We start from the raw sequence: 48950 nt of genomic DNA, 5'->3' as shown, positions 1-48950 counted from the left end.
CATTACCTGATTAATTTGTTAAAGAGCGGCTTGAGCTACCCGATGTGTTGGGCTGTTGTCTCAAGCGAGGTGCGTATAGTATAGATCAAAATCTGGCTGGTCAACGAATTTTTGCGAGTTTTTGTAGTTATTTTACCGGACGACTAAAACTGAACAGCAGGCTTGCTCAACTACCTTTGACGTCACTGAGCCTATAAGAATATTTTCTAGTTTAGAGTGACTATGACTGGGCAGCATAATCAGTTGAGGCTGCAATTCCCTTGCATACTTCAAAATTTCTTTATGCACCACACCCTCTGTGGTCTGTACAGAAAAGTCTGTTAATTGTGGTAATGCCTGCTTAACCAATAAGATCAAATCATCTTTCAATACAGACAACGCACTTTCCACCTCTTCTTTTGAGACATACGAAGCGAGTAATGGAACAGGCTTCCCCGGCAGTATGGACATGAAGTGCATGCACACTTCCTGTCCTCCAAGGTACTTCATAACCTTCATCAAACCCGCTATTGCAGCATCTCTATCCTGGAGATCAACAGGTAGCAAAACTTTTAGACTCATTTAATTATCCGTGATCCAAACACGCACAAAATAGCTGCCGAAACTTGTACTCAGCGCACCACCATCACCGATATATTACTATGCTTGACCACATGAGCTGAATTGGGTCCCAGCACATAGTCTGCGAATTTACGCTTGTTATGTGCTGCCATGACAATCAAGTCTGCATCGATTTCTTTAGCAATGGTTACAATCGTTTCCCACGGAGATCCGTCCGCTACTATTCGCTGAACTTTAATTTCTTCTGGTATGTTTTCCTTCACGAACTTCTTCAACTCCTCCTTGAGTAAGGCATGTGCTTTAGACGAGAAATCCTTAGGAAAGAAGGACCCCACCATTGGCATGGAAAAGTCGGGTATCACAGTGAGCACATGCAAAGAAGCATCATAGGTCTTGCATAAATTTAGAGCTACAGGCAAGGCACGCTTCCATGAGTTAGGCTCACTTAACACCACCGGCATTAATATTTTGTTATACATAGTTAAAACTCCTATGCCGCTGTAACAGTTTGACCAGCTTGCTCCTTACGAGCATGCCGGCGTCTTTGCAACCAGTAAACAAGGCCAAATAGCATAAATCCAGGTACCCATACCCACTCTTTAGCCCAACGATCAACTGGAGCACTTACCTCTACTATCTCTTGATCAAAGTCGAACCCTATGTCTGCAGCCAAGCTGCCAAACTCAACCATATCAACAAAGGCGCGATCACCATCTACATATAATTCAAGTCCTAAATTTTGCATACGCTCATCAGCTGTTTGACCACCGGGTACCGGAATCAGCCGATAAGTTAGCAACGGATCACCAAAATCATCTTCACCGGCTACCTGGACACGCAGATTACTGCCTGAGTCAACCTTCATCAGAGCCTCGCTAAATTCAGCAGGTGGTACTGTCTGATAGGGATCATGAACCTTATCCATCCAATATCCCGGACGGAATAACGTAAATGCTACCAACAATAACAGCAGGGTTTCATACCAACGACTGCGAGTTAACATATAGCCCTGTGTAGCTGCAGCAAAAATCAACATCGCAATCGTCGACACGATAAATATTAATATCCCCTGCATTACAGTGACATCAATAAGCAACAGGTCAGTATTAAAAATGAACAAGAAGGGCAACGCCGCCGTTCGCATACTGTAATAGAAGGCCTGGAACCCGGTTCGAAGTGGATCTCCTCCCGAGACAGCCGCTGCCGCAAAGGAGGCCAACCCCACAGGTGGAGTTACATCCGCCATAATACCGAAATAAAATACGAATAAATGCACCGCTATCAAAGGCACCAACAGACCATTCTGCTGCCCTAGCATAACCACAACCGGAGCCATCAGTGCCGAAACAACAATATAATTTGCTGTTGTTGGCAAACCCATCCCCAAAATCAGGCTCAGCACAGCCGTGAGCAGCAGAATCAGCATCAGGTTACCCATAGCTAGAATTTCAACCACATCAGCCAGCACTAGACCTACCCCTGTCTGCGATACAGCCCCAACAACAATACCCGCCGTTGCTGTTGCTATGCCTATACCGATCATATTGCGAGCGCCTGTCACCAGGCCGCTCCACAAGTCACGCCCACCCTCTTTGAAGTCCTCCAGCGGCTTGCTACGGTCTCTAAACAAGGCAATCAGAGGGCGCTGTGTCAGCATAATAAAAATCATGAATACGGTTGCCCAGAAAGCAGAGAGCCCAGGCGACAGGCGCTCCACCATCAAACACCAGACCAACACAACAACCGGAAGTATATAATGTAACCCAACCATGACCGTTGGGCGTGTCTGTGGCAAGTTGACGACCTCTGAATTAGGGTCATCAAGTTCAAGCTCAGGATATCTCGCACTTAATTTCAGCAACCCCACATAGGCAATTGCCAAAGCCACAGAAACCACCCAAGGAGTAGCGTCCCCCAGCAGAGGCTTAAGCCAACCCAATCCATAGTAAACAGCAAAAGACAGTGCCATAACTAAAATAAGGCCAGTCATAAAGCTGATCACCTTATTGAGCAAGGGCCTTGCCGGGTTAGCCGATGGTAATCCCTGCATATTGGCTTTCAGGGCTTCAAGGTGAACGATATACATCAGCGCAATATATGAGATTACAGCTGGCAAAAAGGCATGCTTGATGACTTCCACATAAGATATACCGACATATTCAACCATCAAGAAGGCCGCAGCCCCCATAACCGGCGGCATAATCTGCCCATTGACCGATGCAGACACTTCAACTGCACCCGCTTTTTCCGAGCTGAAGCCTACGCGCTTCATCATCGGAATAGTGAAGGTACCTGTGGTTACTGTGTTTGCAATCGAGGAACCGGAAATCAAGCCTGTCATACCTGATGCAACAACGGCGGCTTTAGCTGGACCACCACGATAATGTCCAAGCAGAGAGAAGGCGACTTTTATAAAATAGTTGCCAGCACCAGCCTTATCCAGCAAGGCGCCAAACAGAACAAAGAGAAATACAAAGCTGGTTGAAACACCCAGCGCGATACCGAACACCCCCTGAGCAGTCAACCATTGATGGTTAATTAAACCATTTACACTGACACCACGATGAGCCAGGATGCCAGGCATATGCGGACCCAACAGGCTGTAGATAAGAAATACTGAAGCAACAACTACCAGTGGAGGCCCAAGCGCACGACGTGTCGCCTCCAACAACAACACCAATCCCATCACACCAATAATAACATCTTGAGTGAGCGGCGCTCCCGGGCGCCCGGATAGCTGCGTATAGAAAATATAGATATACAACGCACAAAATGCCGCGACCAGCCCTATAACCCAGTCAGGCAAAGGAATATGGTTACGAGGTGAACGCTTGAAGGCCGGGTAGGCCATAAAAGCCAGTGTCAGGGCAAAGGTCAGATGAATTGAGCGGGCTTCGGTTGAGTTAAAAACACCAAAGCCAACCATATAAGGCAAAGGTGATGCAATCCATAACTGAAACAGCGACCAAGCCGCAGCGATGCTAACCAACAACTTTCCCTGTATTCCATCAGGAGCCCGCGCACCCGTATCAGAAGCTGCTACCATTTCATCAAGATCAATTGCCGGCTTTGCTGGCTGATGCGTATCGTTAGTCATCTGTTTGCCCTGTAGTCATGTTCAGAGAGCCAAGGAAAGTTGAGGCTTGTGGCCTCTACTTCCTTATCGTTACAACTTAGCTAGAACTAAATAGTGCTAAATACTGGTATAGGGTACATCCTGTACAAAAAAATGCGCGCCGGATTAGGACGCGCATTTATTTAACTTATCGGCTAGTTACTCCTGCATCCAGCCACGCTCAACATAATAACGCATCGCGCCATCGTGAATAGGAGCAGTTAAACCATCGGCAATCATATCGGCTTCATTCAGGTTTGCGAAAGCAGGATGGAGACGCTTAAAGCGATCAAAGTTATCAAACACCGCTTTAACTGTCTGGTAAACGGTCTCTTCATCAACACCCGCATGACTAACAAAAGTAGCAGCTACACCGAAGGTCGATACATCTTCATCATTACCGCGGTAAAGACCACCAGGAATCACGGAACGAGTGTAATAAGGATAAGCATCAACAAGCTCATCTATTTCTGCACCTGACACAGATACCAGTTTTGCATCAACGGTCGTTGTAGCTTCCTGGATAGAACCATTCGGGTGACCAACTACATACACCATGGCATCAATGTTGTTATCTGCCAAAGCGGATGACTGTTCAGCCGCATCCAACTGTGATGCCAGAGCAAAATCATCTACCGTCCAACCCATGGCATTCATTACAACATCCATGGTATTGCGCTGACCTGAGCCAGGATTACCAATGTTAACCCGCTTACCTTTTAAGTCAGTGAAATCAGAAATTCCGGAATCAGAACGTGCAACAACGGTCAGAGGCTCACCGTGCATAGTGAACACTGAACGCATATCACCCCAAGCACCTTCTTCTTCAAAATTACCTTCACCATTATAGGCGCGGAAGTGAACATCTGACTGCACAACGCCCATATCCAACTCAGCGTTTTTCATACCATTAACGTTAGCTACTGAGCCACCAGTTGACGGCGCATTACAGCGAACACCATGCTCATCACTATTACGATTTACCATGCGGCAAACCGATTGGCCCACAACATAATAAACACCTGTTTGCCCACCAGTACCGATAGTAATAAATTTCTGTTCTGCGACAGCCTGGGTCGAGAAAGCAGTTGCACCAAGTACAATGCCGGTTACGGCGGCTGCTAGAGAAAGACGCTTCATATAACTTACCTCATCAGGTTTATATTTTATTTTGCTACCCAGACCCATCTGGCTGGGTTAATACACTAACCATTTACGCCTGCTGTCAGTCAGCAGAACTTTGCCTGCATCGCAGGATCATGTAACTAAAGTCTAAAAATAGCCCATTAAGCGCGAATTATCAAAGTATTATCTATCTTCTGGCAGGATAAGGCCCTTTTCTTCGTAAAAGCGCCTGGCACCCGGATGCAAAGGAGCCGTAAGTGCTTCCCGCACCATGGCTTCAGGCACCAGCTCTGCAAAAGCCGGATGCAAGCCCTTAAACGTATCAAAATCATCGAACACGGCTTTAACCAGCGCATAGATCACGTCATCTGGCACACGGGAGTGCGTAACCAGTGTTGCCACAACACCAAAAGAATAAATCTCACCGGCATTTCCCTTATAGATTCCGGCGGGAATCGATGAAATACGATAATAGCTGTGTTCTTCAACCAGTGAGCGAACCTGCTCATCATAAGCGCCAATAATATGTACATCACAAGTAGTTGTTGCTTCCTGAACTACACCGCTTGGATGTCCCACTGTGTACACAGTTGCATCTATGCGGTTATCACACAATGCACTGGCCTGCTCAACCGGCCCAAAGGTTCTTGCTTCCAGAAAATCATCCAACTCCCAACCCTTGGCCTCCATCAGCACCTGCATGGTAGCAAACTGTCCCGAGCCAGGATTGCCAATATTGACCCGCTTTCCCTTAAGATCATCGAGTGAGGTAATGCCAGAATCAGCTCGCGCCAATACAGTGAAGGACTCCGAATGCAGTGAAAAAACTGAGCGAAGTTCAGAGTCAGGACCATCAGAGGCAAAAGTGTCGGACGTTCCCATATAGGCATGGTGCTGCCAATCCGATTGTGCCAGACCCAGCTCTAGATCACCCGTCTGCAGGGCTTTCAGATTAATCACTGTTCCACCTGTAGCACGAACCGCACAACGTACTCCATGTTCAGATCGAGTGCGATTAACCAAACGACACACAGCGCCTCCAGCTGGGTAATACACACCCGTAACACCACCGGTTCCGATAGTTACCGCACTGCTCATTCCGGGGTCCGATTGTGCAAACACGGCGGTGCTCAACCCAGCTAGCAGAAAAATTCCTATGGTTGACTTATACTTACTCAACATCTTTATTTTCCATACTGCACTCGCATAAATGATGATCGAATAATTTCAGTATTGGCCACATTGGTAAACATCTCCAGCCGCGCACTGTTTTTTTTCAAGCCTGGTTAATCAACTGAATGTAGGCGCTACTGATGGTAAAACCGAACAGGCGAAAATTACTTTAAAACAGTATAGTCTATAGCTATGTCTTTATCTGGCTCAGGATCCGTGCCATGTACAATCTTCCAACCCTTGAAGCGACTCGCGAAATCACCTCTATCGCTGTATTAACCAGTGGCGGTGACTCCCCTGGCATGAATGCAGCCATACGCGGTGTCGTGCGAACAGCCTTGAGTTATGGAATCACTGTTCAGGGCATTCATCGTGGCTTCACCGGACTGCTGCAAAATGATATTGAGGTGCTATCTTCAGCATCCGTGTCCAATATCGTCCAACGTGGTGGCACTTTCCTGAAAAGTGCCCGTTGCCCTGAATTCCATGACCCAGCCTGTCGCAAACAAGCCGCTGAGATTCTGCACTCACACGGCGTAGAGGCTTTGATTGTCATCGGAGGCGATGGCTCTCTGACTGGCGCGCACCTGCTTGAAGAAGAGACTGGTGTTTTGGTTATAGGCCTGCCAGGTACGATAGACAATGATATATTCGGCACGGAAGACACTATCGGCTTCGATACCGCTATGAATACTGCTCTGGATGCTATCGACCGCATTCGGGATACCGCCGATTCCCATGAACGCCACTTCCTGGTTGAAGTGATGGGGCGTAATTCAGGCTTCCTGGCTACCCATGTGGGGATTGCTGCCGGTGCAGAAATGATTCTGGTACCTGAATATGCCGTCAATATTGCAGAGGTAGCACTGCAGCTAGCCACATCCCGCAAAGCAGGCACCGGCTCCAGTGGCATTATTGTCGTCGCCGAAGGCAATGAACCCGATTTAACCAGCAAAATTGCTAATGAATTACAGCAGCATGGTCTGTCACCACATATATCTATTCTTGGGCATATTCAGCGAGGAGGGCGTCCTAGCGGTCACGATCGAGTATTGGCATCCTGCCTGGGAGCTGTCGCCGTAGAATACCTTCTCGCAGGCTACAGCGATATTATGGTGGGGGTGAATAAAGGAGAAGTCGTCGACATACCGCTGGATGACTTAATCCGCTACCGTAAAGGCCTGGATCCGGAGTTACTCAAAATTGCGCTGCAACTGCATAAATAGGGCGACAGACTGCACAGAGTGAGCTCAATCACTCTCTCGCTCTACCGAAACCTCAAGAGCATTACCGATCACTACACGGATTGAAACCGGCGCGCAGCAAACAGAGCAGTCTTCCGTGTATTCCTGATCACCACCACTACAGTCTACCGTCAATGAAAAAGGTTCACTGCAATAAGGGCAAACCAAATCTACAGTTTCTAATGGATTCATCATTTCCTCCCTACTTCAGCAAGACGGCTAGGTTTGCCGCAATAATCACAGAGCTAGCGTCAATACAACTCGCAAGCTGCACTAAGCTTAGTCTAAATGTGACTGCACCACATGAACTCAACCATAAATGCGGGTACAGTTGCGTCCTGCAGACTTAGCGTCGTAGAGCGCCTGATCCGCATGCTTAAGCAAGCGCTCCGCTGAATCAGTTACCCCCATTCGGAAGCAGGCAATTCCGATACTCACAGAAAGACTTACTGACTTATCAGGTAACAGCGAAATTTTACGGCATTCGGCATGCAATGTTTCTGCAATTTGCAACGCATCTTCAACCGTAGTTTCCGGAAAGATCAGGGTAAACTCTTCACCACCAAAGCGTGCAGCCAACTCTCCAGGCCGATGAGTGAACCGCTGAAATATCCTCGCCATCTCCTTCAAACATTCGTCACCCAACTGATGTCCATAGGTATCATTCAGTCGCTTAAAGTGATCGATATCGATCATCAACACAGCCAACGGATGGTGGTAACGCAATGAACGCCCTACTTCTGTGTCCAGCGACTGATCCAGACAACGTCGGTTAGCCAGCCCGGTCAATCCATCCATCTGTGACAAACGCTCAAGTTCCAGGTTTGCTTTTTGCAGGCGATGAGCAAGACTGGAATAATCTTCTATCGATTGGCGAATAGTATCCAGCTCTTTAAAACACAGTGGCTGCAACCTGATAGGACGCTCCCCTTGTCCTTCAATTGCACGCAGTCCATTAACCAGTTCTTGAACAGGACGAAGAATAAGACGCTGGAACGAAAACAGTATGATGGCCGAAACAAAGATCAACAAGGCGATCAGTATCAAAAAATAATTACTGATTTTCAACGCATCATCACCGATATCACGGGTAATCAACCGTGCCTTCAATGCGGCATCAGAGCTAAGGTAAGCGGACAGGTGTTCAATCCGCTCATGGGTATCTTTTACCAGCCAGTCTAGTTGAACATTCAGATCAGATATAAAGTTGATATGGTAAAGCAGGCTGTCGAAATCATCCGGCGTCAGGCGAGTCTTGAGCCGTTCCAGTATATTTTGCAAACTTTCCATTTGAATGGACTGAACGGAGATAGCTGAAAAAAAACCAACGAAATAACTCAAGTCAGTATAGTCAGCTTCGCTGAGTTGTACTTGTACCTTTTGCTGCAGCTCACGCTGCATTTGCCTCACACCAAGCATCTCACGGATATCAAACATGATATTGTTGGCTTCGGACATCAGGTAGGCATCCTGATCAAGCATAAAACTATGAATAAGCACCTGAGACAGTAATCGATAATGCCGTTCTTCTGATGCGCTTTGTACTCGATAAGCAGCGTCCAGATAAGTGCCAATTTTCTCCACTTTCAATGCATCTTGCTGTGTGCGAAGCAGCTCTGGCAAATAATCTTCGGCCGTAGCACGAGTTTTAGCCGATATATCTCTAAGCAATCCGAGCGACAGCATCAGCGCCAGGGTAAACATCAGCAATAAACCCAGCACTACCACCAACAGGGTTACAGACATTTTGAACTGAGGAATAAACTTCGGATGTGCCATATCAATAGATACTGAACGGGATGTACTTGCGGTTTATGCGCTCATAGGTACCATTTAACCGAATGGTTATCAGCGCCTGATTGATATCGGAGCGCAATGAATCATTTCCCTTCTCAACAGCTATATGTGCATCTGTTTTCAACAGTTCATCTATTAGCGGCTCGGATATAAAATCGAACGCACTCCCTTCTGATGACTGTAGAAAACTCAGAAGATTAATACTGTCGGACAACACCAGATCTACTTCACCGGATACCAACTTTGCGAGTGCCTGCTCTTGATCCTCAGTAACAACTATATCGGCTGCCGGATAACGTGACCTTAAGAAAGTTTCCTGCACCGTGCCGATACCCGTTGCCAAACGAACCCCCTCAAGCGATTCAGGACTGCTACTGGAGTACTTGTATGGGTTACCAACGAAAACTGAATGGCTACGGTAGTAAAAATCACTGAAATCAACACGCTCCTCCCGTTCAGCCGTCTTAGCCATACTAGCCACTATCAACTGATAGTGGCCCTTTTCTATACCATCCAGAAGATCGTTCCAAGGCACCGCAATTAATTCACAGTCCCGCTGCATGGTCTCACAAAGGGCATAGGCAATATCCACATCAAAGCCAGACAATCCGCCCGCTTCATCAAAATAGCTAAATGGAGGATAAGCGCCTTCTGTTGCAATAATCAGTGGGCCTGCCTGGGCAAACCCCATCCACCCAACAAGAAGTATGCCTAACCAGATGTTTGTTTTTTTTCTTATCATTACAAACGTCCCTGATTATAAAAAGCTATGGATTATAATCTTACTTCGATTCCCCGCGACTGCATATACAGTTTCGCTTCAGGAATGGAGTACTCATTAAAATGGAAAATAGAGGCTGCCAATACCGCATCGGCTTTACCTTCCAGAATACCATCAACCAGATGATCAAGATTACCCACACCACCTGAAGCAATAACAGGCACATGAACGGCTTCACTGATAGCACGAGTGACGCCCAGATCAAAACCTGATTTCATGCCATCCTGATCCATTGATGTCAGCAGAATCTCACCCGCCCCCAGATCGACCATTTTCACGGCCCACTCGATAGCATCTAATCCGGTTGGCTTACGACCACCGTGGGTAAAGATTTCCCAACGGTCAGCCTCACCCGGTTGAGAGACTTTTTTAGCATCAATGGCGACAACGATGCATTGTGAACCAAACCGTGATGCAGCTTCCTGAACAAAATCAGGATTGAATACCGCCGCTGTATTAATAGATACTTTATCAGCACCGGCATTCAGCATACGACGAATATCTTCACAGGCCCGAATACCCCCCCCCACAGTCAGGGGAATAAACACTTCAGCTGCCATACGCTCAACCGTATGCACAGTGGTTTCTCGACCTTCATGACTGGCAGTGATGTCTAGAAAAGTGATTTCATCGGCACCTTGCTGCTCGTATCGACGGGCAATTTCTACTGGGTCACCCGCATCACGAATATCCAGAAATTTGACACCTTTGACAACTCGCCCATTTTCAACATCCAGACAGGGGATAATACGCTTAGCCAGTCCCATAACGGTTCCTTATGCTTTACACAGTTGGTCACTGAGTGCCTGAGCTTCTGCTACATCCAGCGTGCCTTCATAAATAGCACGACCAGTAATAGCACCCAGAATGCCCTTATCGGCAACTGCTGCAAGACGACGAATATCCTCAATATCGGTCACACCACCTGAGGCTATAACCGGTATGCCCGCATCCTGAGCCAGCGCGACAGTCGCTTCCACATTAACACCCTGCATCATGCCATCACGGCTGATATCGGTATAAACGATCGAAGAGACACCATCATTGCGGAATTGAATCGCCAGATCAGTAGCCTTAACACTAGAAACCTCAGCCCAGCCATCGGTGGCCACATAACCATCCTGCGCATCCAGACCAACGATAATATGGCCAGGAAAGCGCTTGCACATATCCGTTACAAAAGCTGGATCTTTCACCGCTTTGGTACCGATAATAACGTACTCAACACCAGCCTTCAGATAAGCCTCTATGGTTTCTGCGGTACGAATGCCACCACCTATCTGAATCGGCAGGTCAGGGTAGGCCTGTGCAATCGCTTTAACTATTTCACCATTGACCGGTTCTCCGGCAAAAGCGCCATTCAGGTCAACCAGGTGCAAACGACGACAGCCTGCTTCGACCCATTTTGCAGCCATATCTACCGGGTTATCCGAGAACACCGTAGAGTCATCCATGCGCCCTTGACGCAGACGCACACATTTACCATCTTTCAGATCTATTGCAGGGATAATCAGCATGTTTCTTTCCAGTTAATCAAAATCGGTTACACCCATGTTTCCACACGGAAGGTTCAGGCACGTCCATCCCAGCTAAGGAAATTCTGCAACAGTTTAAGACCTGCCTGCTGGCTTTTTTCGGGGTGAAACTGCACAGCAAAGACATTTTTATGTGCCAAGGCCACATCAAAGGGCACGCCGTATTCACAGCTACCCGCAACCTGCTCGGATTGCGCCAGCTTCACATAATAACTATGTACAAAGTAAAAGCGGCTATTGTCTTCAATCCCCTGCCACAGCGGGTGAGACTTGGCCTGTTTCACCTGATTCCAGCCCATATGCGGAACTTTCAAGGTATGGTTATCGGCATCACGCAAATCATTACCAAAGAAATTCACTCGCCCGGCAAACTCGCCCAGACAATCCACACCGCCATTCTCTTCAGAGAAATCCATCAATGCCTGAAACCCGACACAGATTCCTAAAAAAGGTTTACCGGAGCGAATGGCTTCAGCCACTTCAACATCAACGCCCAAGCGGCGTATTTCAGCCATACAATCACGAATTGCCCCGACGCCAGGCAGCAGTACTCTATCGGCATCACGTACCGCTTGTGGATCGGCCGTTACCAGCACCTCAACATCAGGGTTAACATGCTCCAGCGCCTTGGCAACCGAGTGCAGGTTTCCCATACCATAATCGATAACGGCAATACGGCTCATGTTTACAGGCACCCTTTGGTTGATGGCATCATACCCTTGGCACGTGGATCTTCCTCCAGCGCCATACGCAGGGCACGGCCAAATGCCTTGAAGATAGTTTCAGCCTGATGATGACTGTTCTTACCCTTGAGGTTATCAATATGTAGCGTGACACCAGCATGATTAACAAAGCCATGGAAAAATTCGCTGAACAGGTCTACATCAAAACTGCCAATACGGCCGCGGGTAAACTCAACGTTCATTTCTAGCCCAGGACGCCCGGAGAAATCGATAACCACCCGCGACAAGGCTTCATCCAGGGGAACATAGGCATGGCCATAACGACGTATGCCGGTTTTATCCCCTACGGCCTGTTTAAAAGCCTGACCCAGAGTGATGCCGACATCCTCCACTGTGTGGTGATCGTCAATGTGCAGATCACCTACGGCACTCACTTCCAGATCAATCAGGCCATGACGGGAAATCTGGTCCATCATATGGTCCAGAAAAGGGACACCGGTATCTGCCTCAAACTTGCCGCTTCCATCCAGATTAACGGCAACGGTGATCTGGGTTTCCAGAGTATTCCGGGTAACTCTGGCTGTGCGCTGCGCCATAACATTCTCCGCAAATAATTCACTAAATGCTGCTATTATACGGTATAGATGCTGCCAACGGCAGGGCTGAAGCCCAGTGAGGCTGCGTAAATTATTTAGCAGTGTATTTTTCTTTTGCAAACAGACTCTGAGACGTACTTATGAAGCGCTTTATCAAAATCCTTGCAGCCACCTTTGTCGTCCTGGTTTTAGCTATTGCTATCGGACTCTTTTACATTACCTCTGTAATGGATCCAAATGACTATAAACCAAGAATTGAACAGCTTGCGCTTGATAAGGCCGGGATGGAACTCAACATCGAAGGTGATATTGCCTGGTCACTTTATCCTTGGCTAGGCATGCAAACTGGTGCCATAACTATTGCGTACCCTGGCAAGCCCCAGCTTGGCAGCCTGGCATCAGCACAGGTTTCGCTACAATTGATGCCACTGTTTTCAGGTCGTGTGGAGATGAGCGATTTGATACTGGAGGGGCTATCTCTTAATTTAATTAAAGATGCTGATGGCAATGTAAACTGGATAGACGACTTGGCAGAAACAAGCGAAACCGCCGATTTACCAAGTGCGGAGGCTCCCAGTTCAGCTAACACAACAGCCGATGTTGACCTGAACATCGAATCTATCTCTGTGCAGCAGGCAGGCATCCAATACACTGATCTGGCTGAAAACACCCGTATTGAGCTTAGTAGCCTGACACTAACAACAGCCAACGTACGTCTAGACCAACCGATTCATACCGAACTAAGCTTCAATTTGCGCTTGTTTGAAGGTGCTGATGTCGTCACTGAAGCCAATACAAAACTAGACACCCATCTTCTGATAAATCGGGATCTGAAGCGTTTCAACCTGGCAGACACCCAGATAAACCTGCAACTGGGAGGCAGCGGCCTTCCGCCGAATCTTCCAACAATTAGTTTACGTTCGGATATCACTCTGAACTTGATGGATGAAAGCTTGATTATCGATCAACTTAGCGTAACGCTTGGCAGCCTGGCACTTCAGGGGCAGCTAAGCCTGCAAAATTTTAATGAGCCTGACATCAGCGGACGTATCGATGCAGCCCCCTTTAATTTGAAGGCTCTGTTGACCGAACTTGGGCAGCCGCCACTCACTACGCAAAATGCCAGCGCACTTCAGCAAGTAGGCTTTTCAACGCAACTCAACGGCGACCTCAAGGCTATCAGTCTGTCACCACTGAGCCTTACTCTGGATGACACACTATTAACTGGATCTGCGGGCATTAACCTGCAAACTGGGCAGCTATCCCTTGCACTCAAGGGGAATACGCTGAATGCCGATCATTATCTGCCACCACAAACAGCCTCCACAGCTACTTCTAACAGTAACGACACCAACCGCCAAACCAACCAAGGTGAAGCAGGCTGGTCACAGGAAGAGATTCTTCCTGTTGATAGTCTAAAAGCGCTTAATCTATCCCTGGAGCTGGATCTGGAAACGCTGATTTTCGAGCAAAAGCGCATCAATAATCCAGGCATCACTCTGACGGCTGATGATGGTCTGATCAATCTCAACCGGCTGACTGCTCAGCTCTATTCAGGTCAACTCAATGCCAGCGGCAACCTGGATGCTCGAAGCACGCCTGTAACAACCCAGGCTAACCTTCAAGTTAACGACATTCAGGTGGGTGAACTGCTAAAAGAGATGGCAGACTCAGATGCTGTCAGCGGACTCTTCTCAACGCAAGCAGAGCTAGTCACCAGCGGGGGCTCTATACACGCCATGATTAACAATCTGAATGGCTCTGCCAGTATCAGTATGAAAGAAGGCGTGCTGCAAGGCATAGATATGGCGCAAACCGTCTGCCAGGGCATCCAGACAGTCACTTCCTTAGGCGTCAACACCCCGCAGGTTGACAGATCCACGCCCTTTGCTGATCTGCTGGGTAACTTCCGTATCCGCCAGGGTGTTGTAGAAAATAACGATCTCAGCGCCACCCTCGACGCCATGCTGCTCAAAGGGCAGGGCAAAGTGGATTTGCCCGCTCAAGCTATCGATTACCGTCTTGGCTTTACTATTCAGGAAAACCTGTTCCAACAAACCTGTTCGGTAAATAACCGCCTTGAAGGCTTAGAGCTACCCGTTAACTGCAAAGGCCAGTTCGACACGCCTCCCGCGCAGATGTGCCGTCCTGATACCAGTATATTTACACAACTGCTACGCCAGGAAGTACAGCGTAAAATTGAAGAGCAGATTGGCGGTAGTATCGAAGAGCAGATTAATGAACGTATCGGTGGAGAAGAGGGTGCTCGTGAGTTGATCCGGGGATTGTTACGTTAATGACTCTAGCGACAACAAACACAATGAGTGGCGCTCTGCTGAGCTGGTTTGACCAGCATGGGCGCCATGACCTGCCCTGGCAGGCCGAAAAATCACCTTATTACACCTGGATTTCTGAGATCATGCTGCAGCAAACCCAGGTCAAAACGGTAATTCCCTATTTTCAGCGCTTTATTGCTGAGTTTCCTGATGCACAAGCCTTGGCAGAGGCCCCTATTGATAGGGTGCTGCACCACTGGACTGGTCTGGGCTATTACGCTCGCGCCCGTAACCTGCATAAAGCCGCACAGATTATTAGCCAGAACTTTAACGGTGAATTTCCTGATACTCAGGATGAACTGGAGCAGCTACCGGGCATAGGCCGCTCCACTGCAGGCGCCATACTATCTATTGCCTTGGGGAAAAAAGCGGCCATTCTGGATGGCAATGTTAAACGGGTGCTGGCCCGTTACCATGCCGTAACAGGTTGGAGCGGTGAAGCCTCTGTCCAAAAACAACTCTGGACCCTGGCTGAGCTGCATACGCCGGAACAGCGCAATGGTGATTACACTCAGGCTATTATGGATCTCGGTGCAACGCTCTGCCGTCGGAGCAACCCCAGTTGCACTGTCTGCCCGCTTAACTCTGACTGTCGTGCACGGGCGTTGGGGATCACCGATCAACTGCCAACTCCTAAACCACGTAAAACTCTCCCTGTTAAAGCGGTCAGTTTAGCCATAGTGCGCAATCCAGCCGGGGAAGTCTGGCTGCAACAACGGCCACCCACTGGGATCTGGGGTGGTCTGTGGAGCTTGCCTGAAATCGATGACCCTGGCTTGCCCTTCAGTTTATCTACACATCAACCAGATGAGACCCTGGCTGTTTTGAAGCATAGCTTTAGCCATTACCATCTGCACATCACCCCTCAGGTCTACCAATTAAAAGCCCCTGGAAACTGTGTGATGGAAGCCACCAACGGTCTCTGGTATAACATAGACCAGCCGCAGCAGGCGATTGGCTTGGCTGCACCGGTTAAAAAGCTGCTTCAGCAGCTACCTATTCAATCTACTCACCCTCGCGGTGATTCAGGAGCAACAGATGAGTCGTAGTGTTTTCTGTCGCAAGTATCAAAAAGAGCTTGAAGGTCTGGATAAACCACCCTATCCAGGTCCGGTAGGTCAAAAAATTTATGAGTCGGTTTCCAAACAGGCCTGGCAAGCCTGGACTGAACATCAGACCATGTTAATTAACGAAAAACACCTGAATATGATGGACCCGGCGAGCCGCAAATTTCTGCAGGAACAGATGGAAAAGTTTTTCGCTGGCGAAGAATTTGAACAGGCTGAAGGTTACGTACCACCGGCTGAAAAATAAACTATTCCATCGACTCAGGTAGTGGACGGCGACGCTTCTCTTCAGCTCGCCGCATCAGATACCAGGCAATAAACGCTATCACAGACACGGCCAGAATAATCAGGGTTGCCAAGGCATTGATCTTGGGCGATACCCCGAGCCTGACAGATGAGAACACCACCATAGGCAAGGTTGTGGCTCCCGGTCCGGACACAAAACTGGCAATCACCAGATCATCCAAAGACAGAGTGAATGCCAGCAGCCAGCCGGAGATCAGTGCCGGGGTAATGATAGGAATCGTAATTAGAAAGAAGGTTTTAAAAGGTGTCGCCCCAAGGTCTAAGGCGGCCTCCTCGATTGAAAGATCCAGCTCACGCAGGCGCGATGACACCACCACGGCCACATAGGCACTGCAAAAAGTCGTGTGAGCTATCCAGATAGTCACCATGCCGCGATCAGCTGGCCAACCGATAATCTGCGCCATATGCACAAACAACAGCAACAGCGACAGACCTGTGATTACCTCAGGCATTACCAACGGCGCCGTAATCATACTCGACAGCATGGTCCGTCCACGAAAGCGACGAAAACGCGTCATCACCAAGGCCGCCAAAGTACCAATACACACCGCCATGGTGGCCGAATAAAAAGCGATCCTAAGACTCATCCACACAGCCGATAACAACTGCTGATCACGGAAGAGTTCTACATACCATTGCGTTGAGAAACCCGCCCAGACAGTCACCAGTCGCGATGCGTTAAACGAATAAAACATCAAAATCGCCATGGGGATATACAGAAACAGCAACCCCACTACCAGCATCACTTTGGAAAAGCTGACATTGCTTAACTTAGCCATTTTTTTCCATCTCCTTGGACTGATAACGATGGAAAAGAATAATCGGTATGATCAGCAATGCCAGCATGATAACGGCCAGCGCCGAGGCTACAGGCCAGTCACGGTTATTAAAGAACTCTTCCCACAGCACCTTACCGATCATCAGTGTATTGGGTCCACCCAGTAGCTCTGGGATTACGAATTCACCCACTGCAGGAATAAATACCAGCATGGAACCAGCTATGATCCCACCTTTTGACAAGGGCAAAGTAATACGCCAAAAGGTATTGACCTTGCGCGATCCAAGATCTGAAGCGGCCTCAAGCAAACTGGCATCCATTTTCACCAAATTGGCATAAAGCGGCAAAATCATGAACGGTAGATAGGCATAAACAATACCTATGACTACGGCGATATTGGTGTTCATCACCCTCAGCGGTTCATTGATCACACCCAACCACAATAGAAAATTATTCAGTAAACCCTGATTACTCAAAATGCCCATCCAGGCATACACGCGAATCAGGAAGGAGGTCCAGGAGGGCAACATAATCAGCAGTAACAGTACCAATTGCCACTGCAGAGGTGCCCGCGCCATAGCATAGGCCATGGGGTAACCCAACAGCAGGCAAAGGACTGTCGAAATAAAGGCAATTTTCAGCGAACCTATATACGCCGACACATACAGACTGTCAGACGCCAGAAAAATGTAGTTGCTCAAATTCAATACAATCGAAATGGTATCATCGATATAACTGAACACAGGTTGATAGGGCGGAATCGCGATCAACGCCGACGAAAAGCTGATTTTCAGTACCAGCGCGAAGGGCAGTAGGAAGAACAGCGATAACCAGATAAAGGGTATGCCGAAAACCAGAAGACGGCCACTCGGTAACGCTTGTCGGATCTTGTTCAGCATACTTAAGCCTCCGCGCATCAAGCTTAATCCCAGAGCACAACGGGACTGGAATCATCCCAACTGACAAAGACGGAATCGCCCCAGGTGGGTCGGTCACCACGTCGCTCGGTATTGGCAATACTGGCCTGAATGATCCTGCCTGATGGTAACTGGACATAGTAGACTGATATGCCGCCTAAATAAGCAATATCCTGTACCTTACCAGAGCACCAATTATAATCTGAATCTGGCTGCTCGCGACTGATCAGCGTTTTTTCCGGCCGCAGTGCGACCATGGCCAGCTCACTTTCAGCGCGAGTGCTAACCCCATGACCGATATAGATAGGTTGCTCCAGCTCCGCACAGGACAGGGTGAGGCTGTCAGCTTCATCTTCCTGGATACGGCACTCAAACATATTTACTGAACCAATGAATTCAGCAATCATCCGACTGTTAGGGCTCTCGTAAATATCGATAGGTGAGCCTATCTGCGCAATCCAGCCTTCCGACATAATGGCAATCCGGCATGCCATTGTCATAGCTTCTTCCTGATCATGGGTTACCAGCACACAAGTCACACCCACTTTTTCCAGTATACCCACGACTTCCAGCTGCATTTCTGTGCGCAGCTTTTTATCCAGCGCCCCCATAGGTTCATCCAGCAGCAATAACTTAGGCCGCTTGGCCAGGGAACGCGCCAAAGCAACACGCTGGCGTTGCCCACCGGATAGCTGGGCGGGGCGGCGCTTGGCATATTTCTCCATTTTCACCAGTCGTAGCATCTCAGCCACACGCTGATTAACTTCAGCTTTGGGAATTTTGTCCTGTTTCAGACCAAAAGCGATGTTCTGTTCCACGGTCATGTGCGGAAACAGCGCGTAGGACTGAAACATCATATTAATTGGGCGCTCGTAGGGCGGTAGATCGGTAATATCCTTACCATCCAGAATGATGCGCCCTTCACTCGGCTTTTCAAAACCGGCCAAGATACGCAACAGCGTAGATTTTCCGGAGCCGGATCCACCCAGCAACGCAAAAATATCGCCTCGGGTAATGTCGATGCTGACATTATCCACAGCCAATACATCATCAAAGTACTTACTCACACCCTGAATTTGCAACAGCACTTCAGTTGTAGCTTGAGTATCCAGTGGATTTTTTACAGCACCCGAGCCACTCAGCATCAGCAAGCCCTCCAATCATCAACAAACGAAAACTGGCTGCCAACAGCTGTTGGCAGCCACCAGGGTATTAACGTCCTGATTTCACTCGATTCCAGGTACGTGTAACAATGCGCTGAGTGTCCAGCGGGCGTTCTTTAGCTATATACAGGTGTTCTTTCACTTCAGCGGTCGGATAGATGGAGGAGTCGTTAAGAATATCCTCATCAACGAACTCATCAGCCGCGGCGTTGGGGTTGGCGTACCAAACATAGTTGGTAATATCACCAATAATTTCAGGTTTCAGCAGAAAATTAATCAATGCATGAGCATTGTCGATATTCGGGGCGCCGTCTGGAATAGCCAGCATATCAAACCACAGAGCAGCACCTTCCTTTGGGATGGTATAGACGATAACGTTACCGTTATCCGCTTCATCAGCACGATCAGCAGCCTGCAAAATATCACCGGAATAACCGGCACCGACACAGATTTCACCGTTAGCCAGATCGGAAATATAACGCGATGAATGGAAGTAAGTGATGTGTGGTTGAACGGCACTGATCACTTCGGCTGCACGAGCAAAATCGTCTGCCTCGTTACTATTAGGGTTTAGCCCGAGATAGGCCATGGCGGCAGGTAGCATCTCGTCACCAGAATCCAGCATACTGATACCACACCCAGCCGCGGCCAACTTGGCTGTAACCTCCGGATCAAACATCAGCGCCCAGGAATCAGTCGGTGCATCATCACCAAGAATTTCCTGTATACGGCCTTCGTTATAGCCGTAGCCATTAGTACCCCACAGATAGGGCACAGAAAAACGACTACCCGGATCTACGTCTTCAAGATTACGCATAAGCTCAGGACTAAGGTTACCCAGATTAGTCAATTTACTATGGTCTAGCTCAACAAATGCCCCAGCACTGATCTGCTTGGTCAGATAATGGTTTGAGGGTACCACCAGGTCATAGCCTGAACGACCCGACAACAAGGCCGCTTCCAGCACTTCATTACTATCGAACACATCATAGATCACACGAATACCGGTTTCAGCTGTAAACTTCTCCAGCGTGTCTTCGGCAATGTAGTCTGACCAATTGTACACGCGCACTTCATTGGCATTCGCCGCCGCTGCACCTAAGGCGAGCGTCATAGCGGTAACAAGCACGGTTTTTTCAAAAGATCTGATCATCTGAGCACCTCATACTTAGGTAAACGTAGTTAAAACATATTTAACATAGTCTGACGTAAAAAAAACCTGAAATTTTATGCTGTGGTTGCCAGATTAAACAGATAACAGCAGAAACTCACGCTCCCAGGAGCTAATGACCTGCTTGAAGTTCTCATGCTCAACCCGCTTCACCGCAATATAGCCCTTTACAAACTCAGGGCTCAGGTATTCACGGATCACCTTGGAGTGTTCCATACGTTCCAGAGCAGCCTCTAACGTCAGGGGTAAACGTAGATTACGGCGCTCGTAGGCGCGTCCTTGAACCGGCGCTGACGGATTTATTTTTTTCATCATACCGAGATAGCCGCAAAGCAGACTCCCGGCAATAGCCAGGTAGACATTGGCATCAGCACCCGGCAAACGATTTTCCACCCGGCGGTTCTGCGAATCGGAATCCGGTACACGCAGGCCACAGGTACGGTTTTCCAGTCCCCACTCTACGTTGACCGGCGCCGAGGTATCCGGTAAGAAGCGGCGGAAGGAGTTCACATTGGGCGCCAACAGCGGCAGGATTTCCGGAATATACTTCTGCAAACCACCAATATGATGCAAAAACAACTCACTCATTTTGCCCTGTGCATCCGAGAAGATCGATTCGCCGGTATGCAGATCCACCACGCTCTGATGTAAATGCATTGCGCTGCCCGGTTCATTACTGACCGGCTTGGCCATAAAGGTTGCCGCCACATCGTGCTTCAAAGCCGCTTCACGCATAGTACGCTTAAATACAAACACCTGATCAGCCAAAGACAAAGGGTCACCATGACGGAAATTGATCTCCATCTGCGCCGTGCCTTCCTCATGAATCAGGGTATCGATATCCAGTCCCTGTGCTTCACACCAGTCATACATATCCTCGAACAAGGGATCAAACTCGTTGGCCGCATCGATGGAGAAGGATTGACGACCGGTTTCCTGACGTCCTGAACGTCCGATAGGTGGCTGCAAAGGCAGATCAGGATCTTCACAACGTTTGGTAAGGTAAAATTCCATTTCTGGAGACACTATCGGTTTCCAGCCCTGATCCTGATATAAACGCAGCACTTTTTTCAGCAGGTTACGAGGTGACAGGTTAATCGGCAAGCCATTGCGGTCATAGCAGTCATGAATTACCTGAGCCGTAGGTTCCAAGGCCCAGGGAATCACAAAAATAGCATCCGGATCCGGATGACAAATCATGTCGATATCGGCCGGGTCCAGCAGGTCGTAGTAGATATCATCTTCAACATAGTCGCCGGTTACCGTTTGCAGCAGAATGCTTTCAGGCAAGCGCATGCCTTTTTCGGCAATAAACTTAGATACCGGGGTAATCTTACCCCGTGCTATACCATTGATATCACTCACCACACATTCTATTTCGGTGATCTGATTCTCTTTCATCCAGTCTTCAAGTTGTTTCATAAAATATCTGCCGTACTCTGTTTGCCTGTCCTGTTAGTGGTACGTTCAATATGCCTTTGACGACAGGCGTCTCCAAATGCTTTCAGAATGGCACGATAAAATGGAAACTCACCCACCCCGTCATCCGGTTGCCACTGCCATTCCGGGTGCCACTGAACCGCTAAGGCGAAGCGTTGCGCGTGTTTCACCGAAAAAGCCTCAATCAGACCATCATCAGCCACCGCCTCTATCTGCACACCGGGCGCCAGCGTCCGGACGCCCTGACCATGCAAAGAATTTACCTGAACTTCAGACGCTTGCGGCCAAATGCTCGCCAATACACCACCGGCCTGTAAGGTAATCGGATGTGCCAGGGTATTGTACTGTGCATTGATTGAGGTAGTTTTGTCTTCGCGATGGTCGCGGTAGCCTTCAACCTCATGCACTTTTTGATGCAGCGTGCCACCCAGTGCCACGTTCATCTCCTGAAACCCACGACAGATACCCAAAATCGGCACACCGGCTTTCACCGCGGCCCGAACCAATGGCAAGGTTGTCGCATCTCGATAAGGATCATGTTCCGATCCCGGATCGCTGGGTTCGCCATCATAGTGATGTGGTTCTATATTGGAAGGCGAGCCAGTCAGCAGCAAACCATCCAACTGCTCGAGCAGCTGTTCCGGTGGGATTTGCGCACCCAAAGCCGGAATAATCAGCGGTATACCACCCGCACCTTCAGAGACAGCACGCACATACTTTTCGCCAACAATAAAAAAAGGGTGTTTTTCAGGTAAGCGTTGACTGCATGCATTAACTCCGATCAGTGGCAGGGACGTTACGGAAGCGGGTAGATCGGATGACATAAAATTCCTGATTAAGTGAGTAATAGAAGAAAGTCTGCTGACTTCTAAGTTAAACTTGTAGCGCGACTCCGTGCGCTTATCAAGGGGATCATTGCTGTTTACGCAACTTTTTTTCATCCTCATGACGATGCCGTATACCTGCCGTTAACAACGCATGGAGAGGCCAACTCAATTGTTGACAGCATTTGATTATTAGAATTAACTCAGTGATGATTCTTTTGCTGACAAACCACTGTCATCGCACAACTACCAACGGATATAAAGGTTTCCCTTATGGGTTCGGGTACAGAACAAGCCACTAATTTCCTGCAGGAACATCCTGAGCTGCAGTTTGTTGATCTTCTTATTGCTGACATGAACGGCATTGTCCGCGGCAAACGGGTTGATCCCGGAGCACTACTCAAGGTCTTTGATAAGGGTGTGGCACTGCCAGCATCAATTTTCGCGTTAAATATTCAGGGCACCACGGTCGAAGAAACCGGCCTGGGGCTGGATATAGGTGAAGCGGACCGCATCTGCCTACCGATTCCCGACACCCTGAACATGGAGCCCTGGCAAAAACGCCCAACAGCACAGCTGCTGATGACCATGTATGAGCTGGACAGGGAGACACCCTTCTTTGCAGACCCTCGCGTGGTGCTACAAAAGGTTGTTGAACGTTTCAAAGAGCTGGAATTGACACCGGTCACTGCGTTTGAGCTGGAATTTTATCTGATTGACCAGGAAAACATCTCTGGTCGTCCGCAGCCACCTAAATCACCTATTTCGGGCAAGCGTCCTGCCAGTGTTCAAGTCTATTCGATTGATGACCTGGATGAGTATGCCGAATTTCTGGCTGACGTACTCGATGCCGCGCATGAGCAGGGCATTCCAGCCGATGCACTGGTAGCTGAATCAGCACCCGGACAGTTTGAGGTCAACCTGCACCATGTAGATGACCCGGTCAAAGCCTGTGATTACGCCACATTGCTCAAGCGCCTGATCAAAAACATGGCCTATGACCATGAAATGGACACCACCTTCATGGCCAAGCCCTACCATGATCAGTCTGGTAGTGGCATGCACCTGCATGTCAGCCTGATAGACAAAGATGGCCACAACATCTTTGCAGGAAACCCGGAAGAACCCAATGATATGCTGCGCTGGGCAGTGGGTGGATTGCTAGCCACTATGAACGACGCCATGGCCTTGCTCTGCCCGAATATCAACTCCTACCGCCGTTTCAGCCCGGAATACTATGTGCCCAGCGCACCCACCTGGGGCGTCGACAACCGTACCACGGCTCTGCGCCTTCCCGGTGGCGATCCGGAGGCCCTGCGTATTGAACACCGTATTGCCGGTGCCGATGCCAACCCTTATTTGCTGATGGCAGCGGTGTTAGCGGGCATTCACTTCGGTATCACTCACAAGATTGAACCGGCTGAAATTACTATAGGTAATGCCCATGAGCAGCATGACTCCTCATTGATTAACAACCTGCGGGATGCCCTCAGAGAGCTGGAAGACTCTCCGGTAATGCTGGAATATCTTGGCTACAAATTCCTGAAAATTTTTGTAGCCTGTAAAGAACACGAGCTGACTGAGTTTGAGCATACCATCTCGGACCTGGAGTACCTCTGGTACCTGCACACGGTCTGATCAAACCAGAAAGGAATTTACAGCATGAACTCAGCCACTGAACATACCCGCTCCTGGTACGCGGCAACTCGGCACAGCCAGCGTACCTGGCCAGCACTACAGACAACGCTGGATGTGGATATTTGTGTTGTCGGGGCTGGCTTTACCGGCATCAATACCGCCCTGGAGCTGGTGCAGCGTGGCTTTAGTGTGGTGCTGTTGGAAGCCCATCGGATCGGCTGGGGTGCCTCAGGCCGCAATGGTGGTGAACTCATCCGTGGTATAGGCCATGATCTGAATCAGTTTCATAATACCCTCGGTGACGAAGGTGTGCTGGCACTCAAACAGATGGGCACCGAGGCGCTGGAACTGGTCAAGCAGCGCATCCAGACACACCAGATCGACTGTGATCTGGTACTGGGTTACGCCGACCTGGGTACAAACCTAAAGCACCGCAAGCAGTTGGATGAAGAGCTGCGAGCGCTGCAAGCTATTAATTATCCTCACCGACTGCATTTGCTGGACCCTGCTGAGCTAAAACAACAGGTAGTTGATTCGGATTTTTATACCGGCGCGCTGGTCGACGAAGGTAGTGGCCACCTGCATCCGCTCAACCTGTTGCTGGGTGAGGTCGGAGCGGCAGAACAGTTAGGCGTGCAGGTGTTCGAGCAATCGCCAGCTATCCGATTAGAGAAGGGTGACCGGCCAGTGGTACATACCCCGCAGGGCCAGGTGCGCTGTAACCGGGTGGTGCTGGGCTGTAATGGCTATCTGAATCCGGATCTGGAGCCCTGGCTGAGTGGCAAAATCCTACCCGCAGGTAGCTACATCATCGCCACAGAGCCGCTGCCAGCCGAACTTTGTGAACGACTCATGCCAGGTCGAAAAGCGGTAGCTGATATGCGTAACATCCTGGACTACTATCGTATCAGCCAGGACAATCGATTAATCTTTGGTGGTCTATGCACTTATAACGGCAAGGATCCCAAAGATATTGCGGCGGCATTACACCCCAGTATCGCCAAAGTCTTCCCACAACTCGGTCCGGTGAGAATCGACTATCAATGGGGTGGCATGCTCGGCATCGGCGCTAACCGCCTACCCCAGATAGGTCAGTTACCAGACTGCCCAGCGATTTACTTCGCTCAGGCCTATGCAGGGCATGGGGTTAACGCTACGCATCTAGCGGCCCGCATCCTGGCCGAAACCATCAGTGGTGAAACCGACGAGCGTTATCAACTGTTCACTCGCATACACCACATGACCTTTCCTGGCGGACGGCATCTCAGAGCACCCTTGTTGGCCGCCGGTATGCTCTGGCATAGGTTCAAGGAATTGCTCTAAGTGGTATTCTGATCATAGAAAATAGCTTTTAGGCACCCGATTACCCTGCAGCAGAATGCCATCAGCCAGCAGCCGAGCACGTTGCTCGGCAACGCCAGCATGATCGGCAAGCTGACCATCACTGCGAATCACCCTATGCCAGGGCAGAGTGGTGCCTTCGGGTAAGTTGGACATCGCTCGCGCCACCATGCGTGCATTAACACCATCCAACTGACGTGCCAGGCCGCCATAACTGATCACCCGATCCGACGGCAAGGCATCCAGCAGGGTATAGAGCTGGGTTTTCCAGTCGTTCTCTACGTACTTATCCACCTACCTACCTCAAGCTTCAAGTAAGCGCTTACACTCAAGAAAGCTCAATCCAGGTAGCTTTCAGCTCGGTATACTTGTCAAAAGCATGCAGGGATTTATCCCGTCCATTGCCTGACTGCTTGAAGCCACCGAAAGGCGCGGTCATATCGCCACCATCATAATGGTTGATCCAGACACTACCGGCACGCAGTGCCTTAGCGGTTTTGTGCGCCTTGTTGATATCTGCAGTCCAAACCGCGGCAGCCAGGCCGTATATAGTGTCATTGGCAATCGCAATGGCTTCTTCTGCGGTTTCAAAAGGAATGACTGACAATACCGGCCCGAAGATCTCTTCGGCGGCAATTTTCATCTGATTGGTGACATTATCAAACAACGCCGGCTGCACAAAGTAGCCACCACTGTCCTGTAGCACCTGGCTGCCGCCTTCGGCCAGAGTCGCACCCTCTTGCACACCCGCTTCGATGTAACCTATGACTCTTTCCAACTGCTGCTGATCGACTATGGCGCCACAGGTGGTGTTTGGATCCAGTGGATGGCCTGGCTGCCAAGCTTTTAATGCTTTAGCCACGCGTAACACAAAGTCATCCTTGATACTGGCTTCCACCAGCAAACGGCTACCCGCTGTGCAAACTTCACCTTGGTTAAAGGCGATAGCCGATGCCGCTTCAGTAGCGGCACGATCCAAGTCCGGCGCGTCGGCAAAGACAATATTCGGGCTCTTACCGCCAGCCTCCAGCCACACACGCTTCATGTTTGATTCACCCGCATAGATCAGCAACTGCTTGGCCACACCGGTCGATCCGGTGAACACCAGGCAGTCAACATCCTGATGCAGTGCTAACGCTTTGCCCACGGTATGTCCGTAACCCGGCAACACATTAAATACGCCGTCAGGAATACCGGCTTGCTGTGCCAGTGCCGCCAGGCGAATGGCACTCAGGGGCGATTTTTCCGAAGGTTTAAGGATCACCGAGTTACCTGTCGCCAGCGCAGGCGCCAGCTTCCAGGCTGCCATGATCAGCGGGAAATTCCAGGGTACGATAGCCGCTACCACACCGATGGGCTCACGGGTCACCATACCTATCTGGTTGGCTGGTGTCGGTGCCAGCTCATCATAGACTTTATCAATCGCTTCAGCGGTCCAACTGATAGCGCGCGCGGTTGCCGGCACATCACCTTTAAGGGCGTGACTGATAGGTTTCCCCATATCCAGCGTTTCCAGCAACGCCAGTTCTTCACGGTTTTCCAGTATCAGTTCGGCAAAGCGCAGTAGCACTTTCTTGCGTTTGGCTGGCGCCAACTGGCTCCAGCTACCGGATTCAAAACTCTGCCGTGCGGCAATCACTGCCAGATCAGCATCAGCCTGATCGCAACTGGCGACCTCCGTCAGAACCTTGCCATCCAGCGGGCTGATCGATGCAAAGGTTTCACCGGACACCGCTGGGCAAAACTGGCCATTAATAAATGCCTGTCCATTAAATTCCAGGGTAGAAGCCCGTTCTTGCCACTCCTGACGTGTTTTTGGTGTAGACATAAGTACCTCGTAAGCTGAAGATATGAAACAATCATAGCAGGTTAATTTAGCCAGTAGCCTGCTTTCAAGATAGGTTTTTCTGGCATAGACTGATAGCTATTTTCCGACAGTGAGGTTGTGATGACAGCTTTTGAACCGGTTCCATCCTATTATGCCGCTTCTGCCAATGCCACACCGCACAGACCCGCCCTGCAAGGCCAGGTCGAAGCTGATGTGTGTGTGATAGGTGCAGGCTATACCGGCCTCTCTACAGCCCTGTATCTGGCTGAAGCTGGCTATAAGGTTGTTGTACTTGAGGCGGTCAGCGTCGGCTGGGGAGCATCCGGTCGCAATGGCGGTCAGATCGTCAACAGTTACAGCCGTGATCTCGATGCGATTGAGAAGCAGGCCAGCCCAGGCAACCTTAAACTGCTGGCGGAAATGGCGTTTGAAGGAGCTCAGATCATTCGCCAGCGCGTTAAAGACTATGGCATAGAGTGCGACCTGAAAGAGGGTGGAGTACTGGCCGCCATTACTGGCCAGCAACTGAAGCACCTGGAAACCCAGCAAAAGCTTTGGCAAAGATTCGGTTATGATCAGTTGGAGTTGTTGGATGCCAGGGGCATTCGCGATGTTGTCGACAGTGAGCGCTACGTCGGGGGTGCACTGGATCATACCGGTGGGCATATTCATCCACTCAATCTGGCATTGGGGGAGGCCGCTGCACTGGAATCACTCGGGGGCCAAATCTACGAACACTCGGCCGTTACCCAGATTAAACCCGGTGAGCCAGTAGAACTGGTTACCGCTCAGGGTTCCGTGAAGGCCCGCTTTGCCGTGGTGGCCGGTAATGCTTATCTTGGCGACCTGCTGCCACAACTGGCGTCGAAATCCATGCCTTGCGGTACTCAGGTGATTACCACCGAACCGCTGAGCGACGAGCAAGCGGCGCGTTTAATCCCGCAGGACTACTGTATTGAAGATTGTAACTACCTGCTGGACTACTACCGTTTGTCCGGCGATAAACGCCTGATCTACGGCGGTGGCGTGATCTATGGTGCCAGAGATCCTGCCGATATCGAGCGGATTATTCGCCCGAAAATGCAGCAAACCTTTCCGGAGTTGGCCAACATCAAGGTGGACTACGCCTGGACAGGTAATTTCTTACTGACCCTGTCGCGGCTGCCGCAAATGGGCCGTATCGGCAGCAATATCTATTACTCACAAGGCTGCTCAGGTCACGGAGTCACCTTTACCCATGTGGCAGGCAAGTCCCTGGCACTGGCCATACAGGGCCAGGCCGAGCGTTTTGATGCCTTTGCCAGCCTGCCACACTATCCTTTCCCGGGTGGACGGTTATTCCGCGTACCTTTTACGGCCATGGGCGCTCTCTACTACACTTTGCGTGACCGGCTAGGTATTTAAATCAGGCATTGAATTCAGGAGTTTGTTTCACTATGCGTAAAGTCAGCGTTGCTGCCACCCAAATGCCCTGTGGCTGGGATGTCGAAGAGAATATAGCCAGTGCCGAAGCCCTGGTGCGCCAAGCCCATGCACAAGGGGCACAGATTATCCTTCTGCAGGAGCTGTTCGAACGTTGCTACTTCTGTCAGAAGCAAATTTATGACTATCTGAGCTTCGCTACCACCCTTGAAGACAACCCAGCGATTGCCCATTTCAGCCGCATCGCGGCCGAACTCCAGGTGGTGTTACCCATCAGCTTTTATGAGCGCAGCAACAACGCCTATTACAACAGCATTGCCATTATTGATGCCGATGGCAGCTTGCTGGGTATCTACCGCAAAAGCCACATACCTGATGGCCCGGGCTACTCAGAGAAGTTCTACTTCACCCCAGGTGATACCGGCTTCAAGGTCTGGGATACCGCCTATGGCCGTATCGGCGTGGGTATCTGCTGGGATCAGTGGTATCCGGAGTGTGCACGGGCCATGGCGCTGATGGGGGCTGAACTGCTGTTTTATCCCACCGCCATCGGTAGTGAACCCCAGGACAACGGCCTGGATTCTCGCGATCACTGGCAAACCGTGCAGTGCGGCCATGCCGGTGCCAATCTGGTGCCGCTGATCGCCAGTAACCGCACCGGCATAGAAACCGAAGGGGATTCATCCATCACCTTCTATGGCTCATCGTTTATTGCTGATGAAACCGGCAAAAAAGTGGCCGAGCTGGATCGCGATAGCAGCGGCATTCTGGTGCACAGTTTCGATCTCGACGCCATTGCCCACAAGCGGCATAGCTGGGGCATTTTCCGTGACCGCCGACCTGACCTGTTTCAGGTGATACTCACCAAAGACGGAGTAACCCGGTCATGAGTAGCCGGACCCTGGATACCACACCGCGCCAGGACGGCTTCAGCATGCCAGCCGAGTGGTGTCCTCATGCCCAGACCTGGATGATCTGGCCGGAACGCCCAGACAACTGGCGCCTGGGCGCAAAACCGGCCCAGCAAGCCTTTGCTGCCGTGGCGCGTGCCATAGCCGAGTTTGAACCCGTCACGATGGGTGTTTCTGCGGCCCAGTATGAAAATGCTGCTGCTCGCTTGGCTGAAGCCCCTGATATACGGCTTATCGAGCTATCCACCAATGATGCCTGGATGCGTGATACCGGCCCTACTTTTGTAAAGAACCCGGCAGGGGAACTGCGAGGTATTGACTGGCAGTTTAACGCATGGGGCGGACTCAATGGCGGCCTGTACTTCCCCTGGGACAAGGATGACCAGGTTGCCCGCAAAGTGCTGCAGATCGAAGGTTTGAGCCGTTACCGCGCTGATTTCGTGCTGGAAGGCGGTGCCATTCATGTGGATGGCGAAGGTACCCTGCTGACTACCGAGGCCTGTCTGCTGAACCCTAACCGTAACCCGCATCTCAGTCGTGCGGATATCGAAGCACAACTGAGCGACTATCTGGGGATCGACAAGGTACTGTGGTTACCACGAGGTATCTTCGAAGATGAAACCGACGAGCATGTGGATAATATCGCCTGCTTTATCGCCCCTGGTGAAGTGCTGCTGGCCTGGACAGATGATACCCAGGATCCACAGTACGCACATTCTCAGGCGGCACTGGACTACCTCAGCCAGCAGACCGATGCCAAAGGGCGGCCACTGACAGTGCACAAGCTACCGCTTCCCGGTCCACTCTATATGACCGCCGAAGAAGCCGAAGGTGTTGACCCGATAGATGCCACGCAACCACGCCAGGCGGGTAATCGTCTGGCAGGCAGTTACATCAACTTCCTGTTCTGTAACGGCGGCATCGTCATGCCCAGCTTCAACGACCCGATGGATGCCGAAGCCTGCCGCATTATCCAGTCACTCTGTCCGGAGCATCGTGTGGTGCAGGTGCCAGGACGTGAAATACTGCTCGGGGGCGGCAATATTCATTGCATTACCCAACAACAGCCCCTCTAAAGGGGCTAAAGTACAAAAAAACATAAGTATTTCCGTAAAGGTGTTGACGTAAGCCCTCAAATTTAATTTAATACGCGCCTCGGTTAGCCCGGATAGCTCAGTCGGTAGAGCAGAGGATTGAAAATCCTCGTGTCGGTGGTTCGATTCCGCCTCCGGGCACCATTACTCATTAAAAAACAATGGGTTAAGGCGCTAAAACTAACCAGCCCAACATAAAGCCCCACTTCTGAAAAACGCTTAAATTATTTTTTCTATTTATTTAAACCGGAAAGCAGCTTATTCATCCGCTTCATTGAATACGGTTTTGGCTTTGCGGTAGGTGTCCTTACCCATACCAACGGCGGCGGCTGCTAGTTCATCTGTGCGGCCTTTTGGCAATTCGTCTAATGTTAGACTAATTGGTTTAAGGTCTGGATTACCAACCCTACCAGCCAACTTAGCCTCGATAGCCTGGGCAATCGCAATCTTTTCTTCTGGGGTAAAGTCGCGCCGCTCATTGTTTTCGTCGCGTTCCATTTTTAGGAACGTGGCTGGGGTCTGGTAGCTGCAACACGGTATTGGGCGGGGTTTCTAGCTTATCGGTGTTTTGTGGACACGGTAGCTTGCAGATTTTTCATGTTTTAATTGGTTGCTATTCACACAAAACCAACGTTTAACCCTAAATTATATCTACTTTAGATAATCTAAATCAGCCAGTTAAAAAATGAAGCAATAAACACGCCATATTTTAACAACTGATTTTTGACTATGAATTCTCTGCAAATGATCGTGTTGCACCTGTCTTGCTCGTAGCCGTTCGCGCGTGCGTACTGTTCCGAAAAGCCACAACACCGCTCCCGGCTCGGTATGCTCACGCTGTACCCTCACCCACTAGCGGCTTATTCAGCCATTCGCCATCCGGCTGTTTAACCATAGCAAAACCATCATCCCCATCAGGTGCCATGATCTCGATACGATCAACCCGGTCATTGTCGGTGGTCTGCTGTTCTAGTCGCTCAATGCGTTTATTCAGCTTGTCGGCCATCATGTCCTCCACTGGTCACGCAGTGCTGCTGCAAAACCTGAACCCTGTTGATTAACTGCTTTGGTATCTGCGTCCACACGCTGGCTAGTTTCGGCGCCTGGCAGTGCTGGCGGTGCCATAAGGTGCTGACCTCTTACCAGATCAAGAACCCCTGACATCGGCTTATTGACGACCTCAGCCGCATCTGTACGGGTGTCTGTCTGGTTGATCTGATCCAGTGTGTCCTGAACAATTTGAGCAAGGTTAGACTCGCCAAAGTGACGCCATTTTGATTGAAGTGCAAAGGCGATTGCAGCCGCCTGAGTTGATACTGTTTGCTTAGTGTTCATTGTGTTCTCCGTATATTTGATTTAGCCCGGTAATGCCAGCCGCTGGAAAGATGATCTTCTTTGCCTCAAGAATGGTGCGGATTAGCGCCTGCTTATGCTCCGAGGTGGCCGGGTCATTTAATTTATTTACCAGTGCAGTCTTAACATCATCACACAGAAAATCAGCCTGTGTTTTAGACTCAAGCGATTTAATGCGTGTCGATATTGTGCGTGTCATCGTGCAGCCTCCAGTTGCCGGTCAATCTGGTTTAACTGGTCTGGTGTTATGTGTTCGCCATCAAACAATTCAGCAAGCACACAGGTCGCGGCATGAACATCTTCATTATCCAGCGCCTCGTTTAATCTACGCAGATCGTCTGCATTTATTACAAAGGCAGACTTACCGGCACGCAGTTCCAACTGAGCTATACGATCACCTATGTTTTTCACTTTGCGGCCTCCAGTGCTGTCAGGCGGCGCTCCAACTCATCTATTTCAGTGATCCGGGCAAGACTGGCAACGGCTGTCACCAACTGACCGGCCACGTCGGGCGGAATCTTGCCGGTAGCGGCGGCATCCACGAATGCACGCGCAGTACCAGCCAAGCCAGCATTATCAGGCAATTCGATATTGATAGGACTAGCCACGGGTTTCAGTGCCGGGCTGATTCGATCCAGCACCAATTTGCAGGCTGTCAGATCACCGGCCAGGGCTGCATCAACAACAGTTTGCACAACCTGCGTCCCATGCTGGGCAAGCTGCCGCTTTAGCTCAGCGCTGGCTGTCTTTGGGCGTCCAGATGGGTTAGGTGTCGAACCCTTCACCCATCGACCTGACTTGTCGCGTATGTCTGCTTGCGGTGTTGTCATAGACCACCCCGTCTGACCATCATCTGACGCTGGGCAAGCTCACCTGTCACATTACCTAATCTGATACGTGCAGTGTGCAAACGATCGAATAATGAGCGGTCGATTTCAGGTATCACTAAATCAACCTCAGCACCTAGTTTGCGTGCTTGAGCGGCCTTCATGCCCCAATTCAAGGCGGTATGATCTGACAGGCAATCAACCACATCAAGTGCTTGCTCGATTCTGAAAAAGCTGTTGTTTAGTAGTTGTCGCAATGACTCCAGCATCTCATCTGCTTCCCGGGCAAGACGCTGACCTTCTTTCAGGTTCGCGGCTTTTTGTTCGGCTTCAACAGCGCGTTGTAGGGGTTCGATTTTAGCGGCTGCCTTTTTGCGCGAATCTTCAAGACGCTTGAAGTGCAACTGCAAGCCCTCGGCTTCTGCGTCATCGCCTACTTGTACGGCCTTATCGAAAGCCTCCTGAATGTCGTCGTAACGAGAAGCGATAATTTCAAGCTCAGCGTGTACTGCGCTCAGTCGCTCACTTGCTGATTTTGTTGCTGCTGTTTTTGTCGCTGTTGCTGCTGCCATTTTTCTAACTCCCGTCTTTGACGATTTGAATATTTATCAGATTGTTTGTTTAGCTTCTGCGAGCCTCTTACTCTAGCCATAACTAATACCCTCCAGTTATATCCTTATACTATCCTGTTATGAGTAAAAATCAACCTTTATCGCATAAGAAACACGATTAATATGCAATTACGTTATATTGACGTGCTTATTAGGTGTTTTAATGTTGGTAATTATGTTGGGTTTTTTCCTGGAAACGATTTTAAGCCCTTAAATGCTGGGGTTGTTGCTGCCTGTATCAGGACTCAATGCAATAGGGGCAAGGGCGATCTGTACCGCTGGCATCTTTAGTGTGTACCGCGTGTACCTGCCGTGTACCTTCGAGGTACACACCCTCAGCCTTAGTGTCGCAAGGGTTTGAGGTCAAGTGTGTACCGCGTGTACCACTTTTCCGTCGGGGGGGATTGCAAGAGGGAAATAACCCTATATAGGTAAAATGAAGAAAAAGGTACACAGGGTACACACTTACACTCTAGCCTTAGTCTCCCGTGGCTTTGAGGCGTGTACCTTCGAGGTACACACTAGGTACACAAGGTACACAAAAAAAAAGCCCAGCAGGTGCCGGGCTAGAGGGGTTCAGTTGATTAATCAGCCTGGCTCTATCACCCCGCCAGTTCTGACCACTAGACGGCCATTCTCCATCATTTCTTCTACTCTACTTCTTGCACGGGTGTAAGCCATTTTCCCCATTGTCCTGAAAGGTAATCGTTTACGCAGAGCCTGTGCCAACGGCCTTATTTTGTAGGGTTTGCGGCTCACTAAATCCAGAACTGCATCAACCTCTGCTGCCTCGCCGGTCTCGCCATTATCGTGTAGTAGCTGACCTAAGTGCTGCCCCATTAATTCGACGAATTCAAGCGCCGTTTGAACCATGTTCAGGGGTATCTGGCCGGATGGTTTGCAGTCGTTAGCTAAACACTCAATAACATGCAGCACGGCTGCCACCTTCATGGTGTGAGTTTCAATCTTGCCAAGCCAGCCTACTTGCATCAGCTCCCCATTAGCCGCCAGACGTCCCAGCTCAGGTTCAATGCGCCTCCGTGTATCAAGCATTAGCTGATAACCCTCTTGCGTTAGTCGTAGCTGATTAAGTGCATCAGGATCTTGCTGAACTTCAAGGCTATCAAATCGGCGTCTGCTGTAATCATCGACACACATCCGGCAAGCTTTATTGAAGGGTTCAGTCTCGCACTGTGTGACGTACTCACCATGATGCGTTCGAGTGCCTAATGGTGTTGGTTCACTGAGGTAAAAGAAACGCTCAGCAAGCCCTGTGCCGTTGCTTGCACTGAACACCCGTGAACTACTGCCAGGCTGAGCAATTACCAATACGCACCCACTTGCATATCCGCTGAATGTAGCCCTTCCTTTGCGCGTAGCTGAGGCATATTCACCTTGCCACCCCTGGAGTAATAAAGCGTTATTACTGTCATAGCTGCCCGATTCGGGAAACAGTGACTGAAAAGCGGCTTGCTCTGCACTGGCAACAAAGAAACGGCCCTCGTTACAGCTCGCTAGGGTCATATCTAAGCCTGCTGAGGTAGCATCTGTCGTTACATCGAAAGCCCTAAGCGCCTTCGGATCATCCTTTTCCAGTCCCTGATTGTTTGCAGCAATGCGCCGGTTATGATCCCGGACACCATCAAGGTACGGCTTTTGGGCATAGCTCAGCAAACGACTTTTCATCATGCTGGGGGGCTGTTCAATAACCGCGTATATTCCTGTTGTAACTGGTGTCCCTGTAACATACTGAACTGCGTATGATGTTGAGACAGCAGCAGATGCACCTGTCAGCAGTGCCAAAGCTGTCGAAGCCTCTGGAAACTCAATGCAGTGTGCTATTCGGGCGGCAAGTTTGCCAAGCTCAGTACGCTTAAAGCTGTCGGGCAACTTTACATAATCACGATCCGGGGGAGTAAATAGGGTGTCATGTGCCACCTGCTGAGGCGGTGTAAGCAAACTATCTAGGCGATTATTAATTCGCTTCAGATCCTGCTTAGCCTTCGCTGCAAGCAGCATGTCGTCATCACTCAAGCTATCACCACCCGCTATTGCCAGCTCAACCAGCACTGAAGCCTCAAACTTCGCTGAATTAAGGCAATTAATCTCATGGTTTAGCCTGGCCTCATTACTCATGCCTTCGGGAAATAAATCCCTTATCTCTAGGCCAATAGATTGAACAATGTCATCAGTGCTACACCCTGCGAAACAGTGCAGTAAAACTTTTCCGTCGTCGGCTTCTTTGATGCTCAGGCTAGGGCTTCGGTCTTGATGCGCCGGGCATAATGCCGTGAACCCTCGACCATTCTTTTTAACCTTTGAAAGCCTTTCGAGAATTAGCTCAGTAGGGTTCATGCCATACCCTCCGCTAACCGTTTACGAAAGCAGGCACGGACACCCATGTAATGATACCGGCCTATTTTGTGGGGTCGCCCTTCGTGGTCGTTTTGCCATTCCCAAGTTAATAGAATCACATGCCCAGATTCCCGCAATTCCTGAATTCGTCCAGCGGGGTGCAGGATGTTGAGATTGTTGCGCGCTTCTATTGTGCTAACGTGGCCGGTCATGGCGATATGCTTCAGCAGTCTATCCCGCTGAGCTGCTAGTGACTGGTTAAAGTTTGTGCTAAAATTCGTATTAGACATTTCAAAACTCCTCGTCATCACGACGATGATTGATTGATAATAGCCTCAGTTACCGCTGGGGCGTTTTTTTTCATGCCGCTAACCCTTCACCAGTCTCCCAGCGTTTCAGATCAGCCACGCGCCAGCGTGTGCAGCCAGGTGATAGCTTCACAGGGGTAGGGAATTTCCGGGTTGTGATCCAGCGCCAGACAGTAGCGCGCCCAATACTGTACCTTTCGGCAACCTCTCGATCTGAAAGGAATTGTTTTGAATGAGTCATAGGGAACCGCCTATAGATTGATTAAGACAGTACCTATTAGATGTCATGAGACAGCCCCAAAAAATACAGGTCTTTTGGGGCTACATATTAAAAGTAGTTAACAGCTTCTTTATAAAGACGTTCCACCGTAGAGCGGCCAATACCGAAAGTCTTACCTGTAGATTCAAAGGCTTTCTTTAAGCTGGGGTGTTCATCTTTTATTGCTTCGACAAATTCAAAAACTTCTAAAGGGTGATAAGGAACCTTGCGGCGGTTATCCGCGGCTAAGTGTAATTCCTTGCTTAATACCGTTAGCCGGTTATTAACTGGCTTGTGCATTGCCATTTCAATGGCTTCGGCTAAATGTTCAGCAAGATCTAAAGGAACAGGCAAGCCACGTTTCATGTATTTAGCAGCTATTGCGAGGCAATCCCATGCTTTTTCAACATCACCAGCAACACTTGTTTGGATAGATTGATACTCTGTACACATAAGCTTAGGGTGCTTTCTGCCTTGATCGTCTGTCAGCTTATAAGCCTGCACCTTGTAATCTGTTGCACTCATCTTACACCCCCAATAGCCTGAACCTTACCGCCCATCTGTCGGGTGTGTCCCTGTTCACAATACCGCGCCCATTCCGTCATGAGCTGGCGGCGCTTATCCAGCAGGCCATCACGGGCGTAGGCGGCGCGTGTGCTGTCACCGTTGACGTGTGCAAGCTGAAGCTCTGAAACTTCATCAGCATAAGCTGTGTGCTTTCTGCACCAGTCTTTAAAAGTAGACCTGAAGCCATGCGGGGTAATACCTTCCCTGATTTTCTTGGCTGCCTTCTGCACAGCAACATCTGAAAGCTGGCCGCCTTTGGTGTTGCTGAAAATATAAGCGCCCATTTTCGGAACGGACTCCAGCAGGGTCAGCAGTTCATCAGTTAGCGGAATAACGTGGTCTTTGCCTGCCTTCATACGATCAGCGGGAATGCTCCATATTTTGCGCTGAAGGTCGATTTCCTCCCACTTGGCACCTCTGGCCTCACCCGACCTGCAAGCCGCTAGAACGATGAATTGAAGCGCCAGCGCCCCCATTCCTTGTGATGCCTTCAAGCTTTGCCAAAAGTCCGGCATATCTTCAACGGGCAGGGCGGCCAGGTGCTGAACCTTTGAGACCTTGGTGGCTTTCGGCAAGGTGCTGTGTTCAAGCATTCCGCGCCATTTTGCGGGGTTCTCGTCTGACCGGATCTTGTTTGCTATGGCAAGGCTGAGGATTTTTTCAACATGCTGGCGTACACGGGTAGCCGTTTCCGTCTTGGTTTCCCAGATAGGTTCAAGCATTGCCACAATATGCGGCATCTGTATATCAGCGGCGGCCATCTTGCCGATATGGGGGAAAACATAGGTTTCTAGGTGGCTGACTAGCTTCTGACCTTGCCTAGCCGTCTTATATTCGGCGCTCTGTTTCTTGATATACCCCTGTGCCAATTCTTGAAAGGTAACACCCCTTGCTTTATCAGCAATCAGCTTTGATCTGTTGGCTTGTTTCTCTGCCACCGGGTCAATACCGTTTAGGATTTTCTCTTTATACTCCCGCGCCCTTTCCCTGGCCTGAGCAAGGCCTATATCAGGAAAGCCACCGAGTCCAAAGTCACGGCGCTTGTCACCGACTTTTGTTCTCAGCACCCAGCTTTTAGAAGTAGGCGTTTTTATCTGAATCTGAAGCCCAGCAACACCCCCAACGGCGTAAAGGCCAGGTGTGTTTAAATCCCTGACTTCCTTGGCGCTCAGCTCTTTGGCTTTTTTTGGCATTCCAACCTCCTACCCAACATAAAACAGTAAATTGGATAGTACGGCATGAGACAGGATAAAACAAGACATTTTGAATAAAGCTAGATACCACGGGGCTTGTAACGATTTATTGAGACAGAATAGGGCAGCTAATCGGGTTAGCCTCCGGGCACCATTTATTTGAGTGCCTGCTTTAATAAAATCACCCGCAACACTTCTGTAAAGCGCCTATTTACTCTGACAATCTTTTTCTCAAGCCATGCGTTGAAATCCGTGCATAGCTCCTGACTGTTTTTTCCAGCCAGATATCTACTTCAGACCGCACAAATCCACAACGGCACTCCTGTCGTAAACGGACACAGTTGCGCCGTTTCAGTGATGCTAGCCCCAGCCTGTCCGTGCCACGCTCTCGATTTTATGCGATGTACCAACGCACGAGGGTGTTTCATGGTTAAAATGCTGTCCGGGGTCTGGCCTCTGCTACTCGGTATCGTGCTCATTATGCTGGGCAATGGTATGCATTTCACCCTGATTGGCCTGCGCGGTGGTATCGAGGGGTTCTCGGCCGCTGAACTGGCGATTGTCACATCAGGGTATTTTGTCGGCTTTTTGTCTGGTGCCCGTATTGCCCCAATCATGATCAGGCGGGTAGGGCATGTGCGTGTGTTTGCGGCATTGGGCAGCTTTATGTCGGCGGGACTGATTGCCTTTCCTCTGCTGACCGAACCCTGGGCCTGGACGCTGCTGCGAATTTTAATTGGTTTCTGCATGTCGGGGATCTACGTTACCGCCGAGAGCTGGCTAAATGACGCGGCCACTAACGAGACACGCGGCAAGGTGTTATCGGCCTATATGATCGCACAGACACTCGGGATCATCGGCGCACAGGGACTGCTGACACTGGGCGATGCCGCGACTTCGGTGCTCTTCATTGGTGCTTCAATTCTTGTATCCATCTCCTTTGCACCCATCCTTCTGACCGTGACTCATGTCCCGGCGGTCGAAGTCGCGCGCCCGATGCGTTTGCGTGATCTATTCTCAGGTTCACCCCTCGGGACTGTAGGGATCTTTTTGCTCGGCAGTGTGTATGCAACCCAGGCGGGTATGGGTGCTGTATTTGGAACACAGATAGGTCTCACAACAGGACAGATAGCCTTGTTCGTTGCCATGCTGTTTGCCGGGGCGCTGCTACTGCAGTACCCCATTGGCTGGCTGTCAGACAGGATGGACCGACGCAAACTGATCTTTATTGCAGCTACACTGGGTGCCGCATCCTGCACCCTGGGCTGGCTTTCTGGTGACGATTTCAGGCTTTTACTGGCAGCCGCCTTCCTGGCGGGTGGGGTAACAACACCACTCTATGCCCTGTTTCTGGCTTACACCAACGATGCGCTTTCGGTCGAGGATATGCCAGCGGCCTCTGGCGGTCTCTGGTCTTTACCTTCGGATTGGGTGCCATAACAGGTCCACTGCTGACAGGCTGGGCAATGCAAGAGTTGGGGCCTTTTGCATTCTGGCCAGTGCTTGGCGCCACCTTCGCCGCCATCTCACTCTTTGCGCTCTACCGCATGACCCAGAGTGTCAGTGTGCCTATGGAAGCAACCGAAAGTTACTTAGGGGTTATTCCGACGGCATCGCCTGTAGCAGTTGAAGCGGCAGGTGTCTGGGCTGCGGAGCATGCTGAGGCTGAGGCTGAGACTGATAAATCTCTCTGACTAACTGGAGATACAACAAATCCGGCTTAATGCGGCTAAGGCTGACTACCGCAATATAATAATGATTTAGCTCAGCTTCATACAAGTGCCATTGCCCTATCTCGGACTTCAGGTCTTGGTATGCTGGTCATGATCAGAATAAAGCCCAGATACTGCGGGTGCTACACCCGGGCATACAACCCTTGAGTGGTGAGTGACTTGTCGCATTCATCCTTTTTCGATATGCAGAAATAAGTGCATGACGCTTAGACCCTTATTTTCGAGTATGGCTATTTGTGCGATGGCAACTCCAGGGTTCATGCCGGGCATTGTTCTTGATGTTCTGATCGACAAAGCGGTAATACTCTTCCTTGAAGTGAGCCCACAAGCCATGCCTGGGTTGGATACCGTATTTTGTCAGAATTTCTTCCACGCAGTCGATGCATAATCGGGATGCGTCATAGGAAAAATCGAGCCTGCCAGATTCCTCGTCGAAAGCAACGTTATCCAGACCATATAGTTGGTCGATTTCTACAATGGCGGCGTTCAGTTTTGTGCTATCTATCGGTTTCAAAAGCCCGAGATGACGCGTCACCAGGTTGACTTCTGAAACGCCTAAACGATGTTCATTGTGGCTCATTGTCTGTCTCCTTCTTTTCGACCTTCTTCCAGGCCGCGGCGATAGGCCGCTTCCGCATCCTGATGATTATGTTCTTCGTGACCGTGTCTGCCGTGGCCTGTGTGCATGAAAATATGCATCAGTGGGCACAACAGAATTATCAGAAAGGGGAAATACGGAAGTAGGTGGGCGCCGTGCTCCACAAAGAGAAAGTAGAGCGCTGCGCCAATCAGTGTGAGTGTTGCCAAGCCATGAAGGCTGGTCCAGTATCCATGTTTGCCTGTCATAGAGTTTCTCCTGTGCTGCCCGTCAGGCGGCGCTGTCATGTTGTTGTCTGATCATTTATCCACACTCAGTTTCACCCGCTTGAGAAGCAGGGAGTTGCCGATCACCGACAATGAGCTGGCCGTCATGGCAATTACGCCTATCATTGGGTGCAACAGACCTAGAGCGGCCAGCGGGATGGCAGCAGCGTTATAAGCACTGGCCCAGATCAGGTTCTGTACGATTTTGGCGAAGGTGGCACGAGACAGGTGCATCGCTTCGACCACGGCACTCAGTTCACCGCGTACCAGGGTGACATCGGCTGCTTCAATGGCGACATCTGCTCCGGCGCCGATGGCTATTCCTACATTGGCCTGTGTCAGGGCCGGTGCATCATTGATACCGTCGCCGACCATGGCGACTTTATTACCGTATTGTTCCTGCAGCCTGCGTATGGCATCCACCTTGCCCTCCGGCAACACACCTGCCTGAACTTCATCAATGCCCACTTCGCTGGCTACGGCACGAGCGGCACGTTCATTGTCGCCAGTGATCATCACCACATGCAGGCCCAGTGCGTGCATGCCACGAATCGCGGCTACTGAATCCGCCTTGATGGTGTCAGCGACGGCGAGCAGGCCTAGAGCCTGACCGTTCAGTGCCACAGTGACGACTGTGCGGCCCAGTGATTCGAGTCGGGACAGCTCTTCATCCAGAGCATCCAGTCCTTCGACGCCCTCCTCTTCAAGGAGGCGGCGGTTGCCTATCAGAACTGACTCACCGTCGACCTTTCCGGCAACGCCTCGTGCCCCAGTAGAACGGAAGTCTGTGACCTGCTCAGCTGCTATGCCCTGTTCTCGGGCACCGGCCACGATCGCTTGGGCGATCGGGTGCTCAGAGGCATTTTCTACACTGGCGGCAATCTGTAACAGTTGCGACACCTCAATACCGGGCGCTGCGTAGGTATCGGTCAGTCTGGGTTCGCCTCGGGTGATGGTGCCGGTCTTGTCCAGCACCATCACTTTGACATCCTTGAAGGTTTGAATCGCCTCACCGGAACGGATCAGGATACCGCGCTCTGCGCCGATCCCGGAGCCCACCATCAAGGCGGTCGGTGTGGCCAGACCCAGCGCGCAGGGGCAGGCGATAACCAGCACCGCAATCGCGGCGAGCAGCGCCAATACCAGTGAGCTGGCCTCTGGATTGACCCAAGGCAGGAATAGGGCACCCCATTCAAGTACTGGCCTCAGGCTGTCAGCGGCCAGAAGCCAGGCGAATAAGCTACCCAGCGATATCAGAATTACTACAGGGACAAAGCGACCCGTCATGCGGTCAGCGAACTCCTGAATCGGCACGCGTGACCCCTGTGCCTGATCGATCAATCGCACCACCTGGGACAGGAAGGTATCCTTGCCGATGCGGGTTGCCCGGACATGCAGGCGACCCTCCTTGTTGATCGTGGCACCGATCACTGTGTCTCCGGTGCTTTTGTAGACCGGAACAGATTCGCCAGTGGCGATCGATTCGTCCAGATGGCTTTCGCCGCTGACTACCTCGCCGTCGGTCGGTACCTTATCACCGGGTCGTAACACCATGATATCGCCGACCTGCAACTCGTCTATGGCGATATCGATCTCCTGTCCATCACGTTCGACACGGGCTGTTTTAGCACCCAGCGTTAACAAACTGCGGATCGCCTGAGAGGCACGCCCCTTGGCACGAGCCTCAAGGTAGCGACCGAGGAGATGGAAGGTCATGATGGTTGCGGCCATCTCCACGAAAGAGGTCATGGGGTAGATAAACCCGATCAGACCGATTATGTAGGGCGGCAGACTGCCCATCGAGATCAGCACATCCATATTGAACGTGCGGTTGGTCAGAGATCGCCATGAGGCTTTATGGGTGGCTGCACCGCCATACAGAAACACCACCGGGAATGCCAGCAACACAACGATCAGCAGATAGCCCGGCAGCGGTTGCCAAAACATGTGCGGTATCATCAGTAACATGATCAGTGTGGTGGGTATACCAGCAATCCACAGGCGCTTTTTGGCCGTGTCCAGATAGGCTTCGTCAATCTCTGTATCTGCCGGGCCCTGATCATCCAGTGCATCATTGCGTACGGCGGCGACATCATAGCCAGCCCCTTCAACAGCCAGGCGCAGTTGCTCACCATCCGGCCCACCCGGCTGAACAGTAACCTCCACCCGGTGGTTGGCGATATTGATATGGATATCGCCCACGCCATCAAGGCGAGTGAGTGTCTGGCGGACAATACCGGCACAGTGGTCACTGCCCATGCCGGGAACGGTCAGTTTGAATAGTGTGTTATGAACATCTGCTGACATGATCTGTCTCCCTTTGATGTCTGGCATTGATATCGGGCCATCGCGGAGTTTCCGTCTGCGATGGCCTGCTGCCCGTGTTGTGACTGATCAGTGGTGAGCCGCGTGGTCTGTCTCATCACTGTTGGTCGCTGGCGACTCTATCAAGGTCTGACGCTGTTCATCCGTCAACAGGTCCTGAATGGCGTTATTCAGTTTGATGCGTGCAACCAGCATTTCACCATGCATCTCGGCAATTTGACTGTGCAGTGCCTTGATTTCATCAGGGTTCGGGCGATCTGATGACATTTTTGCCATCAGATCTTCGCGCAGATTCATCAGATGGCCCATTTGTTCGAATTGAGTCAGACGGTGGGCGTGTCTGAGCTCGCGAACTTCCAGCCGTTGCTCCTGGGTCAGTTGCGCATGCATGCCAGTTCCCATCATGCCCATGCCGCCTTCCATCATTGGGCAGGAGCCCATCATTCCACCTCCCATGCCAGACATCATGCCGCCTTGCATGCCGCCACTCATCATGCCCATGCCACCTTTACTCATGGGTGAGTTTGTTTCTGACTTTGCCTCTGACTGTCCACCGCGCATGTTATCCATCATGCCAGAACCCACACCTTGGGCGATGACCTGACTGGAAACGGCGGTTAACAACAGTATGGATAAACCCTGTAACAGACTGTTTTTTGAAATAATCATGGCTATTCTCCTGGCAGGCAAAGCCTGCACCTAATGCACTAAAAAAGATCTGGATTGCTTTTACATCAACGGCTATCGCTGCGCGCGATCACTCATAAGCGCAGGCGTTGCGTCAGTAAAAATAGAGGTGCAGTAGAGGAGAGCTGGTAGGTGACAGTATGGATACTGGTTATCTGATAGTTTGCTAAAACGAATAAGTCAGACAGCTGTATCAGGAAAAAATCAGGTTTCAGATCGGGCTTGGCTTGTCTTGATTGGGCCATCACCTCCTGAGAGGTGTTTTCATGATGGCATTGATGGTCTTTGTGGGGCTGTTCAACAGCAGACCACTGATGCTCCACGCTGGATGTTGCAGCATGTGCATTGGCGGTCGTGCAAATATAAAGGATGGAAAAAGCGATCAGAAACAATACAACTCCTGCGGCCAGTAAGGCCGGTTGGAAGGGTTGTTTGCTACTGATCGCACGTGCATGCATGAGTTGTGGCTCTTCAGTTGATCATGGATACAGCTTAGTCTATTTAGATCATTTTGGCACTGATTTGTACCAACGGGAAACCATTGCTTGAGTTTCTTCATCATTGTCAGGCGCTGCCACTCTGCATCACGTAGAGTATCAGACTAAGCTTCGTATTTGATGCTTGTCATCATCCCTGCTGCCATGTGATACAGGTGATGGCAATGGAATACCCACTCCCCCGGATTTATAGCATCAAAGGCTATAGTGACCTGCCCCCTTGCAGGTACGAGTACCGTGTCACGCATAGCGCCAGAAATCCGTTTGCCATTAATAGCTACGACCTGAAAATGATGACCATGTAAATGCATTGGATGTGCCATACTGGTCTGATCGGTGATGGTGATTTCCACACGCTCCCCCTGTCGAACCCACATTGGCTGATGATCGCCATGTGCTTTCCCATTCAACAACCATCCATAGCCAGCAGTTTCTGTAATAGTTACATGGTGTTTTCTATCTACTGGGCGCTGCGATAAAGGAGTCACTGCACGCAGTGCCTGTTCGAGATTGAGCCCTATTGCAGGCACCTGCTGGGATGCCAGATTAGAGACTTTAGTAATCGTTGCAGCCGGTGTGGCTAGCAAAATCCCGGTGCGTTCACGCTCGCCTTCACGTATCGCAAAGATCGGCCAGACCCCTTCTTCACCTGCTGGCAGGTCGACTAAAATATCCAGTCTCTGGCCCATTGCAAATTCAAACTTACTCGCTCTCATCGGTTCAACAGGCATACCATCAACCGCAATCAACTGACCTTGCAGACGATCAAGATCTATCCAGAAGGCCGTTGCAGTGGCTCCATTAATCAAACGTAAGCGAACACGTCCGCCACGCTCAACTCTATGAACTTCAGGATCATTCAATGTCCGATCATTGGCCAGGAAGGCGTCATACTCTACATCATGTAAATGTGCCATAGGCATGGCCGCTTGATCCTGAGTAGAGCCATGTTGCATATTACCATGACCTGCATGAAGATCTGCAGACGATGAACCATGCCCACCCTCTGACTGTAAAGCAGACAAAATTTCCATGGGATCACGAAAGGTAAAGTCATGGAACAGAACAACCACTTCCTGAACATCATCCGCAGCCTCAAGCGGATCACGAACAATCAATGGAGCCGCCATCAACATCTGCTCTTGCAAACCGTGATGCGAGTGCATCCAGTTAGTGCCGGGTTTATCGAGGAGAAAGTCATACTCATGATGGCCGCCAGCGGGAATTGGCAGTTGTGTGAGTCCCGGCACGCCATCCTGTTCCCAGGGTGGAGTCAGACCATGCCAGTGTAACAGCGTAGACTCATCAAGCTGATTCTCCACTCGTACACGAAAGCGCTTACCTGCCTCCAGCATCAAACCCGGTGTACCGTCTGGTTGAGTCAAGCCAAACACACGAGCAGATTTGCCATTGACCTCAATCACGCGCGTGCCGACTCTGATAATTTGTGTATCCTGCTGCATTTCAGTGGCAGCAAAAACAGAACCCTTTCCTGTTAAAAGTGTTGGCATGGCAGTGAGTGCACCCGCTGCAGCGGTAGTTGCCAGAAACTGGCGACGTGTTATTAAACGCATCTTAAAAACTCCATTGATTAGGCTTGTTGTATTTGCTGACTTCTGCACCTCCGTCACTGAAGGATAGAAACCTATACTTCAGGCATACACACAGACTAAACTGACTATCCAGACAAGAGGATGACGCTGAAATTACAACTTTGTAATCTTTCCTTAACTGCTTGCGTGTTTTACGCTGGCCCCTGAGAATACAAGGCATGCGTATACTGATCGTTGAAGACGAACCCAAAACCGGTGACTACCTTCTGCAAGGCATGACCGAAGCGGGCTTTATCACAGATCTTGCCCGAAATGGACCCGATGGCCTGCACATGGCACTGGAGGGGGAATATGACTTGGTAATACTGGATGTCATGCTGCCCGGCATGAACGGCTGGAAAGTGCTGGAAACAATACGTCGATCTGGTCACGACATGCCGGTTCTTTTCCTGACCGCACGTGATCAGGTGGAGGATCGCGTGCAAGGGCTGGAGCTGGGTGCTGATGACTATCTGATCAAGCCCTTTGCTTTCTCTGAGTTGCTCGCTCGTATACGGGCATTGTCTCGGCGCAGCAAAGCTCCTGTGGTCGAGATATTGAAAGCAGGAGATCTTGAAATGGACTTGCTGCGTCGTCGCGTTCATCGTGCCGGACAACGCATTGCTCTCACGCCAAAAGAGTTCGCTCTGCTTGAACTGCTGCTGCGTCGGCAGGAGGAGATTCTGCCACGATCACTGATAGCCTCACTGGTCTGGGATATGAACTTCGATAGTGACACAAATGTCGTTGAGGTCGCTGTGCGTCGCCTGCGCGCCAAGGTGGATGACCCTTATTCCCCCAGACTGATCCGCAATGTACGTGGCATGGGTTATGTACTGGAAGACCCTGACGCGAATCAATAGCATGATAAAACCGATATCTCTCACTGTTCGCTTGGTATTACTCTTTACCACAGCCGCTACTCTGGTATTGCTGCTGTTGGGCTGGCTGCTGTCACTGGCCATTGATCGGCATTTTATCGAGCAGGACACGACCGAGTTAAATAGCCGTCTGGAGTTTATCAAACAACAGCTGGCAACCGCTCAAACCCCAGATGCGCTGGATCACCTGCTGACTCAGCTAAACACACTGCAGACGTATCATGTGATGGTCTCAGCCAGCCATTCAACCTCGCAGACAGACACACTCCATAGAACCACAGGGCCCGAGCTGACAACCTGGCAGCAAGATGGGCGCAGTTTCAGACGACTCAGTGGCACATTCCCAACCGCACTGCCGGATAGCCACATCACTCTCACCATCGATCTGAACATCACTCACCATAAGGAGTTTCTGATATATTTCAATCGTCTAGTATGGGGCTTCGTCGTTTTCTTTTTCCTGATAATGACTGTCCTGGCATGGTTTGCCGCCCGACAGGGGCTCGCACCACTGCGTAAAGTGACCACACTGGCAACCAAGGTATCTGCGGTCAGACTGGATAAGCGTCTGCCACTGGCTCAAGTGCCGGTAGAACTGTTACCACTGACGCAGTCGCTCAATGCGATGCTTGAGAGACTGGAAAACTCCTTTCAGCGTTTGTCTCATTTTTCATCAGATATTGCACATGAGCTGCGCACACCGGTGAACAATCTGATGATACAGACCGAGGTTGCCCTGTCTCGCGCACGCACACAGGAAGAGTATCGCGACCTGCTAGGCTCCAATCTGGAGGAATATGAGAAACTCGCGCGCATGATTTCAGATATGCTATTTATTGCCAAAGCGGATAATGGTCTGATCATTCCCTTGTGCGAGAAAATCAACCTTTCAACTGAAGTCAGGCGCATAGTTGAATTTTTCGAACCCCTGGCGGCAGAGTCATCCGTAGAGATTAGCGTTGAAGGCGACGCAGAAGTACCAGGAGATCGGGTCATGCTGACTCGTGCACTTTCCAACCTCTTATCCAATGCCATACGCCATGCAACACCCAACTCTGACATTAAGCTGATTATAACTACCCACAAAGATAGAGTTCGGGTTGCTGTCGAGAACCAGGGTGAAGAGATACCCGAAGAACACCTTCCCTATCTTTTTAACCGCTTTTATCGTGCCAATCCAACCCGAGATACTACAACAGAGCATTCAGGTCTGGGGCTAGCCATCACTCGTGCTATAGTCACTGCACATGGTGGCCAGATAAGAGTGACCTCGACAAACGGTATTACGTGCTTTTTAATTGAACTGTCTGCCTGACATTGCTGATCAGCCACAACACTGGCATTACTGTGCTTGATTTTGCCGTAAAACCGGGAAGGCTATTATTTAGCGTATCGAGACAGTAGGTGTGCTGGTCATGTGCGATACTCCATAGCCAGCTCCGGATAGCCTGTATGCTCATCAACCTGCTCATCCATGACAACAAACCCCTGCTTTTCATAGAACGAAATGCTTGAGCGGTTAGCCTTGTAGACCGTTAGATGCAAGGTCTGACGCTTGCACTTGGCATCGTTCAATAAAGCCGTGCCTATGCCCTTGCCCTGATACTCAGGAGACACAAAAATGGCCGCCAGAGTGTCATTGAACAAGCTATAAAACCCGGCAATGCCAGATGCATTCTCAAACACCCGGGTTTCTGATGCGGGAAGGTATAGATTACGCATATCCTCTAATTTCGACTCCCAGAACGCCGGTTCCACAAAAGAGTGCGCCTGAATCGACGCGGATAGCCAGATTTGCAGAACCTGGTCTACATCTTCAGGACGGTAATTACGTAGCATTCAGCACACCTTTTTCTATATGTTTTTGGACATGCCATAGTCTCGCTCAACCTTTGCGATCCTGGTTGTAAAACTGGCATACCATTTCTCACGCCCCAGCTTCTGGGCTATTAAATGTTCAGCATGGTGTTTCCACGTAAGCGCCAAAGAATCAGCACCTACAATTTAGAATGTAACCGCTTCAAACTAACTCCATCAAATTCAATGTATGGA

52 protein-coding genes, 1 tRNA gene and 1 pseudogene are annotated in these 48950 nt (G+C 50.3%); 14 read left to right on the top strand and 40 right to left on the bottom strand.

Going from position 1 to position 48950, the window contains the following annotated elements; all coding sequences use genetic code 11:
- Positions 1-132 precede the first annotated feature (132 nt).
- The 5 genes from ACN0R1_RS16130 to ACN0R1_RS16110 form a co-directional block, all read right to left on the bottom strand.
- Entirely contained in the window at positions 133-561 is a 429-nt protein-coding gene (locus tag ACN0R1_RS16130) for a universal stress protein (protein WP_417584696.1), read from the bottom strand.
- A 50-nt stretch (positions 562-611) separates the two neighbouring features.
- Positions 612-1040, bottom strand: coding sequence for a universal stress protein (locus tag ACN0R1_RS16125; protein WP_417584694.1), 429 nt, complete (start codon positions 1038-1040; stop codon positions 612-614).
- Between the two features lie 11 nt (positions 1041-1051).
- Positions 1052-3658 (bottom strand): TRAP transporter permease, encoded by a 2607-nt coding sequence (locus tag ACN0R1_RS16120; protein WP_417584692.1) that lies wholly within the window; start codon positions 3656-3658, stop codon positions 1052-1054.
- Positions 3659-3835: 177 nt separating this feature from the next.
- A complete protein-coding gene (locus tag ACN0R1_RS16115; RefSeq protein ID WP_417584690.1) occupies positions 3836-4816 on the bottom strand; it encodes a TAXI family TRAP transporter solute-binding subunit in 981 nt (326 codons plus the stop codon).
- Between the two features lie 168 nt (positions 4817-4984).
- Positions 4985-5983 (bottom strand): TAXI family TRAP transporter solute-binding subunit, encoded by a 999-nt coding sequence (locus tag ACN0R1_RS16110; protein ID WP_417584688.1) that lies wholly within the window; start codon positions 5981-5983, stop codon positions 4985-4987.
- Between the two features lie 212 nt (positions 5984-6195).
- On the opposite strand from ACN0R1_RS16110, the gene pfkA reads away from it, so the two are divergent.
- Positions 6196-7200 (top strand): 6-phosphofructokinase, encoded by a 1005-nt coding sequence (gene pfkA / locus ACN0R1_RS16105; RefSeq protein ID WP_417584686.1) that lies wholly within the window; start codon positions 6196-6198, stop codon positions 7198-7200.
- Positions 7201-7224: 24 nt separating this feature from the next.
- Here pfkA and ACN0R1_RS16100 read toward each other — a convergent pair whose 3' ends face one another.
- The 7 genes from ACN0R1_RS16100 to hisB form a co-directional block, all read right to left on the bottom strand.
- Entirely contained in the window at positions 7225-7410 is a 186-nt protein-coding gene (locus tag ACN0R1_RS16100) for a CPXCG motif-containing cysteine-rich protein (protein ID WP_417584684.1), read from the bottom strand.
- Positions 7411-7527: 117 nt separating this feature from the next.
- Positions 7528-8997, bottom strand: coding sequence for a GGDEF domain-containing protein (locus ACN0R1_RS16095; protein WP_417584682.1), 1470 nt, complete (start codon positions 8995-8997; stop codon positions 7528-7530).
- A gap of 1 nt (position 8998) precedes the next feature.
- Complete coding sequence (locus ACN0R1_RS16090) at positions 8999-9757, bottom strand: transporter substrate-binding domain-containing protein (RefSeq protein ID WP_417584680.1); 759 nt, start codon at positions 9755-9757, stop codon at positions 8999-9001.
- Between the two features lie 32 nt (positions 9758-9789).
- The gene (gene hisF / locus ACN0R1_RS16085) at positions 9790-10563 is read right to left on the bottom strand and encodes an imidazole glycerol phosphate synthase subunit HisF (RefSeq protein WP_417584678.1); all 774 of its coding nucleotides are present in this window, start codon (positions 10561-10563) and stop codon (positions 9790-9792) included.
- Between the two features lie 9 nt (positions 10564-10572).
- On the bottom strand, positions 10573-11313 hold the full coding sequence (hisA, locus tag ACN0R1_RS16080) for a 1-(5-phosphoribosyl)-5-[(5-phosphoribosylamino)methylideneamino]imidazole-4-carboxamide isomerase (protein ID WP_417584676.1): 741 nt from the start codon (positions 11311-11313) through the stop codon (positions 10573-10575).
- Positions 11314-11366: 53 nt separating this feature from the next.
- The gene (gene hisH / locus ACN0R1_RS16075; RefSeq protein WP_417584674.1) at positions 11367-12014 is read right to left on the bottom strand and encodes an imidazole glycerol phosphate synthase subunit HisH; all 648 of its coding nucleotides are present in this window, start codon (positions 12012-12014) and stop codon (positions 11367-11369) included.
- 2 nt (positions 12015-12016) lie between these two features.
- Complete coding sequence (hisB, locus tag ACN0R1_RS16070; RefSeq protein WP_417584672.1) at positions 12017-12610, bottom strand: imidazoleglycerol-phosphate dehydratase HisB; 594 nt, start codon at positions 12608-12610, stop codon at positions 12017-12019.
- Positions 12611-12750: 140 nt separating this feature from the next.
- Between hisB and ACN0R1_RS16065 the strand changes: the two genes are divergently transcribed.
- The 3 genes from ACN0R1_RS16065 to ACN0R1_RS16055 are packed head-to-tail and all read left to right on the top strand — an operon-like array spanning position 12751 to position 16260.
- Complete coding sequence (locus ACN0R1_RS16065; RefSeq protein WP_417584670.1) at positions 12751-14907, top strand: AsmA family protein; 2157 nt, start codon at positions 12751-12753, stop codon at positions 14905-14907.
- Positions 14907-15995 (top strand): A/G-specific adenine glycosylase, encoded by a 1089-nt coding sequence (gene mutY / locus ACN0R1_RS16060; protein ID WP_417584668.1) that lies wholly within the window; start codon positions 14907-14909, stop codon positions 15993-15995. The genes ACN0R1_RS16065 and mutY overlap by 1 nt, the downstream gene beginning before the upstream one ends.
- Positions 15985-16260, top strand: a complete 276-nt coding sequence (locus ACN0R1_RS16055; RefSeq protein ID WP_417584666.1) for an oxidative damage protection protein — start codon at positions 15985-15987, stop codon at positions 16258-16260. The genes mutY and ACN0R1_RS16055 overlap by 11 nt, the downstream gene beginning before the upstream one ends.
- A 1-nt stretch (position 16261) precedes the next feature.
- On the opposite strand, the gene ACN0R1_RS16050 is transcribed toward ACN0R1_RS16055, so the two are convergent.
- From ACN0R1_RS16050 to ACN0R1_RS16025, 6 genes are all read right to left on the bottom strand, one after another.
- The gene (locus ACN0R1_RS16050; RefSeq protein ID WP_417584664.1) at positions 16262-17098 is read right to left on the bottom strand and encodes an ABC transporter permease subunit; all 837 of its coding nucleotides are present in this window, start codon (positions 17096-17098) and stop codon (positions 16262-16264) included.
- Positions 17091-17996 (bottom strand): ABC transporter permease subunit, encoded by a 906-nt coding sequence (locus tag ACN0R1_RS16045; protein ID WP_417584662.1) that lies wholly within the window; start codon positions 17994-17996, stop codon positions 17091-17093. Before ACN0R1_RS16045 ends, ACN0R1_RS16050 begins: the two co-directional genes overlap by 8 nt.
- A 23-nt stretch (positions 17997-18019) precedes the next feature.
- Entirely contained in the window at positions 18020-19159 is a 1140-nt protein-coding gene (potA, locus tag ACN0R1_RS16040; protein WP_417584660.1) for a polyamine ABC transporter ATP-binding protein, read from the bottom strand.
- Between the two features lie 67 nt (positions 19160-19226).
- Positions 19227-20330 (bottom strand): polyamine ABC transporter substrate-binding protein, encoded by a 1104-nt coding sequence (locus ACN0R1_RS16035; protein WP_417584658.1) that lies wholly within the window; start codon positions 20328-20330, stop codon positions 19227-19229.
- Between the two features lie 93 nt (positions 20331-20423).
- Complete coding sequence (locus tag ACN0R1_RS16030) at positions 20424-21770, bottom strand: glutamine synthetase family protein (protein WP_417584656.1); 1347 nt, start codon at positions 21768-21770, stop codon at positions 20424-20426.
- Entirely contained in the window at positions 21767-22612 is an 846-nt protein-coding gene (locus ACN0R1_RS16025) for a gamma-glutamyl-gamma-aminobutyrate hydrolase family protein (protein ID WP_417584654.1), read from the bottom strand. The genes ACN0R1_RS16030 and ACN0R1_RS16025 overlap by 4 nt, the downstream gene beginning before the upstream one ends.
- A 273-nt stretch (positions 22613-22885) precedes the next feature.
- Between ACN0R1_RS16025 and ACN0R1_RS16020 the strand changes: the two genes are divergently transcribed.
- Together ACN0R1_RS16020 and ACN0R1_RS16015 are read left to right on the top strand one after the other, a co-directional pair.
- Positions 22886-24250: a glutamine synthetase family protein gene (locus ACN0R1_RS16020; RefSeq protein WP_417584652.1), complete on the top strand. Its 1365-nt coding sequence runs from the start codon at positions 22886-22888 to the stop codon at positions 24248-24250.
- 24 nt (positions 24251-24274) lie between these two features.
- Entirely contained in the window at positions 24275-25573 is a 1299-nt protein-coding gene (locus tag ACN0R1_RS16015; protein ID WP_417584650.1) for an NAD(P)/FAD-dependent oxidoreductase, read from the top strand.
- A gap of 12 nt (positions 25574-25585) precedes the next feature.
- Here the strand turns inward: ACN0R1_RS16015 and ACN0R1_RS16010 are convergent, their stop codons facing one another.
- Both ACN0R1_RS16010 and ACN0R1_RS16005 read right to left on the bottom strand, forming a co-directional pair.
- On the bottom strand, positions 25586-25885 hold the full coding sequence (locus ACN0R1_RS16010) for an MGMT family protein (RefSeq protein ID WP_417584648.1): 300 nt from the start codon (positions 25883-25885) through the stop codon (positions 25586-25588).
- A 34-nt stretch (positions 25886-25919) separates the two neighbouring features.
- Positions 25920-27419: an aldehyde dehydrogenase gene (locus ACN0R1_RS16005; RefSeq protein WP_417584646.1), complete on the bottom strand. Its 1500-nt coding sequence runs from the start codon at positions 27417-27419 to the stop codon at positions 25920-25922.
- Positions 27420-27539: 120 nt separating this feature from the next.
- Here ACN0R1_RS16005 and ACN0R1_RS16000 point away from each other — a divergent pair, with 120 nt between their 5' ends.
- The 4 genes from ACN0R1_RS16000 (at position 27540) to ACN0R1_RS15985 (ending at position 30990) form a co-directional block, all read left to right on the top strand.
- Entirely contained in the window at positions 27540-28823 is a 1284-nt protein-coding gene (locus tag ACN0R1_RS16000; RefSeq protein WP_417584644.1) for an NAD(P)/FAD-dependent oxidoreductase, read from the top strand.
- Between the two features lie 32 nt (positions 28824-28855).
- Entirely contained in the window at positions 28856-29731 is an 876-nt protein-coding gene (gene aguB, locus ACN0R1_RS15995) for an N-carbamoylputrescine amidase (protein WP_417584642.1), read from the top strand.
- Positions 29728-30828: an agmatine deiminase gene (gene aguA, locus ACN0R1_RS15990; RefSeq protein WP_417584640.1), complete on the top strand. Its 1101-nt coding sequence runs from the start codon at positions 29728-29730 to the stop codon at positions 30826-30828. The genes aguB and aguA overlap by 4 nt, the downstream gene beginning before the upstream one ends.
- Positions 30829-30914: 86 nt before the next feature.
- Positions 30915-30990 (top strand) — tRNA-Phe (locus tag ACN0R1_RS15985).
- A gap of 114 nt (positions 30991-31104) precedes the next feature.
- Here the strand turns inward: ACN0R1_RS15985 and ACN0R1_RS15980 are convergent.
- The 13 genes and pseudogenes from ACN0R1_RS15980 to ACN0R1_RS15920 all read right to left on the bottom strand — a co-directional run bounded on the left by ACN0R1_RS15980 (position 31105) and on the right by ACN0R1_RS15920 (position 38319).
- On the bottom strand, positions 31105-31344 hold the full coding sequence (locus ACN0R1_RS15980) for a hypothetical protein (RefSeq protein ID WP_417584638.1): 240 nt from the start codon (positions 31342-31344) through the stop codon (positions 31105-31107).
- A gap of 334 nt (positions 31345-31678) precedes the next feature.
- A complete protein-coding gene (locus ACN0R1_RS15975) occupies positions 31679-31852 on the bottom strand; it encodes a hypothetical protein (protein ID WP_417584636.1) in 174 nt (57 codons plus the stop codon).
- Entirely contained in the window at positions 31852-32181 is a 330-nt protein-coding gene (locus ACN0R1_RS15970) for a hypothetical protein (RefSeq protein ID WP_417584634.1), read from the bottom strand. Before ACN0R1_RS15970 ends, ACN0R1_RS15975 begins: the two co-directional genes overlap by 1 nt.
- Positions 32171-32398: a hypothetical protein gene (locus ACN0R1_RS15965; RefSeq protein ID WP_417584632.1), complete on the bottom strand. Its 228-nt coding sequence runs from the start codon at positions 32396-32398 to the stop codon at positions 32171-32173. Before ACN0R1_RS15965 ends, ACN0R1_RS15970 begins: the two co-directional genes overlap by 11 nt.
- On the bottom strand, positions 32395-32610 hold the full coding sequence (locus tag ACN0R1_RS15960) for a hypothetical protein (protein WP_417584630.1): 216 nt from the start codon (positions 32608-32610) through the stop codon (positions 32395-32397). Before ACN0R1_RS15960 ends, ACN0R1_RS15965 begins: the two co-directional genes overlap by 4 nt.
- Positions 32607-33029 (bottom strand): DUF5681 domain-containing protein, encoded by a 423-nt coding sequence (locus tag ACN0R1_RS15955; RefSeq protein ID WP_417584629.1) that lies wholly within the window; start codon positions 33027-33029, stop codon positions 32607-32609. Before ACN0R1_RS15955 ends, ACN0R1_RS15960 begins: the two co-directional genes overlap by 4 nt.
- On the bottom strand, positions 33026-33598 hold the full coding sequence (locus tag ACN0R1_RS15950; RefSeq protein ID WP_417584628.1) for a hypothetical protein: 573 nt from the start codon (positions 33596-33598) through the stop codon (positions 33026-33028). The genes ACN0R1_RS15955 and ACN0R1_RS15950 overlap by 4 nt, the downstream gene beginning before the upstream one ends.
- A 627-nt stretch (positions 33599-34225) precedes the next feature.
- Positions 34226-35707 carry a DUF3987 domain-containing protein gene (locus ACN0R1_RS15945; protein WP_417584698.1) on the bottom strand — a complete coding sequence of 494 codons (1482 nt, stop codon included), beginning with the start codon at positions 35705-35707 and terminating at the stop codon, positions 34226-34228.
- A 135-nt stretch (positions 35708-35842) separates the two neighbouring features.
- Positions 35843-35992 (bottom strand): annotated as a pseudogene (locus ACN0R1_RS15940) (CHC2 zinc finger domain-containing protein); the annotation flags it as partial.
- Positions 35989-36282: a helix-turn-helix domain-containing protein gene (locus tag ACN0R1_RS15935; protein ID WP_417584626.1), complete on the bottom strand. Its 294-nt coding sequence runs from the start codon at positions 36280-36282 to the stop codon at positions 35989-35991. The gene ACN0R1_RS15935 and the pseudogene ACN0R1_RS15940, both read right to left, overlap by 4 nt.
- A gap of 70 nt (positions 36283-36352) precedes the next feature.
- The gene (locus tag ACN0R1_RS15930; RefSeq protein ID WP_417584624.1) at positions 36353-36541 is read right to left on the bottom strand and encodes a helix-turn-helix transcriptional regulator; all 189 of its coding nucleotides are present in this window, start codon (positions 36539-36541) and stop codon (positions 36353-36355) included.
- A gap of 87 nt (positions 36542-36628) precedes the next feature.
- Complete coding sequence (locus ACN0R1_RS15925; RefSeq protein ID WP_417584622.1) at positions 36629-37084, bottom strand: hypothetical protein; 456 nt, start codon at positions 37082-37084, stop codon at positions 36629-36631.
- Positions 37081-38319 (bottom strand): tyrosine-type recombinase/integrase, encoded by a 1239-nt coding sequence (locus tag ACN0R1_RS15920; protein ID WP_417584620.1) that lies wholly within the window; start codon positions 38317-38319, stop codon positions 37081-37083. The genes ACN0R1_RS15925 and ACN0R1_RS15920 overlap by 4 nt, the downstream gene beginning before the upstream one ends.
- A gap of 426 nt (positions 38320-38745) precedes the next feature.
- Here ACN0R1_RS15920 and ACN0R1_RS15915 point away from each other — a divergent pair, with 426 nt between their 5' ends.
- Both ACN0R1_RS15915 and ACN0R1_RS15910 read left to right on the top strand, forming a co-directional pair.
- Positions 38746-39759 carry an MFS transporter gene (locus ACN0R1_RS15915; protein ID WP_417584618.1) on the top strand — a complete coding sequence of 338 codons (1014 nt, stop codon included), beginning with the start codon at positions 38746-38748 and terminating at the stop codon, positions 39757-39759.
- Between the two features lie 26 nt (positions 39760-39785).
- Positions 39786-40013 carry a hypothetical protein gene (locus tag ACN0R1_RS15910; RefSeq protein WP_417584616.1) on the top strand — a complete coding sequence of 76 codons (228 nt, stop codon included), beginning with the start codon at positions 39786-39788 and terminating at the stop codon, positions 40011-40013.
- Between the two features lie 253 nt (positions 40014-40266).
- On the opposite strand, the gene ACN0R1_RS15905 is transcribed toward ACN0R1_RS15910, so the two are convergent.
- From ACN0R1_RS15905 to ACN0R1_RS15880, 6 genes are all read right to left on the bottom strand, one after another.
- The gene (locus ACN0R1_RS15905; protein WP_151053159.1) at positions 40267-40632 is read right to left on the bottom strand and encodes a cation transporter; all 366 of its coding nucleotides are present in this window, start codon (positions 40630-40632) and stop codon (positions 40267-40269) included.
- On the bottom strand, positions 40629-40898 hold the full coding sequence (locus tag ACN0R1_RS15900) for a DUF2933 domain-containing protein (protein ID WP_417584614.1): 270 nt from the start codon (positions 40896-40898) through the stop codon (positions 40629-40631). Before ACN0R1_RS15900 ends, ACN0R1_RS15905 begins: the two co-directional genes overlap by 4 nt.
- Positions 40899-40949: 51 nt before the next feature.
- Entirely contained in the window at positions 40950-43223 is a 2274-nt protein-coding gene (locus ACN0R1_RS15895; protein ID WP_151053157.1) for a heavy metal translocating P-type ATPase, read from the bottom strand.
- 87 nt (positions 43224-43310) lie between these two features.
- Positions 43311-43910, bottom strand: coding sequence for a Spy/CpxP family protein refolding chaperone (locus ACN0R1_RS15890; protein ID WP_417584612.1), 600 nt, complete (start codon positions 43908-43910; stop codon positions 43311-43313).
- Positions 43911-44002: 92 nt separating this feature from the next.
- On the bottom strand, positions 44003-44386 hold the full coding sequence (locus ACN0R1_RS15885; protein ID WP_417584610.1) for a hypothetical protein: 384 nt from the start codon (positions 44384-44386) through the stop codon (positions 44003-44005).
- 143 nt (positions 44387-44529) lie between these two features.
- On the bottom strand, positions 44530-45999 hold the full coding sequence (locus ACN0R1_RS15880) for a multicopper oxidase family protein (protein ID WP_417584608.1): 1470 nt from the start codon (positions 45997-45999) through the stop codon (positions 44530-44532).
- Positions 46000-46196: 197 nt separating this feature from the next.
- Here ACN0R1_RS15880 and ACN0R1_RS15875 point away from each other — a divergent pair, with 197 nt between their 5' ends.
- Entirely contained in the window at positions 46197-46880 is a 684-nt protein-coding gene (locus ACN0R1_RS15875; RefSeq protein ID WP_151053153.1) for a heavy metal response regulator transcription factor, read from the top strand.
- A 1-nt stretch (position 46881) separates the two neighbouring features.
- Positions 46882-48213, top strand: a complete 1332-nt coding sequence (locus ACN0R1_RS15870; protein ID WP_417584606.1) for a heavy metal sensor histidine kinase — start codon at positions 46882-46884, stop codon at positions 48211-48213.
- A 98-nt stretch (positions 48214-48311) separates the two neighbouring features.
- Here the strand turns inward: ACN0R1_RS15870 and ACN0R1_RS15865 are convergent, their stop codons facing one another.
- Positions 48312-48737, bottom strand: a complete 426-nt coding sequence (locus ACN0R1_RS15865) for an N-acetyltransferase (protein WP_417584604.1) — start codon at positions 48735-48737, stop codon at positions 48312-48314.
- Between the last annotated feature and the right edge of the window lie 213 nt (positions 48738-48950).

The sequence above is a fragment of the Nitrincola sp. genome, assembly GCF_048264025.1.
Lineage (GTDB): Bacteria > Pseudomonadota > Gammaproteobacteria > Pseudomonadales > Balneatricaceae > Nitrincola.
Note: the sequence above shows the minus strand (reverse complement) of the source record. Positions and strands in the feature narration are given on the sequence as shown.

Coding starts and splice junctions, on each gene's coding strand:
- ACN0R1_RS15935 (WP_417584626.1), bottom strand. CDS start 36,282: ATGTCTAATACGAATTTTAGCACAAACTTTAACCAGTCACTAGCAGCT.
- ACN0R1_RS15880 (WP_417584608.1), bottom strand. CDS start 45,999: ATGCGTTTAATAACACGTCGCCAGTTTCTGGCAACTACCGCTGCAGCG.
- ACN0R1_RS15965 (WP_417584632.1), bottom strand. CDS start 32,398: ATGACACGCACAATATCGACACGCATTAAATCGCTTGAGTCTAAAACA.
- ACN0R1_RS16035 (WP_417584658.1), bottom strand. CDS start 20,330: ATGATCAGATCTTTTGAAAAAACCGTGCTTGTTACCGCTATGACGCTC.
- ACN0R1_RS16120 (WP_417584692.1), bottom strand. CDS start 3,658: ATGACTAACGATACGCATCAGCCAGCAAAGCCGGCAATTGATCTTGAT.
- mutY (WP_417584668.1), top strand. CDS start 14,907: ATGACTCTAGCGACAACAAACACAATGAGTGGCGCTCTGCTGAGCTGG.
- ACN0R1_RS15890 (WP_417584612.1), bottom strand. CDS start 43,910: ATGATTATTTCAAAAAACAGTCTGTTACAGGGTTTATCCATACTGTTG.
- ACN0R1_RS15900 (WP_417584614.1), bottom strand. CDS start 40,898: ATGACAGGCAAACATGGATACTGGACCAGCCTTCATGGCTTGGCAACA.
- ACN0R1_RS15950 (WP_417584628.1), bottom strand. CDS start 33,598: ATGGCAGCAGCAACAGCGACAAAAACAGCAGCAACAAAATCAGCAAGT.
- ACN0R1_RS15885 (WP_417584610.1), bottom strand. CDS start 44,386: ATGCATGCACGTGCGATCAGTAGCAAACAACCCTTCCAACCGGCCTTA.
- ACN0R1_RS16095 (WP_417584682.1), bottom strand. CDS start 8,997: ATGGCACATCCGAAGTTTATTCCTCAGTTCAAAATGTCTGTAACCCTG.
- aguB (WP_417584642.1), top strand. CDS start 28,856: ATGCGTAAAGTCAGCGTTGCTGCCACCCAAATGCCCTGTGGCTGGGAT.
- ACN0R1_RS16000 (WP_417584644.1), top strand. CDS start 27,540: ATGACAGCTTTTGAACCGGTTCCATCCTATTATGCCGCTTCTGCCAAT.
- hisA (WP_417584676.1), bottom strand. CDS start 11,313: ATGCTGATTATCCCTGCAATAGATCTGAAAGATGGTAAATGTGTGCGT.
- ACN0R1_RS16100 (WP_417584684.1), bottom strand. CDS start 7,410: ATGAATCCATTAGAAACTGTAGATTTGGTTTGCCCTTATTGCAGTGAA.
- ACN0R1_RS15865 (WP_417584604.1), bottom strand. CDS start 48,737: ATGCTACGTAATTACCGTCCTGAAGATGTAGACCAGGTTCTGCAAATC.
- ACN0R1_RS15870 (WP_417584606.1), top strand. CDS start 46,882: ATGATAAAACCGATATCTCTCACTGTTCGCTTGGTATTACTCTTTACC.
- hisF (WP_417584678.1), bottom strand. CDS start 10,563: ATGGGACTGGCTAAGCGTATTATCCCCTGTCTGGATGTTGAAAATGGG.
- hisB (WP_417584672.1), bottom strand. CDS start 12,610: ATGGCGCAGCGCACAGCCAGAGTTACCCGGAATACTCTGGAAACCCAG.
- ACN0R1_RS15915 (WP_417584618.1), top strand. CDS start 38,746: ATGGTTAAAATGCTGTCCGGGGTCTGGCCTCTGCTACTCGGTATCGTG.
- ACN0R1_RS15930 (WP_417584624.1), bottom strand. CDS start 36,541: ATGACTCATTCAAAACAATTCCTTTCAGATCGAGAGGTTGCCGAAAGG.
- ACN0R1_RS16050 (WP_417584664.1), bottom strand. CDS start 17,098: ATGGCTAAGTTAAGCAATGTCAGCTTTTCCAAAGTGATGCTGGTAGTG.
- ACN0R1_RS15975 (WP_417584636.1), bottom strand. CDS start 31,852: ATGGCCGACAAGCTGAATAAACGCATTGAGCGACTAGAACAGCAGACC.
- ACN0R1_RS16065 (WP_417584670.1), top strand. CDS start 12,751: ATGAAGCGCTTTATCAAAATCCTTGCAGCCACCTTTGTCGTCCTGGTT.
- ACN0R1_RS16020 (WP_417584652.1), top strand. CDS start 22,886: ATGGGTTCGGGTACAGAACAAGCCACTAATTTCCTGCAGGAACATCCT.
- ACN0R1_RS16015 (WP_417584650.1), top strand. CDS start 24,275: ATGAACTCAGCCACTGAACATACCCGCTCCTGGTACGCGGCAACTCGG.
- ACN0R1_RS15925 (WP_417584622.1), bottom strand. CDS start 37,084: ATGAGTGCAACAGATTACAAGGTGCAGGCTTATAAGCTGACAGACGAT.
- ACN0R1_RS15895 (WP_151053157.1), bottom strand. CDS start 43,223: ATGTCAGCAGATGTTCATAACACACTATTCAAACTGACCGTTCCCGGC.
- ACN0R1_RS16045 (WP_417584662.1), bottom strand. CDS start 17,996: ATGCTGAACAAGATCCGACAAGCGTTACCGAGTGGCCGTCTTCTGGTT.
- ACN0R1_RS16115 (WP_417584690.1), bottom strand. CDS start 4,816: ATGAAGCGTCTTTCTCTAGCAGCCGCCGTAACCGGCATTGTACTTGGT.
- hisH (WP_417584674.1), bottom strand. CDS start 12,014: ATGAGCCGTATTGCCGTTATCGATTATGGTATGGGAAACCTGCACTCG.
- ACN0R1_RS16005 (WP_417584646.1), bottom strand. CDS start 27,419: ATGTCTACACCAAAAACACGTCAGGAGTGGCAAGAACGGGCTTCTACC.
- ACN0R1_RS15920 (WP_417584620.1), bottom strand. CDS start 38,319: ATGCCAAAAAAAGCCAAAGAGCTGAGCGCCAAGGAAGTCAGGGATTTA.
- ACN0R1_RS16025 (WP_417584654.1), bottom strand. CDS start 22,612: ATGTCATCCGATCTACCCGCTTCCGTAACGTCCCTGCCACTGATCGGA.
- aguA (WP_417584640.1), top strand. CDS start 29,728: ATGAGTAGCCGGACCCTGGATACCACACCGCGCCAGGACGGCTTCAGC.
- ACN0R1_RS16130 (WP_417584696.1), bottom strand. CDS start 561: ATGAGTCTAAAAGTTTTGCTACCTGTTGATCTCCAGGATAGAGATGCT.
- potA (WP_417584660.1), bottom strand. CDS start 19,159: ATGCTGAGTGGCTCGGGTGCTGTAAAAAATCCACTGGATACTCAAGCT.
- ACN0R1_RS16125 (WP_417584694.1), bottom strand. CDS start 1,040: ATGTATAACAAAATATTAATGCCGGTGGTGTTAAGTGAGCCTAACTCA.
- ACN0R1_RS16030 (WP_417584656.1), bottom strand. CDS start 21,770: ATGAAACAACTTGAAGACTGGATGAAAGAGAATCAGATCACCGAAATA.
- ACN0R1_RS16055 (WP_417584666.1), top strand. CDS start 15,985: ATGAGTCGTAGTGTTTTCTGTCGCAAGTATCAAAAAGAGCTTGAAGGT.
- ACN0R1_RS16090 (WP_417584680.1), bottom strand. CDS start 9,757: ATGATAAGAAAAAAAACAAACATCTGGTTAGGCATACTTCTTGTTGGG.
- ACN0R1_RS15955 (WP_417584629.1), bottom strand. CDS start 33,029: ATGACAACACCGCAAGCAGACATACGCGACAAGTCAGGTCGATGGGTG.
- ACN0R1_RS15905 (WP_151053159.1), bottom strand. CDS start 40,632: ATGAGCCACAATGAACATCGTTTAGGCGTTTCAGAAGTCAACCTGGTG.
- ACN0R1_RS15910 (WP_417584616.1), top strand. CDS start 39,786: ATGCAAGAGTTGGGGCCTTTTGCATTCTGGCCAGTGCTTGGCGCCACC.
- ACN0R1_RS15970 (WP_417584634.1), bottom strand. CDS start 32,181: ATGAACACTAAGCAAACAGTATCAACTCAGGCGGCTGCAATCGCCTTT.
- ACN0R1_RS16110 (WP_417584688.1), bottom strand. CDS start 5,983: ATGTTGAGTAAGTATAAGTCAACCATAGGAATTTTTCTGCTAGCTGGG.
- ACN0R1_RS15875 (WP_151053153.1), top strand. CDS start 46,197: ATGCGTATACTGATCGTTGAAGACGAACCCAAAACCGGTGACTACCTT.
- pfkA (WP_417584686.1), top strand. CDS start 6,196: ATGTACAATCTTCCAACCCTTGAAGCGACTCGCGAAATCACCTCTATC.
- ACN0R1_RS15980 (WP_417584638.1), bottom strand. CDS start 31,344: ATGGAACGCGACGAAAACAATGAGCGGCGCGACTTTACCCCAGAAGAA.